The 57671-nt window shown below is 46.9% G+C and carries 52 protein-coding genes, 2 tRNA genes and 1 riboswitch (1 of these 55 running past the window's edge); of the genes, 29 read left to right on the top strand and 25 right to left on the bottom strand.

Annotation, left to right across the window (positions count from 1 at the left end; genetic code table 11):
* The 8 genes from FJ023_06415 to FJ023_06380 form a co-directional block, all read left to right on the top strand.
* Nucleotides 1-141 carry the end of an NAD(P)-dependent oxidoreductase gene (locus FJ023_06415; protein MBM4446970.1) on the top strand. Its footprint begins 816 nt before the window's first position, so 141 of the gene's 957 nt are visible here — the last part of the coding sequence; its start codon lies beyond the left edge, outside the window; its stop codon occupies nt 139-141.
* 188 nt (nt 142-329) lie between these two features.
* Nucleotides 330-890 (top strand): bifunctional pyr operon transcriptional regulator/uracil phosphoribosyltransferase PyrR, encoded by a 561-nt coding sequence (gene pyrR, locus FJ023_06410; protein ID MBM4446969.1) that lies wholly within the window; start codon nt 330-332, stop codon nt 888-890.
* On the top strand, nt 874-1887 hold the full coding sequence (locus FJ023_06405) for an aspartate carbamoyltransferase catalytic subunit (protein ID MBM4446968.1): 1014 nt from the start codon (nt 874-876) through the stop codon (nt 1885-1887). The genes pyrR and FJ023_06405 overlap by 17 nt, the downstream gene beginning before the upstream one ends.
* Complete coding sequence (locus FJ023_06400) at nt 1887-3218, top strand: dihydroorotase (GenBank protein ID MBM4446967.1); 1332 nt, start codon at nt 1887-1889, stop codon at nt 3216-3218. Before FJ023_06405 ends, FJ023_06400 begins: the two co-directional genes overlap by 1 nt.
* Nucleotides 3219-3239: 21 nt before the next feature.
* Nucleotides 3240-6440, top strand: a complete 3201-nt coding sequence (carB, locus tag FJ023_06395; protein ID MBM4446966.1) for a carbamoyl-phosphate synthase large subunit — start codon at nt 3240-3242, stop codon at nt 6438-6440.
* A 25-nt stretch (nt 6441-6465) separates the two neighbouring features.
* Entirely contained in the window at nt 6466-7239 is a 774-nt protein-coding gene (locus FJ023_06390; protein ID MBM4446965.1) for a dihydroorotate dehydrogenase electron transfer subunit, read from the top strand.
* Nucleotides 7236-7655: a YjbQ family protein gene (locus FJ023_06385; protein MBM4446964.1), complete on the top strand. Its 420-nt coding sequence runs from the start codon at nt 7236-7238 to the stop codon at nt 7653-7655. Before FJ023_06390 ends, FJ023_06385 begins: the two co-directional genes overlap by 4 nt.
* 127 nt (nt 7656-7782) lie before the next feature.
* Nucleotides 7783-9045, top strand: coding sequence for a glycosyltransferase family 4 protein (locus FJ023_06380; protein MBM4446963.1), 1263 nt, complete (start codon nt 7783-7785; stop codon nt 9043-9045).
* A 192-nt stretch (nt 9046-9237) separates the two neighbouring features.
* On the opposite strand, the gene argH is transcribed toward FJ023_06380, so the two are convergent.
* Together argH and FJ023_06370 are read right to left on the bottom strand one after the other, a co-directional pair.
* Entirely contained in the window at nt 9238-10413 is a 1176-nt protein-coding gene (gene argH / locus FJ023_06375; GenBank protein ID MBM4446962.1) for an argininosuccinate lyase, read from the bottom strand.
* 8 nt (nt 10414-10421) lie between these two features.
* Nucleotides 10422-11675, bottom strand: a complete 1254-nt coding sequence (locus FJ023_06370; protein MBM4446961.1) for an argininosuccinate synthase — start codon at nt 11673-11675, stop codon at nt 10422-10424.
* 219 nt (nt 11676-11894) lie between these two features.
* Between FJ023_06370 and FJ023_06365 the strand changes: the two genes are divergently transcribed.
* Both FJ023_06365 and FJ023_06360 read left to right on the top strand, forming a co-directional pair.
* Nucleotides 11895-13145 (top strand): glycosyltransferase family 4 protein, encoded by a 1251-nt coding sequence (locus FJ023_06365; GenBank protein ID MBM4446960.1) that lies wholly within the window; start codon nt 11895-11897, stop codon nt 13143-13145.
* 27 nt (nt 13146-13172) lie between these two features.
* A complete protein-coding gene (locus FJ023_06360; GenBank protein ID MBM4446959.1) occupies nt 13173-14204 on the top strand; it encodes a phenyltransferase domain-containing protein in 1032 nt (343 codons plus the stop codon).
* Here FJ023_06360 and FJ023_06355 read toward each other — a convergent pair.
* Complete coding sequence (locus FJ023_06355; GenBank protein MBM4446958.1) at nt 14169-14813, bottom strand: class I SAM-dependent methyltransferase; 645 nt, start codon at nt 14811-14813, stop codon at nt 14169-14171. The two genes, FJ023_06360 and FJ023_06355, sit on opposite strands and share 36 nt — an antisense overlap.
* A gap of 349 nt (nt 14814-15162) precedes the next feature.
* Here FJ023_06355 and FJ023_06350 point away from each other — a divergent pair, with 349 nt between their 5' ends.
* The 3 genes from FJ023_06350 to FJ023_06340 are packed head-to-tail and all read left to right on the top strand — an operon-like array spanning nt 15163 to nt 18948.
* On the top strand, nt 15163-16998 hold the full coding sequence (locus FJ023_06350) for an efflux RND transporter periplasmic adaptor subunit (protein MBM4446957.1): 1836 nt from the start codon (nt 15163-15165) through the stop codon (nt 16996-16998).
* A 49-nt stretch (nt 16999-17047) separates the two neighbouring features.
* Nucleotides 17048-17716 carry an ABC transporter ATP-binding protein gene (locus FJ023_06345; protein MBM4446956.1) on the top strand — a complete coding sequence of 223 codons (669 nt, stop codon included), beginning with the start codon at nt 17048-17050 and terminating at the stop codon, nt 17714-17716.
* Complete coding sequence (locus tag FJ023_06340; GenBank protein ID MBM4446955.1) at nt 17713-18948, top strand: FtsX-like permease family protein; 1236 nt, start codon at nt 17713-17715, stop codon at nt 18946-18948. The genes FJ023_06345 and FJ023_06340 overlap by 4 nt, the downstream gene beginning before the upstream one ends.
* A 2-nt stretch (nt 18949-18950) precedes the next feature.
* Here FJ023_06340 and folE read toward each other — a convergent pair whose 3' ends face one another.
* The 5 genes from folE to FJ023_06315 are packed head-to-tail and all read right to left on the bottom strand — an operon-like array spanning nt 18951 to nt 23832.
* Nucleotides 18951-19517, bottom strand: a complete 567-nt coding sequence (folE, locus tag FJ023_06335) for a GTP cyclohydrolase I FolE (GenBank protein ID MBM4446954.1) — start codon at nt 19515-19517, stop codon at nt 18951-18953.
* A 29-nt stretch (nt 19518-19546) separates the two neighbouring features.
* On the bottom strand, nt 19547-20125 hold the full coding sequence (locus tag FJ023_06330) for a flavin reductase family protein (GenBank protein MBM4446953.1): 579 nt from the start codon (nt 20123-20125) through the stop codon (nt 19547-19549).
* 44 nt (nt 20126-20169) lie between these two features.
* The gene (locus FJ023_06325) at nt 20170-21222 is read right to left on the bottom strand and encodes a threonine synthase (protein ID MBM4446952.1); all 1053 of its coding nucleotides are present in this window, start codon (nt 21220-21222) and stop codon (nt 20170-20172) included.
* Between the two features lie 12 nt (nt 21223-21234).
* Complete coding sequence (locus tag FJ023_06320) at nt 21235-22533, bottom strand: homoserine dehydrogenase (protein ID MBM4446951.1); 1299 nt, start codon at nt 22531-22533, stop codon at nt 21235-21237.
* Nucleotides 22534-22542: 9 nt separating this feature from the next.
* A complete protein-coding gene (locus FJ023_06315) occupies nt 22543-23832 on the bottom strand; it encodes a hypothetical protein (GenBank protein MBM4446950.1) in 1290 nt (429 codons plus the stop codon).
* 95 nt (nt 23833-23927) lie between these two features.
* Here FJ023_06315 and FJ023_06310 point away from each other — a divergent pair.
* A tRNA-Pro gene (locus FJ023_06310) sits at nt 23928-24001 on the top strand.
* 144 nt (nt 24002-24145) lie between these two features.
* Here FJ023_06310 and FJ023_06305 read toward each other — a convergent pair.
* Nucleotides 24146-24649 (bottom strand): hypothetical protein, encoded by a 504-nt coding sequence (locus FJ023_06305; protein ID MBM4446949.1) that lies wholly within the window; start codon nt 24647-24649, stop codon nt 24146-24148.
* 154 nt (nt 24650-24803) lie between these two features.
* Here FJ023_06305 and FJ023_06300 point away from each other — a divergent pair, with 154 nt between their 5' ends.
* The 5 genes from FJ023_06300 to FJ023_06280 all read left to right on the top strand — a co-directional run bounded on the left by FJ023_06300 (nt 24804) and on the right by FJ023_06280 (nt 30919).
* Nucleotides 24804-25607 (top strand): enoyl-CoA hydratase/isomerase family protein, encoded by an 804-nt coding sequence (locus FJ023_06300; GenBank protein ID MBM4446948.1) that lies wholly within the window; start codon nt 24804-24806, stop codon nt 25605-25607.
* 78 nt (nt 25608-25685) lie between these two features.
* On the top strand, nt 25686-27443 hold the full coding sequence (locus tag FJ023_06295; protein MBM4446947.1) for a long-chain fatty acid--CoA ligase: 1758 nt from the start codon (nt 25686-25688) through the stop codon (nt 27441-27443).
* Nucleotides 27444-27695: 252 nt separating this feature from the next.
* Nucleotides 27696-29402: a long-chain fatty acid--CoA ligase gene (locus FJ023_06290; GenBank protein ID MBM4446946.1), complete on the top strand. Its 1707-nt coding sequence runs from the start codon at nt 27696-27698 to the stop codon at nt 29400-29402.
* Between the two features lie 4 nt (nt 29403-29406).
* Complete coding sequence (locus tag FJ023_06285; protein ID MBM4446945.1) at nt 29407-30183, top strand: ABC transporter ATP-binding protein; 777 nt, start codon at nt 29407-29409, stop codon at nt 30181-30183.
* Between the two features lie 28 nt (nt 30184-30211).
* A complete protein-coding gene (locus FJ023_06280; protein MBM4446944.1) occupies nt 30212-30919 on the top strand; it encodes an ABC transporter ATP-binding protein in 708 nt (235 codons plus the stop codon).
* A gap of 77 nt (nt 30920-30996) precedes the next feature.
* Here FJ023_06280 and FJ023_06275 read toward each other — a convergent pair whose 3' ends face one another.
* The 12 genes from FJ023_06275 to FJ023_06220 form a co-directional block, all read right to left on the bottom strand.
* On the bottom strand, nt 30997-32043 hold the full coding sequence (locus FJ023_06275; GenBank protein MBM4446943.1) for a branched-chain amino acid ABC transporter permease: 1047 nt from the start codon (nt 32041-32043) through the stop codon (nt 30997-30999).
* A complete protein-coding gene (locus tag FJ023_06270) occupies nt 32044-32916 on the bottom strand; it encodes a branched-chain amino acid ABC transporter permease (protein MBM4446942.1) in 873 nt (290 codons plus the stop codon).
* 120 nt (nt 32917-33036) lie between these two features.
* Complete coding sequence (locus FJ023_06265) at nt 33037-33615, bottom strand: hypothetical protein (GenBank protein ID MBM4446941.1); 579 nt, start codon at nt 33613-33615, stop codon at nt 33037-33039.
* A gap of 22 nt (nt 33616-33637) precedes the next feature.
* The gene (locus FJ023_06260; GenBank protein ID MBM4446940.1) at nt 33638-35467 is read right to left on the bottom strand and encodes a hypothetical protein; all 1830 of its coding nucleotides are present in this window, start codon (nt 35465-35467) and stop codon (nt 33638-33640) included.
* A gap of 230 nt (nt 35468-35697) precedes the next feature.
* The gene (locus tag FJ023_06255) at nt 35698-36831 is read right to left on the bottom strand and encodes an acyl-CoA dehydrogenase (GenBank protein MBM4446939.1); all 1134 of its coding nucleotides are present in this window, start codon (nt 36829-36831) and stop codon (nt 35698-35700) included.
* 27 nt (nt 36832-36858) lie between these two features.
* On the bottom strand, nt 36859-38061 hold the full coding sequence (locus FJ023_06250; GenBank protein MBM4446938.1) for an acyl-CoA dehydrogenase: 1203 nt from the start codon (nt 38059-38061) through the stop codon (nt 36859-36861).
* Nucleotides 38062-38279: 218 nt separating this feature from the next.
* Nucleotides 38280-39212: an SDR family oxidoreductase gene (locus tag FJ023_06245; protein MBM4446937.1), complete on the bottom strand. Its 933-nt coding sequence runs from the start codon at nt 39210-39212 to the stop codon at nt 38280-38282.
* A 90-nt stretch (nt 39213-39302) separates the two neighbouring features.
* Nucleotides 39303-40082, bottom strand: a complete 780-nt coding sequence (locus tag FJ023_06240; GenBank protein MBM4446936.1) for an SDR family oxidoreductase — start codon at nt 40080-40082, stop codon at nt 39303-39305.
* A gap of 115 nt (nt 40083-40197) precedes the next feature.
* Nucleotides 40198-40668 carry a hypothetical protein gene (locus FJ023_06235; GenBank protein MBM4446935.1) on the bottom strand — a complete coding sequence of 157 codons (471 nt, stop codon included), beginning with the start codon at nt 40666-40668 and terminating at the stop codon, nt 40198-40200.
* A gap of 17 nt (nt 40669-40685) precedes the next feature.
* Nucleotides 40686-41159 carry a MaoC family dehydratase gene (locus FJ023_06230; GenBank protein MBM4446934.1) on the bottom strand — a complete coding sequence of 158 codons (474 nt, stop codon included), beginning with the start codon at nt 41157-41159 and terminating at the stop codon, nt 40686-40688.
* A gap of 29 nt (nt 41160-41188) precedes the next feature.
* On the bottom strand, nt 41189-42391 hold the full coding sequence (locus FJ023_06225; protein MBM4446933.1) for an acetyl-CoA acetyltransferase: 1203 nt from the start codon (nt 42389-42391) through the stop codon (nt 41189-41191).
* Between the two features lie 33 nt (nt 42392-42424).
* Nucleotides 42425-43867: a 3-hydroxy-3-methylglutaryl CoA synthase gene (locus FJ023_06220; protein ID MBM4446932.1), complete on the bottom strand. Its 1443-nt coding sequence runs from the start codon at nt 43865-43867 to the stop codon at nt 42425-42427.
* A gap of 253 nt (nt 43868-44120) precedes the next feature.
* Here FJ023_06220 and FJ023_06215 point away from each other — a divergent pair, with 253 nt between their 5' ends.
* The 6 genes from FJ023_06215 (at nt 44121) to FJ023_06190 (ending at nt 50781) form a co-directional block, all read left to right on the top strand.
* Nucleotides 44121-44543, top strand: a complete 423-nt coding sequence (locus FJ023_06215) for a MarR family transcriptional regulator (protein ID MBM4446931.1) — start codon at nt 44121-44123, stop codon at nt 44541-44543.
* Nucleotides 44544-44577: 34 nt separating this feature from the next.
* Nucleotides 44578-45519, top strand: a complete 942-nt coding sequence (locus FJ023_06210; GenBank protein MBM4446930.1) for an enoyl-[acyl-carrier-protein] reductase FabK — start codon at nt 44578-44580, stop codon at nt 45517-45519.
* Nucleotides 45520-45594: 75 nt separating this feature from the next.
* Complete coding sequence (locus FJ023_06205) at nt 45595-46845, top strand: 4Fe-4S dicluster domain-containing protein (GenBank protein MBM4446929.1); 1251 nt, start codon at nt 45595-45597, stop codon at nt 46843-46845.
* Nucleotides 46846-46848: 3 nt separating this feature from the next.
* On the top strand, nt 46849-47982 hold the full coding sequence (locus tag FJ023_06200; protein MBM4446928.1) for an epoxyqueuosine reductase: 1134 nt from the start codon (nt 46849-46851) through the stop codon (nt 47980-47982).
* A gap of 130 nt (nt 47983-48112) precedes the next feature.
* Entirely contained in the window at nt 48113-48994 is an 882-nt protein-coding gene (locus FJ023_06195; protein ID MBM4446927.1) for an epoxyqueuosine reductase, read from the top strand.
* Between the two features lie 188 nt (nt 48995-49182).
* Nucleotides 49183-50781 (top strand): long-chain fatty acid--CoA ligase, encoded by a 1599-nt coding sequence (locus tag FJ023_06190; GenBank protein ID MBM4446926.1) that lies wholly within the window; start codon nt 49183-49185, stop codon nt 50779-50781.
* Between the two features lie 16 nt (nt 50782-50797).
* Here FJ023_06190 and FJ023_06185 read toward each other — a convergent pair whose 3' ends face one another.
* From FJ023_06185 to FJ023_06175, 3 genes are all read right to left on the bottom strand, one after another.
* A complete protein-coding gene (locus FJ023_06185; protein ID MBM4446925.1) occupies nt 50798-51994 on the bottom strand; it encodes an acyl-CoA dehydrogenase in 1197 nt (398 codons plus the stop codon).
* Between the two features lie 29 nt (nt 51995-52023).
* Complete coding sequence (locus tag FJ023_06180) at nt 52024-52224, bottom strand: 4Fe-4S dicluster domain-containing protein (protein MBM4446924.1); 201 nt, start codon at nt 52222-52224, stop codon at nt 52024-52026.
* Between the two features lie 125 nt (nt 52225-52349).
* Nucleotides 52350-52423 (bottom strand) — tRNA-Asp (locus tag FJ023_06175).
* 249 nt (nt 52424-52672) lie between these two features.
* Between FJ023_06175 and FJ023_06170 the strand changes: the two genes are divergently transcribed.
* The 4 genes from FJ023_06170 (at nt 52673) to FJ023_06155 (ending at nt 57456) form a co-directional block, all read left to right on the top strand.
* Nucleotides 52673-54313 (top strand): hypothetical protein, encoded by a 1641-nt coding sequence (locus FJ023_06170; GenBank protein ID MBM4446923.1) that lies wholly within the window; start codon nt 52673-52675, stop codon nt 54311-54313.
* 65 nt (nt 54314-54378) lie between these two features.
* Nucleotides 54379-54493: riboswitch (TPP riboswitch) on the top strand.
* 52 nt (nt 54494-54545) lie between these two features.
* On the top strand, nt 54546-55841 hold the full coding sequence (thiC, locus tag FJ023_06165; GenBank protein ID MBM4446922.1) for a phosphomethylpyrimidine synthase ThiC: 1296 nt from the start codon (nt 54546-54548) through the stop codon (nt 55839-55841).
* A 20-nt stretch (nt 55842-55861) separates the two neighbouring features.
* Nucleotides 55862-57085, top strand: coding sequence for a competence/damage-inducible protein A (locus FJ023_06160; GenBank protein MBM4446921.1), 1224 nt, complete (start codon nt 55862-55864; stop codon nt 57083-57085).
* Nucleotides 57086-57093: 8 nt separating this feature from the next.
* Nucleotides 57094-57456 (top strand): S-adenosylmethionine decarboxylase proenzyme, encoded by a 363-nt coding sequence (locus FJ023_06155; protein ID MBM4446920.1) that lies wholly within the window; start codon nt 57094-57096, stop codon nt 57454-57456.
* A gap of 104 nt (nt 57457-57560) precedes the next feature.
* Here the strand turns inward: FJ023_06155 and FJ023_06150 are convergent.
* Nucleotides 57561-57671 (bottom strand): transposase (locus FJ023_06150; GenBank protein MBM4446919.1); only part of this gene is annotated, 111 nt, incomplete at its 5' end.

Here is a 57671-nt window from a genome sequence, read left to right as displayed (position 1 = left end):
AAATTTCAGCGACATACTTTTGCTGACTATCTTAAGGACTATTCTAAGGAACTGGCCAGGCAATATGGCTCGGGCTTTCTACCATTCATGCGCCGCTTTGTCGGGCCTGTCTTTGGAAAAGTCGTTGTTCAGTTTTTTTAGCCATTTTTGTTGCCAGATATTGCATCTCCGGGCATCTGTATGATATACTACTACTCAAGTGAGACCTTTAAGTCAGTCCAGAGAGGCTGGCAAGGGCAATATGATAAACGATTGTAGCTCAACAAAGCGTCTGTTTCAGATTGCTTGTTTGAAAACCTCTTGCCAGTTCTGGGCAGGAGGTTTTTCTTATGCCGGATAGAATCCTCATGTCCCCAGAGGACATGCAGAGGGCCTTGGTTCGCGTTGCCCACGAGATCGTGGAAAGAAACAAAGGCGCCAATGACATCGTCCTCGTCGGCATGCAAACACGGGGAGTCCCATTAGCCAAGCGGTTAGCCGCTACTATTCAAGGCCTCGAGGGAATTACCGTCCCTGTTGGCTCACTAGACATCAGCCTCTATCGCGACGACCTCTCATCGTTATCTCTCAAACCCACAGTTCATCGCACTGACATCCCCATAGATGTTTCTGGCAAACAGGTAGTCCTTGTTGACGATGTCTTCTACACAGGACGCAGCATCCGCGCAGCGATGGATGCTCTTATTGACTTAGGGCGTCCTCAATCCATCCAGTTAGCAGTTCTTGTCGACCGAGGCCATCGCGAACTGCCCATCCGTGCCGACTATGTGGGCAAGAACATACCCACATCAAAAGATGAGGAAATAAAGGTGTCTGTTAAAGAGGTAGATGATGAAGACAAGGTAACTATACTCTCACCTGGCAAGGGGGCGAATGATAGAAACGATTGAGCCGAGTTCAAGTACCACAACTCCAGATACTTTCCCGCCACCATTCATAGCTGTGTGGCAACATCATCATATACTCGACCTGGATGATTTCACCCAAGAAGAAATAGAACTGGTCCTCGAGACAGCTAACGCTATGGCAGAGGTACTTACCAGAGAAGTAAAGAAGGTGCCAACATTAAGAGGAAAGACAGTTGTTACCCTGTTCTACGAGCCAAGTACGCGCACTCGTGCCTCATTCGAGTTGGCAGCTAAGAATCTCAGCGCCGATACAGTAAGTCTCGATGCCGCCAAAAGCAGCGTTACCAAGGGGGAGTCTTTAATTGATAGCTTGTGTACTATTCAGGCCCTGGGCGCCGATATTATAGTCATGCGCCATTCACAATCTGGCGCCCCTTATCTCGCCATGCAACATGTAAAATGCAGCATAATAAACGCCGGAGACGGCTGGCACGCCCATCCTTCTCAAGCTCTTCTCGACCTCTACACTATCCGCCGCCACTTAGGCAAGCTTGCCAATCTTAAGGTAGCCATTATCGGTGATATTACGCACAGTCGGGTAGCCCGCTCAGATATATGGGGCATGACTACCATGGGGACTAAGGTAGTCCTATGTGCCCCATCAACTCTCTTACCGCGAGGCTTGGATAACTTCATCGCCAACTGTCGGCTTCCAAATGTCAGCATCGAAACCAAGATCGAGCCCGCTTTGGAAGGTGCCGATGTGGTAATGCCCTTAAGGCTACAGATGGAAAGGCAACAAAGCGGGCTGCTTCCCAGTCTACGGGAATATATCCAGCTTTATCAATTAACCATGGAACGACTTTCCCTAGCAAAGCCACACGTCTTGGTTATGCACCCCGGCCCCATGAACGAAGGTATCGAAATCAGCCCTGAAGTCGCCCACGGGACTCAATCGGTAATCGAAGAGCAGGTAGCTAACGGTGTAACCATCCGAATGGCATTGCTCTACTTAATCGCTGGAGGTAAAAGCAAATAATGCCTCATAACCTGATAATAAGCGGCGGCCACATCATTGATCCCAGTCAAGGAATAGATAAAATTGCTGACCTCCTCATCACCAAAGGCAAAATCTCCTGGATCGGAGACAAAGGTAAAGCACCATCACAGCCCGACTTGCACACTGTCGATGCTACCGGCCTTATTGTCTGTCCCGGTTTTATCGACCTCCACTGCCATCTCCGCGAACCAGGCTTTGAAGACAAAGAGACTATCGGCACCGGCACCAAAGCTGCCGCTAAAGGAGGCTTTACCACTGTTTGCTGCATGCCGAATACAAATCCTCCTCTAGATAATCAGACTTCTATAGATTATGTAAAAAAGACAGCTGAAATTGAGGGGACGGTTCAAGTGCTGCCAATAGGCTGCATCACCAAGGGGAGACAAGGCAAAGAGCTAACAGAGATGAATGAGTTGGCTAAGGTTGGAGTCATCGGCTTCAGCGACGATGGTGATACGGTAGCCAGCTCACGAATTATGTCACTGGCCATGGATTACAGCCAAGTCTTAGGCTTACCGATTATTGACCATTGTGAGGATAAAGAATTAAGCGATAACGGCTTTATGAACGATGGCTGGGTATCAGCGCGCCTGGGACTTAAAGGTATGCCCAAAGCCGCTGAGGAGATTGTAGTCGCACGTGACCTTGCCCTAGCCCAGCTAACCGGCGCTAAGCTCCATATTGCCCATGTCAGCACAGATGGCTCAGTAGAACTTATACGCCGGGCCAAAGAAAAAGGCGTATCAGTCACTGCCGAAGTCACCCCCCACCACTTGACTCTGACTGAAGAACGAGTCATGGGCAGCCAACTAAAAGAAAACAAACAATTAGCATACGATACCAACGCGAAAGTCAACCCGCCATTGCGCACCAAAGAAGATATTGCCGCCTTAATCAAAGGCCTCAACGGTGGCATTATCGATGCCATTGCCACAGACCACGCCCCTCACACTCTGGTGGACAAAATGTGCGAGTTCGGACTGGCAGCTTTTGGCATCAGTGGCTTAGAAACAGCTTTAGCCTGCCTCATGGGCCTGGTGCATAGTGGCCAGCTAGACCTAAAGACTCTAATCTCCAAGCTCACGTTCGAGCCAGCCAGAATTATCGGCACCAAATACGGAGAACTCGGTACATTAAAGACTGGCTGCCCAGCTGATGTTACCCTTCTCGATCCGAATAAGGAATGGGTTGTCGACAGCCATGACTTCGCTTCCAAAGGCAAAAACACCCCATTCGATGGCTGCTCTTTCAAAGGCAGAATAATCATGACCATAGTAGCTGGGAAAACAGTATATCGAGAGGACTTATAATAGAGAGGAGATGTTCTGTATATGCCTAGGCGTAATGATATAACAAAGGTGATGATTATCGGCTCTGGCCCTATTGTTATAGGACAGGCCTGTGAATTCGACTACTCTGGAACGCAGGCTTGCAAAGCCCTTCGCAGCCTAGGCTATGAAATTGTGCTAGTAAATTCAAATCCGGCGACTATTATGACTGACCCGGGAACGGCAGACGTAACATATATTGAACCGCTCAATCTGGAAATGATGACCCAGATCATTGAAAAGGAACGGCCTGATGCTCTACTGCCAAACCTTGGTGGCCAAACAGGTCTCAACCTTAGTTCTGAGCTGGCACGCTCAGGAGCCCTTAAGAAATATGGCGTCCAAGTGATCGGCGTCGATGTCGATGCCATTAAAAGCGGCGAAGACCGCATCGCTTTCAAGGAGACAATGAATCGCCTTGGCATAGAAATGCCTCAAAGCCAAGCAGTCTACAGTGTTGAGGACGCAGAAAAAGTCGCAGCCGAGCTAGGCTATCCAGTAGTTATCCGTCCCGCCTACACCATGGGGGGAACCGGCGGCGGCCTTGTCTACAACATAGAGGAATTACGCACCGTTGCTAGTCGTGGCATTTCGGTAAGCCTTATCGGTCAGGTGCTGGTGGAAGAATCAGTTTTGGGATGGGAAGAGCTAGAATTGGAAGTCGTCAGGGATTCCAAGAACCAGATGATTACCGTATGTTTCATTGAAAATGTAGACGCCATGGGTGTTCACACCGGCGACTCTTTTTGTGTGGCTCCCATGCTTACAATCGACACCGATTTGCAGAAACGCCTCCAGGAGTATTCCTATAGAATCGTAGAGGCAATACGTGTAATAGGGGGCACTAACATTCAATTCGCGCATGACCCCAAGACAGGCCGTGTTGTAGTAATCGAAATCAACCCCAGAACTTCGCGCTCATCGGCGCTCGCTTCCAAGGCGACGGGTTTCCCGATTGCCTTCGTCTCTGCCAAATTAGCCGCTGGCCTCACACTGGACGAAATCCCCTATTGGCGTGACGGCACTCTGGAAAAATATACGCCATCGGGTGACTACGTAGTAGTCAAATTTGCCCGCTGGGCTTTCGAAAAATTCAGGGACGCGGAGGACAAACTTGGCACTCAAATGCGCGCCGTCGGCGAGGCTATGAGCATCGGTAAAACTTACAAGGAAGCACTACAGAAGGCAATCCATTCCCTGGAGAACGGCCACTATGGTTTGGGCTTTGCCAGGGACTTTCACAAGAAATCATTGGATGAGCTAATGAGCATGTTAAACGAACCTACAAGCGAGCGACAGTTCATAATGTATGAGGCCCTGCGTAAAGGTGCCGATGTGCAAAAACTCTACGAGAAGACTTATCTCAAGCCCTGGTTCATAAACCAAATGAAGGAGCTGGTAGAGATAGAGGAGGAAATCCTCCGTTGCAAAGGCAAGACACTACCTGATGAGTTGCTCATTCAAGCCAAGAAAGACGGGTTCTCAGACCGTTATCTGTCGCAAATTCTCGGTCTGTCGGAAAAACAGATTCGCCAAAGGCGGATTTCACTCGGGGTGGTTGGAGGCTGGGAGCCTATTCCTGTAAGCGGCGTGGAAAACGCAGCGTATTATTTCTCAACCTACAACGCACCTGACAAAACCACAAGCAGCAATAGACAAAAAGTAATGGTATTGGGAGGCGGGCCAAACCGCATCGGCCAGGGCATAGAATTCGATTACTGCTGTGTGCACGCAGCTTTTGCCCTGCGAGATGAAGGATATGAGACCATAATGGTCAACTGTAACCCTGAAACAGTGTCAACAGATTACGACACCTCGGATAAACTCTACTTTGAACCGCTTACCGTTGAAGATGTCTTGAGCATCTACGAAAAGGAAAAGCCTGAAGGCGTGATTGTCCAATTCGGCGGTCAGACACCACTAAATATTGCCAACGAATTGGCTGAAGCCGGTGTCAAAATCTTAGGCACATCACCTCATGCTATAGACCTTGCCGAGGATAGAGACCGCTTCCGCCAGATGATGCAAAAGCTTAACATCCCCATGCCAGAATCTGGAATGGCCAGCAATCTAGAGGAAGCTCTGAATGTCGCCAAGCGAATCGGGTATCCGTTGATGGTGCGCCCATCATACGTATTGGGTGGTCGTGGCATGGAGGTGGTACATGACGAGGATATGCTCAAAGAGTACGTTGCTGCAGCAGTAGCTGTGACCCCCGACCGCCCTATCCTAATCGACAAGTTTCTTGAAAACGCTATCGAAACCGAGGCAGATGCTATAGCTGATGGGACCGATGCCCTTGTGCCGGCAGTCATGGAGCACATCGAGTTAGCCGGTGTGCATTCCGGTGATTCAGCCTGTGTGATACCACCCGTCACCATACCTCAGCAACACATTGATACCATCAACGAGTACACCAGGAAAATAGCTACGGAACTTAACGTGATAGGCCTCATGAACATCCAGTATGCTATAGCTAAAGATGTTGTCTATGTACTGGAAGCCAATCCCCGCGCCTCACGAACCGTGCCGCTGGTCTCGAAAGTCTGCAATGTTTCCATGGCAAGACTTGCAACCCAAATCATGCTGGGCAAGAAGCTCCCAGAGCTTAATCTCAAGCCACGTCACATCCCTCATTTCGGTGTCAAAGAGTCGGTCTTCCCATTTCCCATGTTTCCTGAGGTGGACCCCATTCTTGGGCCGGAAATGCGGTCTACCGGAGAGGTGCTGGGGCTCGCGGATTCCTTTGGCCTTGCCTTTTTCAAAGCACAGGCGGCTGCACAGCAATCGCTCCCAGACAACGGGACAGTCTTAATAAGCCTGTCAACTAAGGACATGCCCGCCACATTAGAAATAGCGAAGCGATTTGCCGAACTTGGCTTCAGGATAAAGGCAACACGTGGCACCCATGAATTTTTGACCAGTTATGGCATCCCATCTGAGCTAATACTCAAGATGCACGAAGGTCGCCCCAACATCGTGGATGAAATCAAGAACAGAGAGATTCAGTTGGTCATCAATACACCAAGCGGCAAGCTAAGCAAATACGACAGTTCCTATATCCGCAAGGCAGCAATTAGGTACAAGGTGCCTTATGTAACCACTCTTGCCGCTGCTGTTGCCGCCGCCAAGGGAAATACTGCATATCGCAATGGTAAGCCAGAAGTCAAGTCCTTGCAAAGCTATCATGCCGATATTAAATAGCTAGGGGGTTGGAGTAGTTAGTAAATTGAAACAAGTTTCAGCTACCGTTATCTCCAACCTCGAGCTAATGCCCGGGTATCATCTTATTTATGTCGACGCACCTGATATTGCTGCCACATCACAACCAGGACAATTCGTAACGGTCAGATGCGGAGAGGAACTCACACTGCGCCGACCTCTCAGCATTCACCAACTAACCGATTCCAAAAACCTCTGTCTCCTTTTCAAGATAGCCGGTAAAGGCACCTTATGGTTATCTCAAAGAAAGAAAAATGAGGCGTTAGATTTGATTGGCCCTCTAGGCAAAGGTTTCTCCATTGAGCCCACATCCAAGAAACTGCTGCTGGTAGCTGGCGGAATAGGCATTGCCCCTTTGGTCTTCCTTGCCCAAAAAGCACTAAGCGAAAAGAGGTCTGTAAAACTGCTCTTAGGCGCACGCACAAAAGATGAGCTTTACCCTCAAAAGCTTTTGCCCAGCGGAATTGAGATAATCATCACTACCGAAGATGGCAGTGACGGTGAAAAGGGCAAGATAACGGACATTTTATCCAGATATGTTGATTGGACAGACCAAATCTACGCCTGCGGCCCGCTAGACATGTACCGGATAATAGAGCATCAAAGGCAACGCTGGTTTGTCAAAAAACCAATACAGGTTTCACTGGAAGTAAGAATGGGCTGTGGCCTAGGAGCTTGCTTCAGTTGCAGCATAAAGACAAGGCATGACATGAAACAGGTGTGCCGTGATGGGCCTGTTTTCAATCTGGATGAAATTATATTGGAGGAGGTAAAAATATGACGGTAATGAACAAAACCATCCACCTCAGCACCAGAGGGGATTGCGATATGATAGATATAACCACAGAAATAGCCAATGAGATCAAGAACTCTAATATTAATAATGGCATAGCCACCATTTTTATCTCCGGGTCAACCGCAGGCATAACAACTATTGAATACGAGGATGGGCTGATTAGCGATTTCAAGGATATGTGGGAACGGCATGCGCCTTCAAATATACCTTATCAGCATGACCAGAGATGGGGAGATGGTAATGGACACTCTCACGTGAGAGCTTCACTTCAAGGCCCATCGTTGGTCGTACCCTTTGCCAATAAGAAAATGACGCTCGGAACCTGGCAGCAGATTGTAGTGGTAGACTTTGACAATCGCCCCAGGTCCAGAGGAATCATCGTACAGCTTCTAGGCGAATAGGCACATGGCTCGTATCCTCAACGAAGACTCCAACACATCATTGTAATAGCCATTTCCCGTAAGGTAAAATGTCGGTTAACTTCTCGTATTCAACTCTTCTCGATTTAACATAGAGACAGATAGTCAAATGCGTGTCTGCTTGCTTAGCTACCGAAGTTATCGATATTCCGGCGGGCAAGGTATTTACCTTCGCTACCTGAGCCGTTCCCTACGCGACCTTGGTCATCGGGTCGATATAATATCGGGACCACCATACCCAGAATTGGATAATGGAATAAAATTGATTAAGTTGCCCAGCCTAGACCTGTATGCAATGTCATCAGTCAGACGACTATTTATAAACCCAAGAAAATTGAATACGTTCCCCAGCCTAATCGAATGGCTCGGCACAATGAGCGGCTACTTCTCAGAACCTATGGCCTTCGGTATGCGAGCACATGAACTCATACGTGATAGTGGAAACAACAAATATGACGTTGTCCATGATAATCAGACACTGGCATACGGTGTGTTTAAAATTCAGGAACTCGGCTTCCCAGTTGTTGAGACTATCCATCATCCTGTAACCATTGACCGTGATTTAGCTGTTCAGGCAGCAACTTCATTGAAAGATAAGTTGGGACTCAAGAGATGGTTCTCTTTTATCAATATGCAAATCAAAGTCGCTCGCAGACTTTCCCACATCATTACAGTTTCACAGACTGCTCGCCAACACATTGCTAATACTTTCGGAATATCCGAAGACAAGCTGCGAGTTATATACAATGGGATTGACACAGATATTTTCAGCCCTTCCTCAAAAGTGAACCCCCTAAAAGTGAACCCCCTGGAAAACAGACTCCTGGTAGTAATAAGCAGAGACACTCCCGTTAAAGGTTTGAAATATATGCTGGAAGCATTAGCCATATTACGGCAGAAACACCCTCTTGAGCTAATAGTGGTGGCGAAAGGGACAGATAACAGCGCAACACAGAGGCTTATTAGTAATCTTGGTATCAGAGATTATGTAAAGTTTATTGATGAGATAGATACTGCTGAACTTGTAAATCAGTACAGGTTAGCTAGTATTGTAGTCATCCCATCGGTATATGAGGGTTTCGGTTTACCTGCTGCTGAAGCCATGGCTTGCGGGGCTCCGGTAGTCTCCACTACTGCCGGCGCTTTGCCCGAGGTAGTAGGAGATGCCGGGATACTGGTACCCCCTGCTGATGCGCAGGCTCTCACAGAAGCAATTTCAGCACTTGTGGTTAGTCCGAATAAACGTAACCATCTCAGCAGAATTGGGCGCAAAAGGATCGTGCAAATGTTTAACTGGCGAAATACAGCCCAGCGCACTGTCGATGTCTACACTGAGGCAATCGAATATCAAAAATATTTGAAGTCGCAATAATACCCGGCGGTGACTGACGCCGCTTGCACTCGCTGGTATCAACCAGTTGAACTGCTCGCTTAACTACCTGCTCTTTAAAACCCATATGAATAATCTATTCAACGCTTTTGTCCTCTTCAACATAAGCCCTTAGAACAGGGTCAAGCAGACTGTCAGTATTTTTTTGCTCAGGCCTTAACTCAGCCGAAAACTTTAGTATTTTTTGGAAATTGTTTTGTAAGCTTCTCTAAATGGAATTCCCTTTTTAACTAATCCAAATACTTCTTCTGTCGCATAGATATCCTTTGTTAAAGATTGCTCGCAATTTTTCTTATTAACTTTTAGTTTTGAAAATACGAGGCTCGTTATATACAGACTCTCCTTTGTTGTTTCCAAACCCTTCATCGTAGGTTCTTTTGTAAGTTGGAGGTCACGATTATAACCTGATAAAAGATTGCTAATTATATTTTTAATTTGGAATTCATACGAAATAACAACATGATATTTTGCTCTCAATACCTCCAACACATCAGGATTTTTCTTCTGTGGCATCATCGAACTTCCTGTGCAGAGTTCTTCAGGTAATTCAAAATAACCAAGTTCCGGCATGCTAAAAAGGATTAAGTCAGATGCGATTTTATTCAAATCAAACATTATTTGGCTTAAGATGTGCAAGATGGTAGACTCATATTTACCTCTGCTATTCTGTGCATAAATAGGATTTTTCTGTATATTTTTGAAACCTAATAATTTCGCAGTATATTTCCTATCTATCGTAAGAGGTATACCATATCCTGCTCCGGTTCCCAGGGGCGATTGGTCAATTAACTCTAAAGCAAAGTTAAGAGCTATTAAATTGTCTTTCATTGAGTCGAGGAGGGAGCTTCCCCAAAGAGCGATGGATAAAGGCATAGCTTTTCTAGTGTGAGTGTAGCCAGGAAATTCTATCTCTCCGTATCTTTTGATAAATATCTTTATTTGTTTAATTAATTCATTAATCAGTTCCTTACAATCATTCAATTGATCTTTATAATACAATCTTAGAGCGGTAAGCACTTGATCATTTCTCGATCTTGCAGTGTGTATTTTTTTGCCCAAATCACCTAAGTTCTTTGTCAGATGACTTTCAATAGCTGTGTGACAATCTTCCTGTTCTTTTGAAATTTTAAACTGCCCCTTTTGACAGGATTCAATAATATGGTTGATTTCTTTAACTAGTTTTTGAACTTCTTCTCTCTTCAATATTCCAATCTTGCCAAGCATTTTTGCATGGGCTACGGACGCGATGCAATCATATATTATAAGGTTCTGATCCAGAATATAGTCCTCTCCAACTGTAAATTCCTCTATTTGCTTATTTAGTTTGTAATCTTTTTGCCAAAGTTTCATATTAAGTACTATTTTTTCTTTTCACGCCATATATAAGGTTTTCTTCTTCCCAAAACAAGATAATGGGCCTTTAATCTTATAGCATTGATGTTAATAAATCCTCTTGAATCTACAGCATCAAATTCCCCTTCCACATCCATACTAGATAATTCCTTATCATAAAGAGAAGTAGGCGATTCTCTGCCAACTATATTTACGTTTCCTTTATATAACGAGACTAGTACTTTTCCATCGATAGCTTCTTGGCTCTTATCGATTGCGCACATTAAAAAATCCATCTCAGGAGAAAACCAGAATCCATTGTAGATCAATTCTGAAAATTTAGGTATAAGCATATCTCTCAAGTGCATAACCTCTTTATCCATAGCTATGCCTTCGAGGTCTCTATGAGCAAGCCAGAGGATTGTTGCTCCTGGTGCTTCATAAACCCCCCTGGATTTTATCCCAATAAATCTGTTCTCAACCATGTCAACTCTTCCAATGCCATTTTTACTCCCCAATTCGTTGATATGGATAAACAATTCCAAAGGTTTCGTTTTTGTTGTACCATCATTTCGATTTACCATTTTAGTGGGAATTCCGTCTTGAAAATGAATTTCAATTATAGTTTCTTTATTCGGAGCCATTGAGAGGGAAGTTGTTCTGCTAAATAAATTTTCGGGTGGTCTAAATAGCGGATTCTCCAAAATTCCCGCTTCGTGGCTGATATGCATTAAATTCTCATCTTCACTGTACGGCTTCTTCCTACTAGCTTTGATAGGAATTTTCCATTTTCTGGCATAATCAATAAGGTCACTTCTCCCCTTGAATTCTGCCAAGAATTCTGGATCTTTCCACGGACAAATAAGTTTTATTTTTGGATTGAGTGCGTAATAAGCTAGCTCGAATCTTACTTGATCGTTGCCTTTGCCAGTTGCTCCATGAGCAACGAATTCAGCGTTTTCTTTCTCAGCAATTTCAATTTGTTTTCTCGCAAGCAGAGGTCTAGCTAATGAGGTACCTAATAAATATCTCCCTTCGTACATAGCATTTCCTTTGAGGGCTGGGAAAATAAAATCAGTAACAAATTCACCTCTCAGGTCTTCAGTGTAAACTTTCGAGGCACCAGTTTTCAGTCCTTTCTTCTCTATTTCTCCAAAATCCTCTTTTTGACCAACATTACCAACGAAGCAAATGACGTTGTATCCCTTGTTAACTAGCCATTTCAAAATGACAGATGTATCCAACCCTCCGCTATAGGCAAGTATTACTTTCTTTGCCATATTGTTCACCATTTTAGCTTTCAATTATAGTCGATTTTTTGAAATTTGAAAACTTATAGATAATTTATCCTTATCTAGACCTCAATAGAAATTTCATCGTTCCCTCGCTGATTTCCGCCTAAACCTACGTGCGTGTTGATATATCTGCAAAACAAAGGTAAAATAGTGTGTGGCTTTTTGCATTCAACCGTAAATGTTTCAAACTCGGATTGACGTTAAATGCGTATATGCTTGCTTAGTTATAGATGTTATCGCTATTCCGGCGGACAGGGCATTTATGTCCGCTACCTAAGCCGTTGCCTTCATGAGCTCGGCCACGATGTTGAAGTAATATCTGGACCACCATATCCAGAATTGGACAACAGTATAAAACTCATTAAGCTGCCCAGTCTAGACCTATATGCGCTACCGGAAAGGCAACGTTTCCTTATCAGTCCTCGAAAACTGGATTCCACGCCTAATCTTATCGAATGGCTTGGCGTTTGCACTGGGTTTTTCACCGAGCCATTGACTTTCGGCATGCGCGCTTATAGCTTCCTGCGCAACAATAATGGACACAAAAAATATGACGTTATTCACGATAATCAAAGTCTGTCACACAGCATCCTGAAAATAAAAGAGCTCGGCGCCCCGGTGGTAACAACCATTCATCACCCTATTACCATAGACCGAGACTTAGCCATTAAAGCCGCTAAGTCCTTATGGCAGAAGATGGGCATCAGGAGATGGTATGCATTTGCAAACATGCAACTTAAGGTTGCCAAGAGGCTCTCGCACTTTATTACCGGCTCACAGAATTCTTATCGTGAGATTGTTGACATCTTTAAGCTGCCAAAAGATAGCCTACGCATTATCTATGATGGTGTTGACAGCTCCATATTCACGCAAATCCCTGGAATTAGCCGCCTGGAAAACCGCCTGCTGGTAATAAACAGCGGTGATACTCCGCTAAAAGGATTGAAATACCTGCTTGAGGCGGTCGCTGCTTTGCGGTCGGAACGAAAAATAGAGCTTGTAATAATTGGAAAGCAGCTGAAAAATGGCTACACGCAAGGATTAGTTGACAGTCTGGGCATTGCTGATTGCGTTACCCGTCTCGGGCAGGTAACCACTGATGAACTAGTAAAGCATTATTCCACTGCCACCATGGTAGTAGTGCCGTCCGTTTACGAGGGATTTGGCTTGCCGGCAGCTGAAGCCATGTGCTGCAGTGCTCCTGTAATTTCAACGACTGCTGGAGCGCTACCTGAAATTGTCGGCGATGCCGGCATACTGGTACCTCCGGCTGATACCAGAGCGCTGGCCGAGGCAATTGCAGGCCTGCTGGACAATCCAGAAAGGCGCAGACAACTTGGTGAGACGGGACGCAGGCGAGTAATGGACATGTTCAATTGGAAAAACACCGCTAAACATACGGTTGAAGTCTACGAAGAAGCTATTGAGCACCAAAAACTTATTGAGGCACAATGAGATATGATACCTAAGGAGCAATCCAAAATGAAGCTGAAGCTTGATAATTACCTCTCAAGAGAATATTTGAACCCTACGGTTGGCTCCATCGTGGATGTACAACAGGCAGATGGCTCAATCCCCTGGTTCCAGGGGGGGATTACAGACCCGTGGACGCATGTTGAAAGTGCTATGGCGATAGATATCGGCAATTGCCATACCGAAGCAGAACGCGCTTATGATTGGCTCGCCGCAATTCAATTAGAGGATGGAAGCTGGTATGCTTCATACAAGGATGGGCAGCCGCTGGAAATCTACAAGGTTTCACATAGCGTTTCATATATTGCCGTTGGAATTTGGCACCATTACTTGATAACCGGTGACCCTTCTTTTCTCAATAAAATGTGGCCCACAGTCCGAACTGCAATCGATTTTGTGCTAGCTATGAGAGGGCCTAACGGTGAGATTTACTGGGCTAGAGATAGCGCCGACGCTATATATCCCACCGCATTAATAAGCAGTTGCAGCTCGACCTATTTAAGCATTAAGAGCGCCCTTTCTATTGCCTTAATTTTAGGCGAAGAGAGAACTGATTGGAAAATGGCAAATGCTGCTCTGGCAAAAGCGATTCAGGAAATGCCCTGCGTACTTAGTACACCTCAAGAAAATAAATTCACATTTGCCATGGACTGGTATTACCCGGCGATGTGCTGTGTCATCAATAGTAACGATGCCAAGCACCGTCTGTCCAGCGGCTGGGATAAATTTGTTATCGATGGCTTTGGCTGCCTCTGTAGCCTAGAACAGGGATGGGTCACCGCCGCAGAGACAAGTGAGCTGGCTATTGCCCTGGCAGTACATGGCGAATATAAAGACTCGGCAACAGTCTTCAATTGGATTCACCAGTTGCGGGATGATGACGGCGCCTACTTTTACGGCATAGCACTGCCAGACAGAGAAATCTGGCCTGAAGAAAAGCCAACATGGACATCGGCAGCAGTAGTTCTGGCAGCCGATATGCTCAGACCCATGTCTCCCACAAACCTACTCCTTGACCACCATGGGCCCATGACACCGTAGTACCCCGAGTGTCTTCGTCATAGGCAATTCCTCAAATTGCCCCGAGGCCAGCGCCACCTTGTAAACCTCGTATGGGGCTTGCCCTCCTTCGGCCGGGTTTAAAAAAATATCGTGGAAGACAAGGAACCCGCCAGGCAGCAAATGTGGATACCAGCACTGATAGTCTGTCATAACTGTTTCATAACTATGGCCACCATCTATGAAAACCAGGCCCAAAGGAGTAACCCAATCTCGAGCTGCCACATGTGATTTGGTAATCATGGGCACAACCACTTCTTCTAACCCTGCTTTTTGTATCGTAGCTCGAAAGTACTGGAAACTATCAATCAGACCGGTCGTATTATCAAAAAGGTCAGCATCAAAATACGGCTGCCCGGGCTGCTGCTCTTCAGAACCTCGATGGTGGTCAATGGAGAAAAGTGTTTTTCCCTTCATCTTACAGGCAATGCCAAGATATACTGTGGACTTGCCACAAAAGCTCCCTATCTCAAGACACGGGCCAAGCGAACATACCTCCAAAGCTAAATCAAACAACCTCAACCCCTCCTCCTCAGCCAGAAATCCCTTGACTTGGGAAATAAATGATGGTATCGGATTCTCAGTTTCCATTTGTTTAGTAGATAGAATACATCTTCGCAGCACTGGTTTCAATTATAGGCTTTTTGAATGCCCTGCCTGTCATTGCGGCGAAGCGTGGCAATCATATACCTGGCTTACTCACCATAGAGCTTGCCACGTCGCTCCGCTCCTCAGAATGACATACAAAGACGAGATTGCTTCAGGGCTTATGTCCCCCACAATGGCAGGTACCCCCCGTAGCATACTTTTTCCAAAAGTATTATAATATCGATTTGATGCCCGAATTCAACAAGCCAGTCACATTCAAAAGTTCTTACGCCAGCATAACATTGAGGAAACAATACCTAACACTCTATGAAGAACGGAGAGCCGATATACGATGAAAAATAAACTAACTACAGCAATCATACTGCTTATAGTCATATCCACAATAGGTTTTGCCGGTTGCCGCGGTAAACAGCCAGAAGCGAGTCAGAAGCAGATAGCCGAGGTAATGCGAGGCGACCTCGTGGTTACCATCTCTGCTGATGGCAATCTCAACATGCCGCATGAAAGCCAACTGAAGTTTGGCACTCCAGGCACAGTTAAAGAGGTATTTGTCGTCGAGGGACAGCAGGTCAAAGAAGGCGCACTACTAGCCAAACTGGATGACACCACTCAAAAGCTAGCCGTAGCCTCAGCCCAGTATAATGTAGAACTAGCCATGAATGAACTGGTGGAAAAGATACACCCGGCATTGATGGGCTATCCAAAAATGTATCCTGACACCAGCACTGTCCTCCAGGTGGAGCAGGCTCAAGAGGAGCTAAGGCAAGTGCAGAAACTTCTCCAGCAAGGCAAATACCAGGAGGCTGCAGCTGAACTACGCCTGGCTATACAAGACCTTGAAGCCAGCTACTATATGCTAAAAGATACACAGAGAAATATACCCTTGGAAACCTACGACATTTTAGGTCAGGCAGTTGAAACATATCCAGAGATAAACGACGCAATTGAACTCCTCAAGCAAGACCTTCAGAGGTTAGCTGAGATACAAGGACTCATAGAGCAGGGTAAATACGCCGAAGCTTCAGCCGCACTGGATACAACACAGCAAAAATTGAAGGAAACTCATCTTCTAGTAAAAAGCCTGAGCGGCAGGATAAGAATATCTCAAAGAATAGGAGCCTGTTGTGGACAACTGGCGATGCAAGGACTAACTATTGAATGGATACTTAATCCCAATTTTCAACCAATTCCACTTATGCCTAACCCCACTCCACCACCTCCCCTTATCCCCGATCCAACCTATGATCCGAATTATTACCTCCCGACTGAGAAGTATATTGGACCTGGAACGACAGGGCTGATGCCAATTCCCTATCCCGATACATCAACCTCCCTCGATTGGCTGAGGCAGGTTGAAGAAAACCTACAAAAGATACAAGCCTGTAAAGAGGATGAGGGTTGTGACGCACTGGAGTTGAACACGCTTCTGCGCATGGCACAGCATGATATCGAAATGAGCCAGACGATACTTGAGAACAACGAGCTGATTTTCAGGAGCGGCCTTAATCTGAAAGCCCTTAGAGGCTACAATCTCAATCTGAAGCTGGCTGAAAACGAGCTAAAGAATGCCAAGGAGGCACTTATGAAGACGGAAATACTGGCTCCCTTTGACGGCACCGTCGTCGATATCGGCGTGAAAGAAAATGACCAGCTTTCGTCTTTCGACTATTCGTCCAAGACCGCCGTTCACCTGGTGGACACCCGCACCGTCAAAATGGATGGCGTGGTAGATGAAATAGATATCTATAAAGTGAAGGTGGGGCAGGAGGCTGTCATAATCGTGGACGCACTACCCGATGCCGAGCTTAAGGGCAAGGTGACCTTCATCTCACCTTTCGGCACGCAGACAACCGGAGTGGTTGAGTTCGCGGTGACCATTTCCCTCGACCCCACTGAAACAGAGCTTAAAGGAGGCTTGACCGCCACCGCTGACATCATCGTGGAAAAACATGAGAATGTGCTATTAATACCCAACCGGTCTATCAAAGGCTCTCCTAGAGACTACTGGGTGGATGTGATAATAGATGAGAAGAAAGTCACAACTGAAAAAAGACAGGTTATTCTAGGTGCTCAGAACGACCAGTTCAGCGAGATAATCTCCGGAATCAGCGAAGGAGAAAAGATTATTGTCGAGGCAACCCGTGGTCGAGCGTCCTCATCCTTCTAAGAAAACAAGTCCACTATTGAAATGAGATAGGCTAGCCTTATTACCAGCAATGATTGACCTAGAGAACATAGTAAAAATCTATAAATTGGGAGAGGTCGAGGTTGCCGCCCTGGATGGAGTAACCTGCCGCATCGAGGCGGGAGAGATGGTCTCGATCATGGGTCCATCAGGCTCAGGAAAATCCACCCTGATGAATCTCATCGGCTGTCTGGACAGACCTACTTCCGGGAAATATCTCCTTGACGGAACAGACGTCAGCCACCTGAAGGATGACGAATTGGCTGAAATAAGAAACAAGAAAATAGGTTTCGTCTTTCAATCTTTCAACTTATTACCCCAGGCCACGGCTGTGTCTAATGTCGAATTGCCCCTAGTCTACAGTGGCGTCGGCAATAGACACCAGCGTGCTTTTGAAGCTCTGGAACTAGTGGGCATGACTCAGCGGGCTAAACACCGCCCCTCTGAGATATCCGGCGGCGAACAACAACGGGTAGCTATCGCCCGAGCCTTAGTCACCAACCCATCGCTTATTCTAGCCGATGAACCCACCGGCAATCTGGACACACAGACAAGCAAAGGAATAATGCTTCTTTTACAGCGACTCAATAGCCAGGGCATCACTATAGTCCTGGTCACTCATGAAAATGACATCGCTGCTTATACACAGCGCACGATTCATCTTCGAGACGGTAAAATCGTGAGCGAGAAAAAGATATGAACATCTGGGAAAGCACTATCAGTTCATGGCAAGTCCTGTACAATAACAAGATGCGGTCTGGCTTGACCATTCTTGGCATCGTAATCGGAGTCTGGGCCGTCGTCTTCCTGGTATCATTCGGCAGAGGGCACGAAGCCAATATCACTAGCATCTTCGAGAGTATGGGTGCCAATGCCATCTACATCACCAGCGCCAGCACCATGATGCAGGGAATGTCAGGAGCCACAGGAAGCCTGACTATCGAGGATGCCGAAGCTATAGCTAACTCTAATCGAGCTCCATCAGTAGATTTGGTTTCCCCCATTTCAGAAAAACTGGCTAAAGTCGTCTATGGCAATGAAAATAGCAATGTTGACATCATGGGTGCTACGCCCGAGATTTCACAAATTATCAGCTATCCCGTAGCCGAAGGGGAATTCATCTCTGAACAGGATGTCAAGAGAGGAGCCAATGTCGCCGTACTGGGAAGCAAAACAGCCACTGACCTTTTTGACACAGAGGACCCTGTAGGCAAAACCATCCGCATAAGCGGGACTCAGTTTGAGGTTATCGGCGTCTTCGAGAAGAAAGGCGGTTTTATAGGCTCCGCTGATGACTTCATAATGATACCCATAACGACTATGCAGTCAAGAATTTTGGGGGAGACAACTACCCGGGGCAGACCTATTCAAACTATCGCTGTCAAAGCAATGAGTACCGACCAGATAAATGCTGCCAGGGAAGAGGTCACTGCCATCCTGCGTCAGCGCCATCATATCAGAGAAAACGAGGACGATGACTTCACAGTCATTGATATGCAGGAAATCCTCAACCGCATGCGTGAGGTACTCGGCATCATGCAGGTATTCTTAGGCAGTGTTGGTGCTATTTCTCTTATTGTCGGCGGCATAGGCATAATGAACATAATGCTGGTCTCGGTAACCGAGCGCACACGGGAAATCGGCATCCGAAAGGCTGTGGGGGCCAAACGGCGGGATATTCTACGTCAGTTCCTAATAGAATCAGCTATGCTCAGCCTTAGTGGTGGGATAATCGGCCTCACTATAGCGGCACTGGGAACTTGGGCTATTACTGGCGTACAACTAGGACCGTACCCCGTCAAAGCCCCCATGGGACTTGACATTGTAATTATTGCCATAATGGTAGCAGTTGTAGTCGGGTTAGCTTCCGGCGTTTACCCAGCCTACAGAGCTGCCAGACTTGACCCAATTGAATCCCTGCGTCACGAATAGCGCTATCTGCCTTGGACCAAGGCAAGAAACTCGGCACGTGTTGCTGCCCTGGTACGGAAAAGACCTCTAGTCGCTGAGGTAATAACATTGCTCCCCGGCTTCTTGATACCCCGCATGGTCATACACAAATGCTCTGCCTGTATGACCACCGCCACTCCATCCGGCTGAAGTGCTTCAACAATGGCATCAGCGATCTGCGACGTCATTCTCTCCTGTAGCTGAAGACGTTTGGCGAATATCTCCACCGCCCGCGCTAATTTACTAACGCCGACAACCCGTCCCTCTTTATTTGGAATATAACCAACATGAGCTACTCCATAAAATGGCAGCAGATGATGCTCACACATGGAGTAAAAGGGAATATCCCGCAATATTACCATTTCACGATGCCCCACCTCAAAACCCACAGTCAATTCTGTCTTAGCATCCATATCCAAACCTGCAAAAAGTTCAGTATACATATCAGCGATCCGTTTCGGTGTGCCTTGCAGCCCTTCTCTTCGAGGGTCATCACCGATAGCTTCGATTATCGCTGATACCGCTGCTTCAATCTTAGTTATGTCAACCAATGCTGCCTCCTCTCATGAATTACTATTCACTAACGTCTTCCGTAAGTCTCTCGATCCAGCGATAGTACGGATTCTCTATTGGTAGTTATGTAAAGTTCTGCTCCGAGATAAAGCACTGGATTCAATTTGCTCAAATCAAGTGTTCCCTTGTTCGTGAAAAAATCATCAGTAAAATGCACAGCTACAATTTCACCCACTATCCAGACATGGTCACCATAGGTTCTATTGTCCATGAGTTTGCACTCGTAGGCAGCGTAGGCATTTTTCAGAATTGGTACGTTTGTTTTTAAAGGTTTTTCTTCTGTAATGCCAAATTTAGCGAACTTATCTATTTCCTTGCCACCGCTGCCGCCAACCGAGGCTACAAGTTCAGCAGCTTCAAAGGGTACAAAGTTAATCCCGAACTCGTTGCTTTCCAAAATAAGCTGATAAGTAAATCTCTTAGGTGCTACAGCTACCCCATAAAGCGGAGGTTTAAAGGAAATGGGGCTGTGCCATGCGGCTGCCATAGCATTTTTCTTGTCTCCAGCATTGACTGTAAGTATAGCTGCCACTTTTGGGTAATGCTGATAGAACTCACCAACGTCTTCTGTGTTTATCCTCGGCATGAGTTGTTCTCGTTATACCTTCAACTCTACGATGGTTAAAGAAGTCAACGCCAACCTAGAGTTTGCTCAATTACCTTTATGTCAGCAGGCAGCTCTGGGAATGGCTCAACAAACTTTGCCGGAAGATTGGGGTCTTTAAGGCCGGTGCCGGTGATGATGCAGACCACTTTTTTGCCTGAAAGCTTCAGCCCTTGCTTAACCATCTTAATGAGTCCAGCCACAGAAGCTGCTGAGGCTGGCTCACCGAAAATTCCTTCTCGCCTTGCCAGCAGCTTGTAGGCAGCCAGAATCTCGTCATCGCTGACACAGTCAATGACCCCGCCTGATTGATCCCTGGCAGCTACTGCTCTTTGCCAGCTGGCAGGATTGCCAATTCGAATCGCAGTAGCTAAGGTTTTAGGCTTCTCAACGATTCTGCCTTTGACTATAGGCGCTGCTCCTTCAGCTTGAAAACCCATCATCTTCGGAGTCTGACTCGCCCGACCAGCCTGCTTATATTCGACAAAGCCCTTCCAATAAGCAGTGATATTGCCGGCATTGCCCACCGGAATGAAAAAATAATCAGGAGCATCGCCTAAATCATCGACAAGCTCGAAAGCCGCCGTCTTTTGACCTTCAATACGATATGGATTTAGTGAATTGACCAGCGTAACCGGGTGTTTTTGAACCAAATCACGGACTATCTGGAGAGCCTGATCAAAATTGCCTTGTACAGCGATAATTTTAGCCCCGTAAGCAATAGCCTGAGCCAGCTTTCCAACGGCAATCTTACCTTTTGGCACAATAACGATAACATCGAGGCCGAATCTAGCTCCATAGGCAGCAGCCGAAGCACTGGTATTGCCAGTAGAGGCACAGATTACACCCCGACTGCCCTCTTCCACAGCCTTCGCGATAGCTACAACCATACCTCTGTCCTTAAAAGAGCCGGTTGGATTACAACCCTCAAGCTTGAAATAAAGTTCACCGCAGCCAAGCTCCTTCTCCACGGCAACAGACCTGACCAGGGGAGTATCACCTTCACCCAGAGTTATCAGAGGAGTAGCCGGGGTAATCGGCAGAAAATCGCGGTATCTGATTAAAACTCCACGTCCCATTGCTTCCCCTAACTAAGCTTCCACTCTGACAAAGTTGCTGATTTCTTTGACTATAGCCAAACGCTCAGTTTCCTTTAGGGCCTGCTGAACTGCCTGTTCTCTAGCTGGATGAGTCATTATAACAATCTCAGCAATCTTAGTAGATGGGTCAGTCTCTTTCTGAATTACCGAAGAAATACTAATAGCGTGGTCGCCCAATATCTTAGATATTTGTGCCAAAACGCCCGCTTGGTCAGCGACACTCATTCTCATATAGTATCTTGTCTCTATTTGGGCCATAGGCTTCACAGTACGTCCACTAGCAAAGGGCAACCTGGGGACAACACTGGCCGCCTCACTGTTGATATTTTGAGCTATCTTTATGATATCGGAGACAACAGCACTTGAAGTCGCTCTGGGGCCAGCTCCCTCACCATAGAATATGACTTTACCCACCAAATCTCCTTCTACATGAATGGCGTTATAAACACCATCCACCTTAGCCAGCAGAGAATCCTCAGGGATAAATACAGGGTGAACACGAGCTTCAACAGACTCTCCGACTCGCTTGGCAATGGCTAAAAGCTTTATAGCATAACCTAGCTCTCGAGCATAGCGGAAATCCCGAGCCTGCAGCCGTGAAATTCCTTCATGGTATACATTCTCCGGTTTAACCTCAGTGCCAAAGGCGATGGTTGCCAGAATGGCCAGCTTATAGGCAGCATCGACTCCTTCTATATCCTTGGCTGGGTCGGCTTCAGCATAACCTAACTCCTGAGCATTTTTTAAAACCACGGAGAAATCCAGACCCTCCTTGGCCATCCGAGTCAAAATATAATTAGTGGTACCATTAAGAATGGCGTAAATAGCTGAAATATCATTAGCCACCAAGTCTTCCTGAAACGGAGCAATTAAAGGTATCCCACCACCAACACTAGCCTCGTAGCGAAGAGCCACCTGATGGTCTCGAGCCACAGCCAAAAGCTCGCTCCAGTGTTTGGACATAACCTCTTTATTAGCAGTGACAACGTGCTTGCCGCGAGTTAGAGCCTCTCTTATATATTCGAAGGCAGGCTGCTCACCGCCCATGAGTTCCACAACTATATCAACCTCAGGATGCCCAATTAGCTCCTCGAATTTAGTGGTAAAAATGCCACGCTCCATTCCCAATGAGTCGTGCTTGGCTAGGTCCTTCTCTAACACCTTCTTTAAGACCAGTTTGCTGCCTGCTTCTCTAGTCAAAGTATCCGGTTTGTCTATTAACACCTTGGCCACACCACCACCGATTACACCTAAACCCATCAAACCGATACCAATACTCTCCATGGCCACCATAGTAGTCTACCCCCTGTCCTTAAGAACTCGAGCTACTGCCCAAGATTTCTGTTCTTCGGTCAAATAACTTTCTGCCGAGCTTTTTCCTCTCTGCTCATTAACCCAGTTTTCAAAAAGTTTCATCTTCAGCATCCCCCTAGCCTCATCCCCGAACGCCCGACTGTCATCTCTATCCACGACCTTGACCAGCCAATAACCTCCCTTAGTCTTGACAGAGTCATCGGCCACTGGTTGACTCAGAACGCCTGGTTCAAGCTGCAGCGCAAATCCCGCAGCAACCCAACTGCCAATTTCCCCTTCTTGCGGCAAGCCTCCTTGTTGTATCCAACCTAAGTCACCTCCCAGCTTCTTACTCGCTAAATCCTGCGAATATTCCTTGGCCAAAGCGCCAAAATCTTCTCCAGCTTCTATCCTGGCCTTTATTTCTTCTACTTCTTGCCGACTACCTAATAGCATACCTCTGGCATGGCTACCCTGCTCCTCGTCCTTTTCAATCACTTCCACCAGCCAATACCCCAACCCTTTAGTAACTGAGCTATCATAAGTCGGTTCGCTGAGCACTCCCGGCTCAAGGTTAAAAGCAATGTCTTTAAGTAATGAATTTCCTAAATCCCCCAAGAAAACATCAGCAAAATCTTTAGGCAGCCAGCCTAGATCACCGCCAAACTCTTTGGTTATTGCTTCCACAGAGTATTCCTTCGCCAGAGAGCTAAAATCATCTCCAGCTACCAGCCTATCTATCACCTCATTAGCTACCTTGTTACTTTCTAAAAACATCGCTTGAACCTGCACTTGTTCACACTCAGTCGGCACTTTCGGGTCAAAATAGTTCTGCAGCACTTTAGATGTCAGCAATGTGGCGCTAATTGCATCCCTATACACCTTATCATCAGGAAGCCCAAGATTCTTAAGCTCACTATCTATTTCGTCTGCACTCACACTAAAACCAAGGTCTGGAGATGTTCTCCTTATTACCTCACTGTATTCCATCACTCCGACAAGCTTGTCTGCCATGTCTGAGGTCGCAGTAGCATCCATCCCTTTGCTGTAAAGCTCAAGCGACTTTATGTAATAATCCATATCAAAGACAGTACCATTTATTTTCACCACAGGTTGATGAAGCGGCTTAACTTGCTCATCGTAATATCCATAGCCGATATAACTGACAATCAAAACAAAAAAAAGAGTCCCCGCAATGACTATAATACGCTGGATGCGTTGCTGGCGTTGCCATCTAGACAATTGATGCTTGGTAGGTGGCCGTTTCAATTCGGCCTTCGTTCTCTTCTTAGCCAAGGTCGAAGTTCCTTTCTTGCTTAAATATAACTTGAGCGCAATTTACATTGTCTCAATTGGCTACTTATGATAACATATTGCCTGAAGCAAAACCACGGGGTGTAGCGCAGCCTGGTAGCGCACCTGAATGGGGTTCAGGTGGTCGCCGGTTCAAATCCGGCCACCCCGATACCTACTTGTCCAATATTAATATTTGGGCACCAGGCAGTTTAGGAATCCGGCTAACGCTTTGAAAACAGAGCTATTGTCTTCAGAGGCATACTCTGGTTGCAACAATAGCCAACTGAGTGATAGAGGAGGCTAACTCACTTCGTTATTGCAACTTAAAGGATGAGATTATTGTGGAGAAAGGATAGCGGGAATACCCTTCTTTAAGCGCTGCCGTGTCTAACTTATAAATATGTTCCTCCGTCTGCTTAAAATAGGCCTCACCATGGAAGATGCCAGAGGTCATCTCGTAATCATAGGAAAGATACCAATCCCAAGAGCCTTGCATCGGCTTATCTTCTATCATGGTCACTTCCTTCCCCAGTGTTCCTTCCGATATTGACATAATCAAGAAGTTGGCAGCAACCTTGGGCGGCATAGCTTTTGCTACATCTATCATAACTGAAGCTCCACGGCCCGGATCTGATATGAGGCATTTTGTCCCGTCTGTAGACACCTCGCCATACCATGTGTATGGACAACTGATGGTATACCCAAACTGCTCATTTGTGTATGTGGTATAACCAAGATTACCACAAGCAACGAGGGAACTAAGCAACAAGCCAATAAGCCCTGGAAGTAGAAACCAAATTTTTTTATTTTTACTCATTCGAACCTCCTTATAGGGTTACTATTTAAACAATCTACCTGATTATACTGTGAAAGAAGCAGAGTGTCACCTACTTATCTGAACAGTTTCATATGCCAGACAGCCCCTAATATCGTATAATTTTAAGATAAAACCAAGTAAAGGAGGCTTTTACATGTCAACCGTTCTATATGAGAAGAAGGGACATATCGCCTATATCACCATCAATCGTCCAAAAGCAATGAATTGTATCAATTCCGAGACCTGGATGGCAATGAATGAGATATGGCAGGATTTCAAAAAAGACTTTGAGCTCTATGTCGCCATACTAACCGGTGCTGGGAACAAAGCATTTTGCGCTGGTTGGGACCTGAAAGAGATGCTGAAGGAGCCTATCCATATTCCCTGGAAAACTATAGAGGAATCAAGAGAGCTTGCTTGGAATGGGCCAGGATTCGGCGGCATCACCAGGGGCATGGAAATTTGGAAGCCAATCATCGCTGCCATCAACGGTTATTGCATTGCCGGCGGCAATGAAATCGCACTTGCCTGTGACATCAGAATCGCTGCAGACCACGCTGAGTTCGGGCACCAAGAAGTACGTTGGTGCATGATGCCAGGAGATGGCGGCTGCCAGAGGTTACCCCGGGTGATTGGCTTAGGTAGAGCACTGGAGTTGATTCTCACTGGGGAAAGAATCAGTGCCCAGGAGGCTTACCGCATAGGACTGGTTAACAAGGTAGTATCAGCCGAGCAACTCATGTTTGAAGCAACTAAACTGGCTGAAACTATCTGCCAACATTCCCAGCTCGCAGTTCACGCCTGTAAAGAAGCCATCACCCGAGGTATCGGTACACCCCTAAGAGAAGGACTGGCCTATGAGAACCTGCTGCTCCAGCAGCTGTTTACTACCGAGGATCGGCTAGAAGGTTCTCGAGCCTTTGCCGAGAGGAGAGAGCCTCATTGGAAGAACAGGTAAAGCCAAAAATCAATCGTGGCACGTTTCTTCCCCAATTAAATAACACAAAGACACCTGCCCCATATTGGCAAAACACAAATGCTATGCTATACTTTGCGTTTAGCAAAAGAGGAGGATACATTGAAAGCCGACACAAACAAAGCAAAATATGAATCAAGACCGTGGCTAAAGTTTTATCTCAAAGAGGTGCCGCCGGATGTCAAAATTCCAGAAAAGTCCGTGGTCGAAACCTTTGACGAATCTACGGATAAATGGAGAGACAGAACTGCCATAATATTCTACGGCAGGAAGATAAGCTACCGCGAGTTAAGAGACCACGCCGATAGATTTGCTACAGCCCTGTATGACTTAGGAGTCAAAAAAGGAGACCGGGTCGCTTTGCTTTTACTGAACTCGCCTCAGTTCATCATAGCCTATTTCGGAGCCCTTAAAGTCGGGGCTACCTTAACTGCAATCAGTCCTGTTTATGTCAGTCCTGAGATCAAACATCAAATTGAAGACAGTGGCGCCAAGATCATCGTCTGTCAGGATATCCTTTACGATAATGTTGAACGGGCAGGAGTCAAGCTAGATAAGGTTATCTTGACCAGCATCGTCGAATACCTGCCGGGAATGAAAAAATTCTTGGGCAGCAGTGTGCTCCGGGCTGTGTACCAAAAGATGGCAGCGCCACCTGCTGAAATCTACGAAAGAGAGGGATTCTATCAATTCAAGGACTTGATTAAGAACTACCCGCCCAATCCACCGAAAATTAAATTCAACATTAGGGAGGACTTAGTAACACTCCCCTACACGGGAGGAACAACGGGGCTGCCCAAAGGGGCCATGATAACTCATTACAATCTCACCGCTGCCCGATACCTAGGCGAAAAGTTCTGGGGTGATATTGTCCAGGAGGGCAAGGAGACCATATTAGCCTATTTGCCCTTCTACCACATATACGGTCAGGCGGTGAGTATGCTGGGAGGATTGTCTATGGGGTACACCCTAGTGATATTTACTACCCCCGACCTCGATGACATGTTAAACGCAATCGAAAGCAATAAGGCAACCATTTTCTACAGCGTTCCGTCTTTGTATGAATACCTCAGAGATTATCACCGCACCGACAGAGTCAATTGGAAGCGCATCAAAGTCCTCGTCTCCGGTGCTGACTCCCTTCTTGAGGATACCGCGGCAGGTTGGGAGAAACGGACAAATACTAAAATCCACGAAGGTTGGGGAATGACTGAGACAAGCTCTGTGGGAATGATCAACCCATACGGGAAAACAAAGGTCGGCTCTTTTGGTGTACCTCTACCTAACACTGTAGCTGGAATTCTCGATCCTGAAAGTACCAAATTTCTTCCCGTTGGCGAGATAGGCGAGCTGGCAATCAAAGGGCCACAAATAGCCAAAGGATACTGGCATAAGCCGGAAGAGACGAAAAAAATGTTCGCGCCTATCGACGGTGAAACCTGGCTTCGAACCGGCGACTTAGCCAGAATGGATAAAGACGGCTATTTCTTTTTCTACGATAGAAAACGTGACATGATTAAATACAAGGGTCTGGCTGTGTTTGCCAGGGAGGTAGAGGAGGTCCTGGCCGCTCATCCAAAAGTTAAAGAGGCCGGGGTCATCGGAGTCCCTGACCCGGAGGTTGGAGAGAAAGTCAAAGCAATCGTTGTTCTTGAGACAGAAGCAAGAGGCAAAGTCTCAGAAGATGAAATTATGAAGTATTGTGCGGAAAATATGGCTCACTACAAATGCCCCAGAGTTATAGAGTTCAGGGGTGAAGTGCCTAAAACAGATGTTGGAAAAGTATCTCGCCGGGAACTGAGAGAGGACGAATTATAAAATAGCTTCGGTGAGCTGCCTGCAACAGGCACTTCGAGTGCATTAGCTGGATAAAAGAAGAGGCAATATAATCTTCTCAAACGGGGAATTTTGTGCTATGATGCAAGTATCAGGAGAAACTTTCAGAGAGCCAAAAAATCAATCGTGGGTAGGTTTCTCTCCCAATTAAATAACACAAAGACACCTGCTCCATGTTGGCAAAACACAAATGCTATGCTATACTTTGCTCATAGTAAATGAGGAGGTGACATGATGGCGGTCGATACAAACAAGGCTATATACGAATCAAGACCATGGCTAAAGTTTTATCTCAAAGAGGTACCACAGGATATCGAAATTCCAGAACAGTCCGCGGTCGACACCTTTGACGAAGCCACAGACAAATGGAAAGACAAAACTGCCCTGATATTCTACGGCAGGAAGATAAGCTACCGCGAGTTGAGAGACCACACCGATAGATTTGCTACAGCCCTACATGATTTAGGAGTCAAAAAAGGAGACCGCATTGCTTTACTACTACTGAACTCACCCCAGTTCGTCATAGCCTATTTCGGAGCCCTAAAAGCTGGAGCTGTCCTGACTGCTATCAGCCCTTTTTATGTCAGTCCTGAGATCAAACATCAAATTGAAGACAGTGGCGCCAGAATGATTATCTGTCAGGATAATCTTTACGATAATGTTGAACGGGCAGGAGTCAAGCTAGATAAGGTCATCTTGGTCAACATCACCGATTATTTGCCGTGGCTGAAAAGGTTCATGGGCAGCAGCGTACTCCGGGCTGTGTATCAAAAGATGGCAGCGCCACCCGCTGAAATATACGAAAGAGAGGGATTTTATCAATTCAAGGACTTGATTAAAAACTATCCACCTAATCCACCGAAAATTAAATTCAACATTAGAGAGGATTTAGTAACCCTGCCCTACACGGGAGGAACGACAGGGCTGCCCAAAGGTGTCATGATAACCCACTATAACATCTCTTCCCAACGTCTTGGCGACAAATTCTGGGGTGATATTGTCCAGGAGGGCAAGGAGACCCTATTGGCCTATTTGCCCTTCTATCATATCTATGGTCAAGCAGTAGTCATGCTGGGTGGATTGTCTCAGGGCTATACTTTGGTAATATTCACCACCATTGACCTTGACGACCTGTTGAATGCTACGGAAGGTTTCAAGGCAACTATTTTTTTCAGCGTTGCGTCTTTGTATGAATACCTTAGGGATTATCACCGCACCGACAGAGTCGATTGGAAACGCATCAAAGTTCTTGTCTCCGGCGCCGACATCCTTCTTGAGGACACGGCTAAAGGCTGGGAAAAACGGACAGGCGCTAAAATCCACGAGGGTTGGGGGATGACTGAAACAACCTCTGTGGGAATGATCAACCCATACAGGAAGACAAAAGTCGGCTCTTTCGGTGTACCCCTACCTAACACCGTAGCTGGAATAGCCGATCCTGATAGTACAAAATTTCTTCCCGTTGGCGAGATAGGCGAGCTTTTAGTCAAAGGTCCACAAGTAGCGGTAGGATACTGGGATAAGTCAGAGGCAACTAAGGAAACATTCGCAGATATCGACGGCGAAATTTGGCTTCGAACCGGCGACTTATGCAGAATGGATGAAGACGGCTATTTCTTCTTCTACGACAGAAAACGTGATATGATCAAGCACAAGGGGCAGGTTGTATTTGCCAGGGAGGTAGAGGAAGTCCTGGCCGCTCATCCGCAAATTAAAGAAGCAGGTGTAATTGGAGTCCCCGACCCTGAGGTTGGAGAGAAAGTCAAAGCAGTAGTCGTACTTGAGACAGAGGCAAGGGGCAAATTGTCCGAATTGGACATCATGAAATATTGCGCTGAAAGGTTGGCTGCATACAAATGCCCAACAATCGTAGAATTCAGAGGCGAGGTGCCTAAGACAGACGTAGGCAAAGTATCTCGCCGAGAGCTAAGAGAGGAGTAGTAAAATGGCATCGTTCTTGGAAGTTGAAGGCTTAACCAAGACCTTTGGCGGGCTGACTGCTGTTAATAATGTGAGCTTCAAGATAGAAAGGGATGAGATCGTCGGCCTGATTGGGCCAAACGGTTCCGGGAAGACTACACTCATACGTTGTATGCTCGGCATATTGAAGCCTGACTCAGGAAGAGTCATATTTAATGGCAAAGATATAACAAAATGCCGCCCCTGGGAGATAGTCCAAAAGGGTATGGTAGGAACTTTCCAGGTAGTAAAGCCCTTCCGCCATTTGCCCATTATCGCCAATGTTATGGTAGGTTGTCTCTGCCCAAGGATAACCAAACGTGGCGAATGGGTCAAAAGAGCCGAAGTAAAGGCAAGAGATGCCCTAGAATTCGTCGGTATCGCCGACATGGCTCTGGAACAGGCTTCCATTCTGTCGCACGGTGACTTAAAACGGCTGGAAGTCGCCAGGGCAATTGCCACCGAACCGGAGATGCTTATCCTCGATGAGCCTTTCGGCGGACTGAATCCTGCAGAAACAGAGCTTGTGGCAAAATCAATGAAAAGATTGCACAAGGGCGGAAGATTTGGCAGACTCCACAGCGAAGGGCCAGCTATGCTTATTATAGAACACAAGCTCAGTGAACTGATGAAGATAGTGAACCGGGTGATTGTACTTAACTTTGGCGAAATCATCACCCAAGGTACACCTGAAGAAATATCCAAAAATAAGCAGGTTATTGAAGCCTACACAGGCAAGGAGGTGCTCATTGCTGGAAGCTAAAAACATAACCGTCTGTTATGACACAGCTATGGTGCTGGATGACGCCAGCCTTAAGGTTGAAAAAGGCGAATTGGTAGGTCTCGTTGGTCCCAACGGTGCAGGGAAGAGCACCCTACTCCGGTCTATAGCAGGATTGATAAACTGGGAGAAGGAGGTATTGAAGGGAACGAGACAGGCAGACATAACCTTTAAAGGAAGCATAGAGTTCGAAGGCGAGAGCATTGAAAAGCTCTCCGCCTCTGAAATAGCCAAGAGAGGTCTGCTACTTTGTCCCGAGCGAGGCAGGCCCTTTGTTGAAATGACGGTCCACGACAATTTGCTCGCCGGGGCTTATCTGGTTAAGGATAAGAAGGTAATCAACGATAGTCTCAACAAGGTCTATGAATTGTTTCCTAGATTAAAGGAGCGGGCAAATCAAGTATCAGGCACATTATCCGGTGGGGAACGCCAAATGCTGGCTATCGGTAGAGCACTAATGCGCAGACCAAAGTTTATGCTGGTCGATGAGCCCTCAAGCGGACTAGCACCAAGGCTCAAGGAAGACCTGTTTAAACGCATAGAGGAAATTTATCACGAGCTGGGCGTTACCATACTCTTGGCTGAGCAAGATATCAGCTTCGCCTTTGACCTGTCAGGAAGAAACTACGTCATGTCACGGGGACATATAATCGCCCAGGGAACAGCCAAAGACTTGCTCAAAGACGAAACTATTAGAAAGACATACCTAGGCTTGTAAGACCTGACTTCCCTAAGCCTAAAGAACTTATATGACTTTCCTAGGTTCCTAAAATGGTCCCTAAAACCAAACTTTTCTTAGTACAGGGAGGCGCCACATGCCCTGCAGGTATGTCGCAAAGCCACATTAGATAATTTGCAACGCGGGCATTCCCGCTCAATTTTGTCTCTTATCCAAACTCCAATCCCCTCAGGCATGAAAAGCAGAATCACTATCACTAAAAATGCGAAAATCAGATAACGCAGTTCAGGAATAACCCTCAATAATTCCATCAGAGGATAGAGAAGGTAAACCCCAACCACCGCTCCATAGATACTGACAATGCCGCCAAAAACCGTCCATATTATCGCCTGAAAGGACAACATCATGTCCAGACTTGATGGCCCGGCGATTCTCATAAAGTGAGCAAATAAGCCACCAGCAATTCCGGCAAAAAAGCCGCCTACGGCAAAAGCCAGCATTTTGTATCTTATGGTGTTGATTCCAGTGGCTCGAGCCGCAATCTCATCCTCACGTATAGCATGAAGAATAATCCCAGTCCTGACAAGGCCACTTCTGGCATCGGTAAGCTTCCACATTATGAACACCGAAACAATCATAACCAGCAAAGATATGTAGTATTCACCCGTTTTAGTATCAGCAATGCCTGGTAAGCCAGAAATACCATGTTCGCCGCCGGTAAAATCAGGAAAAGCCTTGATGACCCCAAGTAAGATGAGAGGAAAGGCTAAAGTCACCAGCGATAGATAAGGCCCTCTCAATCTTAACGCAGGTAGGCACATGAGCACTCCCGCTCCTACGGCGACAAGAGCCGCAATCGGTATCGTTGCCCACGGCTGTAAGCCAAGATAGCCAAGTTCCCTGTTCAGCAGCGCTGTCGTGTAGGCGGCAACACCGAAGAACAAGGCATGACCGAAGTTCACTTGGCCAGTATATCCGGATATAAAGTCCCAGCTCACGGCAAAAATAACGAACACATTGGCAAAGATAAAGGTACGCAGGACAAAAGGCTCGTTCGTAATTAGAGGGATAATAAACAAGAGCAGGAAAAAGATAAGGGCTATAAGTCTGCCCGGAATTGCCAACACATCACCCTGGAAATCCTTAAATAGTCTTCTTAACAATTATAGTCTCTCCTCTTCAAAAACTATGCCATATAGACCCTCGGGTCTGACCACAAGTATTATTACCATAACCAGCAAGGCAAATGCCGAGCTCAGGAAGGCGCCTCCGGGGAGCCAGAAAACAACCGTTGTCTCAACGAGCCCTATTATAAAAGCACCGACAACACTACCTTTGACGCTCCCTAATCCACCTAGCACCACAATTGCCATAACCATTACCAATGGGCCCGCCCACATATAGGGGTGAACAGTCCACAGCGGGGCAACCACAGCACCTGCAATAGCTGCCAGCGTCGTGGCCATGCCCATTGTTATCAAGAGTATCCTGGGAACGCTAATCCCCATCAGGTTGGCAATTTCCGTATCCTGAGCCGTGGCTCTGATGCCAATCCCTAGTTTTGTCTTTGCCAAAAGCGCCCATATGCCAAGCAGAACAAACACGACTACCGCCAATACCACCAAGTACTGGTAGGAAATCTTCACTCCAAACAATACCCAGTACCCCACAATAAGAGTCGGTGCTGTCCAGAAGTGAGCCTTGAAGGCCAAAAGCATGCATTCCTGAAAAACCATAGCCAGGGCAATGGTAATCAGCAGCACGGTTACCTGGTGCTCACGTATCCGGTCAATGAATAGCTTGTAGCTCACTAGACCTATAAGCGTGGTGCCAACTAAGGATATGATTATCGCTAAGCCGACATTCCATCCCAGCCTGGAGGTAAAATAAAACATGCCGTAGGCTGCCAGCATCAAGAACGAGGTATGCGCCAGGTTTATCATTCGGGCTACGCCAAAGATGAGCGCGAAGCCCACAGCCAGCATGGCATATACCCCCCCTGTTACCAGTGACTGAATCAAAAATGATTGAATCATAACTCTTCCAAACTTATTATTTTAATGTCTTCCGTTTATTCTCATGGTGACCCCGGGACGTTTCGACCAACCCGGGGTCACCATATAGGCTTACCCTTGGCTACTTTGCAAAAGTTTTAGTTATTTGACTGTTAAGGTGTGCGCTATCTCCGAAAACAAGGCTTCATCGTAAGGAGAGAACGCGTCTATGGTCCATACAGTTGCACGGATCCGCTTGCCATCTTTGTCTGCGCTGATACCGAAAGAAACAATGTCGTACCCTGAACTCTTAAAGCTTGATTTGTACTCGATGGCTGGGGTACCATCTGCCAAAGTCGTCTCCTTGAGTGGCGAGTCAACTGTAACACCTACGTTCCCCTCGGCCGTGTTTGCTGCAACGATCCAATCGGCAGTCAGAGGCTTATCCGCATCACGGACGCTAAGACTTACCCCTGGAACGAATCCCGGTACACCGAAAGCAGCCACGATGGTCGTGCTCACAATCTCCGGCCGCTCTACCCAATTGTCTGGGTATTGAATGGAGAAGCCATCCTTTGCATTAGTATACGTCTTGGCTTTAAAAGACAGTGCAGCTTGTGCCGGAGCCGACGGCTGCTCTGTATCAGCCGGTTTCTTTGACGTGCACGCTGGCAAGGTCAGACCCAAAACAAGCAACATGACAACGGACACTATCGCGAATTTATATGTCTTTTTTAGCACCACACCTCCTTAAAAACATCAGTTATTTAACTGTTAAGGTTCCGGCTATCTCGGAGAACTGAGCTTCGTCGTAAGGTATAAGCATGGCAACAGTAGTTATGGTAACTAGAATCCACTTGTCGCCCTTCTTAACCCCGAGAGCATAGGTCTCACCTGCAAATCCTGCCGAAACCGTCCAGTCAACTTTGGCCGCGGTAGCTTTGTTACCATCTGCTAGAGTTACTTCCTTCTCAGCGCCAACCGTGATGTCTGTACCTGCTTTACTCTTTGGCCCAAGTGCAGCTTTTACAGCCTCAGCAAAGGTAGCTTGTTCCCTAACAGAGGCAGATATTACCGGAACAGTCCCGGCTTTAGCGTAGAGTTTGGTGGCATCTTTTTCTTCCGCTGCGTCCCTCGTGTAATTGTTGGGATATTGTAAAGAGAAGCCAAACTCAGCATTGGTGTACTCAACTGGCTTGAAAGAAAGCTTAGGTCCGGCTGGTTTTTCGCCTTCTGGCGGTGCCGCTGGCGCTTCACGCTTGAACTTCGCGACTACATTCGGTGGTATCATGTACGGGTAGGTACCACCGTACTTTACATCTTTCCACGCTGCAGCTACACCTTCATAAGACTGTGGCCAGATGACTTTCGACCCCATGATTGGGTCCGTATCCTGCCACTGAGTGGCGGCGCCGGTCACATAACCAGGGCCATATATCAGGTCATGTGCACAGTTTGGGGGACACTTATCGCCCATCTTAAAGTAGGCCGCATTACCAGACGTCGCTGTGAACGGCGTGCCTTCAATAACGGGGACTAAGACATCGGGATCCATGCTTTGGGCCTTTTCCAAGAACAATTTTAACGCATGCATGCCATCGTAGGTAGCAGCAGTATATAGCGGGAGCTGGTTATATTTGTTCACGAAGGCAGTGACGAAGGGTTGTGTTTTGTCATTATATACTACTTCCCTTGAGTAGGTATTTAGGGTAGTTATATATAATCCCTTACCACCAGTTGCCTCCATAAAGCTGCTTTTCTGCGCTTCGACGAAAATGCCTTCTGAGCAGGCTGGGATTTGTAACTCGGCTGCCTGCTTAGCAAAGGTGATACCTACCGGTCCCGAGAATATGCAGAAGATAATATGGGGTTCTTTAGCAGCAATAGCTGCCAATGCAGCATTGACATCTGTGGCTGTATCTGACGTGCGCCATGTCCCAACGACTTCCATCCCCATCCCTGGCAGTCTCGCCTCGGCAATTTTTATCATCGCCTCAGTCCACGCCAGTTTCTCAGCTATTATGGCAACCCTCACTGTGTCTAGGTTTAGCTGCTTTATAAGCTCGGCCTTAATCAAGCTCGTAACCATGAAAACATTGCCGATCAAGAAGTACTCGTTGAACGGAGTTCCTTTGAAGAAGTACTTATAGCGATCGTAATCCTCGTTTACTTTCCCGCAGAGCGCTGCAGTAGCGGCACCATAATCGAAGAATATCTTCTTGTAGTTCATAGCTACGTCTTGCATGGGGAATACACCCTCTGTCCTGAAGCCACCATAGACAAAGTCCGCCTTGTCCACGGTTATCAGTTTTTCCATGGCTGAAGCTGCATCCGTAATGCTGAGCACCTCATTAGAGTCCGCCTTAATCAATTTGATGGTATATGTTTGGTCACCTATTTTTATGCCACCGCCAGCATTGACTTCCGCGGCTCCTAACTCAGCTCCCATCCAGTGGTTTTCGCCCTCTGGGAACGTCATTGGCCCAATGATGCCGACTTTTATGACATTTTCCTCTTTAGGTGCAGCACAGGCAGGAAGAACTAACGCTACCAACAAAAGGCAGACCAACGATATAAACACATACTTTTTCACTTAGTCATTAACCTCCTACACTATTTGTCCTTAGAGCTTTCTCTGCTGACAAACACTCATCGACCATTGTTTGCCCCAGAATGCTAAGCCTTACTACTCGATACTACCACCCCCTTCCACCAAGTTTTATCTCTTTATACATCATCTGGCTAATTTGAAACACACCTAAAAATAAGATAGAGACACAGGTCTGAAAATCATTATACCACAGTATGTCAATACCATCGGATCTAGAGTCCTAATTCAGCAGCTATTTTCCCCCGGTGTAAGTCAACGTCTCCAGCAGCAAACTCCGCTGCTTTGACACGACGGAAATATAGTCCTATATCGTGGTCAAAGGTAAAGCCAATAGCTCCGTGAGCCGTGATTCCATCAATGCAAATCTTTTCGTAAGCTTGGCTTGCCTTGGCTTTGGCTACAGAAATCTGCAGCTGAGATGGCTCGCCTTCGCTTATGCCGCAGGCCGCCTGATAAACAAGATATTGAATCGCCTCAATATCTATAAGCATATCAGCCAGTTTTTGTTGGACTGCCTGGAAAGACCCGATAGGTCGGTCGAACTGCACCCGCTCTTTGGCATAGGCACTAGTCATATCGAGGACAGCTTGACATGCGCCTGAAATCTCAGCACATTTCAAGACAGCGGCCCTCTGCAAGATGAAATTGACTACTTCCCAACCTCCACCCGCAGCTCCCAAGATATCATTCTTGGACACCTTAGCTTTATTGAAAATCACCTGGAACTGCCTGTCTCCCGCCATAGTGGGTATTATTTCTATTCTAAGTGCTGGAGATTTAGCATCAACTATGAACACTGTGATTCTTGCCTGTGGTGCTTTGCCTTTGCCTGTCCTCGCTACCACAAGGATGTAATTGGCTACATGGGCGTCGGAGACAAAAATCTTCTCACCCTCTAGCACATAGTCATCACCGTCAGGGCGAGCGCTGAGGTTTATCTCTGAGGTTTCATAGCTACCTGTTTGTTCCATCGAAGCCAAGGTCCAAATAGTCTCGCCCTTGGCTATTTGCGGTAAGAACTTAGCTTTCTGCTCATTTGTGCCGAATTCTAAAATGGCCAAGGCACAGAGGGCAATAGTAGAAAAGAAAGGGCCTGGTACGATGTTTCTTCCCATTTCCTCCATCAAGGCTACCAGGTCAACAAAACTGGCTCCTGTTCCTCCATACTCCTCCGGGAAAACAAGTCCCATCCATCCCAGTTCCGCCATGTTACGCCACATCTGTGGATCATAGCCCTTTTCGTCTTTATCCAACTCTCTGACCTTAGACTTGGGACATTCGTTGGCCAGAAAATCCCTCGCCATAGTCCGGAGCATTTCTTGCTCTTCCGTAAAACTGAAGTCCATATCGCCTCCTATAATCTCCGTAAGCGACTAATATGATTTGGGTAAACCCAATCTAAATTGAGCTATAATGCTTCTCTCCACCTCGGCAGTCCCAGCAGCAATCATGGCACCGGGGAAACCGAGATAAGCCCCTTGAATGGTTCCCTTGAGTCGAGCCCATTTTGAATCCGGATCAACTTGAGAGTAGACTCCCAAAATCTCTGCCCCAGAAATAGCCATACGTCTAAGCACGTCGTCACCCATAATCTTGTTCCTCGATGATTCGTAGGCGGGTATTGCACCTTGCGATACCCGCCAAGTAAACTGGTAGGCAAACAGTTTAACTATCTCAACGTCTATTGCCATCTCAGCCAACTTATGGCGAATAGCAGGAATTTGGCTCAAGGACTCACCTTGGCGCTGAGTCTCCTTGACATACTTAACTAGATTTTCCAACAATCTCTTGGAACTTCCATAGGCTAATGGTGCCACACTACGTCTTTCAAACGCGAGCGCTTGCATTAGGTGATACCACCCCCTGTTCTCCTCACCGACCAGATTAGAAGCCGGAACCCTCACATTATCGAAAAATACCTCATTAAAGTGATGCCGACCGTAGTAGTTCAATATAGGGTTAACTGTAACTCCTGGGCTCTTCATGTCCACGATAAAGAGGCTGAGCCCACGGTGCTTCTTGGCGACAGTGGAATCGGTTCTGACCAGAAGCCAGCACCATCGCGAATGCTGGGCTTTGCTAGTCCACACTTTTTGGCCATTGATAATGTAATAGTCTCCATCTCTTACAGCCCGGGTCTGCAGGTTAGCAAGATCAGAGCCTGCGTTGGGCTCACTATAGCCCGTGCACCAGACACCATCTCGTTCTCCCGAGGCAATTAACGGCAGATACTTGTTTTTCTGCTCTTCCGTGCCAAACATCATAAGGCAGGGACCAACCCATTGTGTGCCACTTATACCCATCCACGCCCCTGGTATCCCCCAATAGGATATCTCCATCTCATACACCGTTTGTTCCGTTAAAGAAGCGCCTTGCCCCCCATATTCCTTCGGCCAACTCATAACCAGCCACCCATTCTGGGCTAGCTTCTTAGACATGGATATTTCAAATTCAAAGTCTCTGTATTCCTGGTCAATTAGATGAGTGCCAACAAAATCCTCAGGCAACTCTTTTTTGGCGAATTTGGCAATCTCTGCTATGAGAGTCTTCTCTTTCTCACTAAGCTTGAAATCCATTTTCAGCCTCCTCGAACTTGGTTAGTCTTGGCAGACTCAACATATGCATTCGTCATGACGAGCAATACTGACGCAATAAATGGGACTGCTACCAGATATGAAAACTCAACTTTTGGTAGTACCTACAATGTATCACATATTTATGCAGATAGTAGATATTACCGAATTTCAATATTCAAGCGGTCCATAATACCACGCAGGTAAATATCACCGGCCTATTATTTCGGTGGTTGCGGTGGTGCCGGGTTTATCAATTCCCTAGCCAGAGTCTTAGGCACAATGCTGATAAGCTCACCCAGTGTCCATATACCATCTTTACATATGCGGCTTCTTACCTCTGGTTCGGAATAAATACCTATTTCACCACCACCAACTAAGAAAGTATAACCGTTTATGTTCGCTGCCTCATCAGTGCACAAGTATACAACTAAGGGTGCTATCATATCAGGGGTCATCTTTTGCAAATCATCTAGCGTTATTCCAGCCGATACAGGACGAAAGCCTTCGGCTTTAGCCTTCTCCCAGGCGGCTCTCAGTTCCGGCGTCAAGGTTAGCCTTGTTCCGGCACTGGGACGGATAGCATTGCAAGTTACACCATATCTCCCCATGTCTCTGGCTACCGTCCTGGTGAAACCGACAATCCCCTCCTTAGCAGCACTGTAATTGGCTTGTCCCATGTTACCTAACCCGGATGTGGAAGAGGTATTTATTATCCTGCCGCTTCTCTGCTGCCTGAAATAAACACACGCCGGCTTTGTACAATGGAAAGTACCATACAAATGAACTTTGATGACCGCGTCCCATTCCTCTTCACTCATATTGAAAACCATGCGGTCTCTGAGGATGCCAGCGTTGTTGACTACAATGTCAATCCGGCCAAAAGTATCAATTGCCGTCTTTATGATGTTTTCCCCACCTTCTGGAGCGGCTACGGAGTCATAGTTAGCGACGGCCTCTCCACCCAGCTTTTCAATTTCCTGAACCACCTCCGCAGCCGGGGTTTTAGCGGCACCAGTACCATCACCTGCACCACCGAGGTCATTAACCACCACCTTGGCTCCTTCAGCAGCCAGGGCTAATGCCTCACCTCTACCAATGCCACGCCCAGCACCGGTAACTACCGCTACCTTACCTTCTAGCCTTTTTGCCATTTTGGGCCTCCTTACACTGTTCAGTTGTTAGTAGACGAGTAATGCCATATCCGTCACATGTCGAACCACAGCAAGCTAGAACGGTAAAATCTACATATACATCCCTGATGAAACATTAAATACCTGACCGGTGATAAAGGCAGCATCATCCGAAGCTAGGAACAGGACAGGCTTGGCAGCATCTTCAGGCGTCATCGGTTTTATTTGCAGAAGAACCATATCCCTGACCTTCTTGGGTATTCCCACCAGTTCACCACCCACCTCTTCTTGCTGCGCTTCTTTCTCTCTGGTCAACCGGGTATCAACGAAACCATAAGCAACGACATTACAGGTGGTGCCAAATCTTCCCCATTCTCTGGCTACCGTCTTAGTGAGCCCAATGAGGCCTGCCTTAGCAGCAGAATAGTTAATTTGCCCAACGTTTCCCATCAGCCCGGCTACTGAGGCCACGTTGATTATCCGCCCATTATGTCCTTCCTTCATCATGTATTTAGAGGCAGCTCTAATACAGTTAAAGGTTCCCTTAAGACTAATATCAACACACAAATCCCACTGGGCATCAGTCATCTTATGTATCAGGGCATCTCTGGTAAGTCCGGCGTTGTTGACCAGGATATCAATCTTGCCGAATTTCTCCGCTGCTGTATCCATCATTTTTTGACAATCTTCTAGCTTTGTAACATCGCCAGCGCAAGCTTCGGCCTTTCCCCCAGCAGTCTTTATCTTCTGGACCACTTCCTTCAACGGGGCTTCGTCAACGTCACTCACCAAAACAGCAGCACCCTCCTTGGCAAACAACAGCGCATCAGCCTCGCCTATGCCACGTGCTGCTCCAGTGACAACAGCTACCTTTCCATCTAGCTTTCCCATGTTTATCTGATTACCTCCTTATGTTAGTTTTTTGACTAATCTCGCGAAACACCAGTTTACTACAGCGTTTCGGAGAAATCGCCTCCCAAATACTTATCCGGCAAAGACGCTGCTTCTATTTCTTGCCCCTTGACGGTAAGGCGACTAAAGCTGCGCCCGGTGTCGTTTTATCCCCCTTCCCATTCTCCACCCAAATCTCGCACTCAACAAGATGCTCGCCACCCTCCTCGTATTTCTTGGCCACCTTGCCCTTGCACCACCATGTTTCACCATCATGTGGCTCTTCCATAGTTTTCATCTTCCGGGGGTAGTCCATGCCGCGGTACTGGCACGACAACTTCTTCAGCACCCCCTGCTCCCCAATCCAGTCAGTAATCAAATGGCCCAGCCAAGCGCGTTTAAGAGCACCATGCACAATAGGAGCACCTACGCCCATAGCTTTGGCAAAATCGTCTTCGTAATGCAAGGGATTAAAATCTCCCGAGGCTCCCGCCCACTGAACCAGCATCCGTGACGTGGCAATTTTAGCCACTGGAGTTACTTCAGTACCAACTTCAACATCCTCGTAATAAACTTGTTTAGCCATGTCTCCTCCTCAATTTCTTAGAATTGGATGAATGTCGATCGGCCATTGAGAGCCACTTTGCCTTTCTGATTCACGAAAGTGGTCTCGACCGTAGTGAACATAGTCTTGCCCATTTTCGTTTCTCGCTCAGTCATGCTAGCTATCTTAGGCGTGGCAGTTAGCACATCTCCAGCGCCGACAGGCTCGACAAATTCAAATTCAACACCGCCATCAAGGAGTCGAGTTGGCGCCCCAGCCTTAATCAGCGAATCAACGAGTTTGAAGACAGAAATTCCACCTTTGATTGGCCAGCCGGTGAAACCTGGAGGGCAAATCAACCTGCCATATTTATTTTTGCTGGCGTTCTCTATATCGTTAAATAAAGGGTTGGGGTCACCTATAGCCTGCGCATACCTTTGGATTGCCCCTTCTTCAACCTTGAAAGTAATCGGCTCTCCAGGGACACCTATTAGTTTTTTTAACTCATCTGTAATTATAGACCCTTCAGCCATGGCTTACCTCCTTAAAGTTTAGTTCTTTATTAGAGTCCTACGATTGCAACGCTGACGATGTTCATTGCCGGGAAGCCACCCATGTTATGGGTGAGACCCAGTTTGGGATTCTTTAGCTGGCGCTCTGGCATCTGAGCTTTGCCCTGCAACTGTTTGTACATCTCATATAGCATTCTTAGACCAGAAGCACCAATCGGATGCCCGAAACACTTCAATCCGCCATCAGGCTGAATAGGCTGCTCACCATCCAAGTTGAAGCGTCCAGCCTCGATGTCATCCTTAACCCGTCCCCTCGGGCTAAACTGCAAATCCTCCATAGTTACGGCTTCAGTGATGGAGAAACAGTCATGTACCTCGGCCATGCTTATCTCTTTGCGCGGATTCTTTACACCTGCCTCATTATAAGCCAGTACTCCAGCACGGTACCCAGTCTCAACATGAGCACCGTCCCACTTGGTATACATCAATTCCTCACCCGAACTCAGAGCGACCTGGAGCGACTTGACGTACACGGGGTCGGGCCTCAATTTCTTAGCCATGTCAGCTCGAGTAACGATAGCTGCCGCCGAGCCGTCACTGACCCCACAGCAGTCAAAAAGCCCCAGCGGCCATGCGATGATAGGAGCATTCAGAACTTGTTCCTCAGTTACTTCGCGGCGCAGGTGTGCCTTAGGGTTCCTAGACCCGTTGTAATGGCTTTTAACCGATACCTTAGCTAACATCTTCTTGCCTTCCTCAGGACTGAGCCCATACACGGCAAAGTATCTGGTAGCCATCATGGCAAAACTCCCCGGAGCGGTCAGTTTAGGCATGATGAGTGCATTTTTTGTTCCCATGAGGCCAGGACCACCAGGAAGACCACCATACCCAGTATCCTTAAGCTTCTCCACACCTAGAGCTAACGCAATGTCATAAGCTCCTGAAGCCACTGCATAACAAGCACCCCTAAAAGCTTCTGTGGCAGTAGCACAGAAGTTTTCTACCCTAGTCACGGGGATGAAAGGCAACTTCAGCGCCAATGCCAATGATGTAGCACCCTTGCCCACACTCTGCTCCTCAAAATGCACGCCAAACCAGGCTGCCTGAAGGTCTTTTTTGTCTATCCCCGCATCTTCAATACATTCTTGAAATGCGTCAACCATCAAGTCCTCAGCACCTTTATTCCACAACTCCCCAAATTTGGTACAACCCATCCCTATAATAGCCACCTTGTCCTTAATACCTTCTGCCATTTTTCTCCTCCGTAGTTATTTATTTTTATAGTATTAGGCGCGTACCGGCGTTGCCTTCCACGAGTAGCCGTAAACACCAGTGGGTTCGTCCAAATATCTTCTGCGGAAGGTCATCTCCACTGGCATACCTACTTTAACTGAATCAAGGTCACAGTCCGTAAAGTCAAACCAGAATCTGCCTCCTCCTTCAAAATCGACGAATCCGTAGATTGCCGGCGGGTCAATGCTGGCAGCCAAATTATCACCAGTATAGGTAAAAACAACACCATTCTTGTCTGAAAAACGGTAGTCGTCCATCTGGTCAACGGCACCGCAATCAGGATTTACACACACTCTCTGGAACGGATATTGTGGCGTGCCACACTTTTTACATTTGGAACCACAAAGCGACAAAATTGCCTTCCGCTCTCTGAAAAGCGCGGACATCGGAGTGCGAAGACTCATTTCACCACGCATGCCTGTATCCATCGGAGCCAAATTGCGGAAGGCGAGATATCTCTCATAGCTGGCGAGTTCCTTTTTTAAAGCCAAATGCTTTTTCACTCCACGCCTATCCCCAACCTTCTTGATGTTTTCAGTCACCTGGAATAATAGAGCGTCGCTGCCGTTTCCAAAACTAGCGACCAGTATTTTGTCTCCCGGTTTGGCGTCTTCAAGTGCAGCCACCAACATCATCAAAGGCGAAGCTGCCCCAGTATCACCCACCTTGTCGAGCAACGTATCCTGAATCTGACCCGGCTCAGCACCCAATCGTTTGATTATGGCAGCATGTTCTCTAGCATAAATGCCCGGAAATATAATTTTGGCAAAATCCTTAATGTTCAAATTACATTTCTTTAGTAACCCAGAAATCGCTTCAGGTATCATTTTGGCATAACCTTCATCCCGAATAAACCTGTCTTCCCAGGCATGTTCAAATTCTTCTGCACTTGTTTTCCAGCGGTCAGGGAAATCATAGGAAACAGAATAGGAACCATCCAAAGTAGCAATCACCCCCTCATTCCCCAGCAGCAGAGCTGCCGCACCATCACCATAGAGATGTTCCTGAGGACCGCCAGGCTTACTTAATCGACAGTCAGAAGCACAGACCAGGATATTGCTTGAAGTGCCTCCCTTTACAGCATCAAAAGCAGAGACGAGAGCACTGGTACCTGCCTTGCTAGAACCAATGAAGTCAGCAATCCTTATAGTAGGTTGAAGGTCAAGAGCAACAGCTACAATTGCCGAATTTTGCCTCAGCATATACGGCTGACTAGTAGTAGCTAGAAATAAGCCATCTATCTGCTCTCGCTTCAAGCCGTTTATGCAGTCAATCCCGGCAGCTACCGCCATGCTAAGAGTATCTTCATCATGATTGGCAACTGACTTCTCACCCGGTGTGGGAAATGTTCCCAGAAAACCTACCGCTCCGAAGATAGTATTGTGGTTCATTCTATACCGTGGGATATAAGCTCCGTAAGACTTAATACCTACCATTAATAAACCTCCTAATGTCAGTGTTTTTAGGGCCGAAAGGACTATAGCATAGACCTTATTACCTGTCAACCTTGGACTAATAACGTTCCCAAAATAAATTTTACGAATGAGTGTCCCTTCTGTTGACACTTACCATTAGTGAAGCCATGAACGATAAATAGAAAACGGCTTTTCCTTCAACTGCTTGACAAATGCTGGCAATGATTTTACAATGCACACAAAATAACTGTGCACAAATTATAGGAGTACCGCCATGTATGATGCTAGAAAACATATCTGTTTCAACTTGGGACGGGTGATGCGCCGTGTATACGACTACTACGAAAAGCGACTATCCCCATTCGGGCTAACACCACCACAGTACTTTGTGTTCAACGCCTTATGGATGGACGACAACATCACCATCGGTGAGCTTGGAGACCGGGTCTCACTGGACAGCTCAACACTTACCGGGATTATCGACAGGCTGGAAAAGAGTGGCTATGTGAAACGTAAGCCAAACCCTGATGACAGAAGGTCAGCATTAGTACTCCTTACTGAAAAGGCAAAAGAACTAGGACCTCGTATTTTGGAGTTCGCTGACGAGTTAGACACGACCTTAAAACAGCCATTCTCCAAAAAGGACATGGCTACCTTTGAAAAGGTTCTCAGAACCCTGGGAGAGTCAAGTGCTTGAACACAGAACAGAAAATGAATTGAGAAGGAGAACTATGAAAAAAACTGAATTGTGCAAATTTTTAGGAATCGAGCACCCCATTATTCTGGGCGCAATGGGAGGTATCTCCACTGGCAAATTAGCCGCAGCCGTATCTAACGCAGGCGCCCTTGGTTCAGTAGCCACAGCCTTTATCTCCGTTGAAGAGTCTCGGCGTGAAATTCAAGAATGCAAGCGCCTCACCACCAAGCCTTTCGCGGTTAATTGTCCGCTTTTCCGACCAGACATGGATGCAATGCTCGATGCCATCTTTGCGGAGAGCGTAGGCATAGTCTCCACTTCTGCAGGAAGCCCAGAAAGATGGGCAAAAAAAATCAAAGGCTCAGGAGCAAAATGGCTGCACGTGGTATCTAATGTAAGAGGAGCGGTAAAGGCAGTCGCAGCTGGGGTGGATGTGGTCATCGCTGAAGGCACTGAATCGGGGGGGATTGCCTCCAGAGATGAGATAACTACTATGGTATTGATCCCACAGGTTGTAGACACAGTGAACGTGCCAGTCGTGGCAGCAGGCGGTATAGCTGATGCTCGGGGATTCCTAGCCGCTTTGGCATTAGGAGCTCAGGGAATTCAAATGGGTACCACTTTCCTGGCTACCAAAGAATGCGACCGGGTAAGCGATACTTACAAACAAATGCTTCTCAACGCCTCAGATACCGCCACCGGGCTGGCTACTCGTAAAGCGTACCCTGTCAGGATAATCAAGAACAAGCTCTTCGACACTCTCCAGCAACTGGATGAGGAGAACAAGCCGCGAGAGGAGATACAAATGATACTCGCTCCAAAAATGATGAACTTGTCCCAGGAGAACGACCCCGAGAACGGATTCTACGTTGCAGGACAGGTAGCGGGGCTGATCAATGAGATAAAGACGGTAAAGGAACTGATTGAGGGCATCGTCACAGAGTCTGAGAAGCTTTATCGTAGCCTGGCAGATTAGATCTCATGTAGAGCACAATGACGTGACCCCTATATATACTATATATAAAAGTAAAGAAAAAAGGAGGAAATTATAATGTCCCAGCCAAGAAAGCCAAGGAAGGAAAAAATCGTAGCTGAGGGGGAGGTTTATCAGCATTTTATGGACTGGCTCAGGCAGACATGGTGGGGATTACCCGAGACAGATTATATACTGCCTTTGATAAGAGCTCAGTATACTCCAGAGGAAGCATCACTGCTGACCGGTATGCCGTTTTCAGGGAAAAACCTTGAGGAACTGGCTGAAATAAAACAGATGGACCCTGCCGAACTACGCAAACTGTTTGATGCGATGGCAAGGAAAGGTCTCGTTTTCCGCACGGTGAGAGGGGACACCGTGCGCTACAGACTTAATGATGCATTTTTCATTGGACGCACAGCCTTCTGGCCTGGTCGCAGAGACAAGTTGAGCAAAACCTTGGCACCACTGCACAATCAGCATTACTACCATGGCGGTTTTGAACAGTACAAGCATACACAAGCAAAAGGACTGCGAGTGCTGCCCATTCAAGAGACAATCGAGGACACCAAACAGGTCTTGCCTTACGAAGAGGTAATCAAAGTGCTGGATTCCCAAGATTATTTTGTGGTCACCACCTGTCCTTGCAAGCACCGTAAAAATCTCGACCCTGACTTCCCCAACTGTGAGTATCCCACCGAGGTCTGTCTTCATTTCGGCACGCTCGGCCACTATATCGTGGAAAATGGTATGGGTCGCGAGATCACACGGCAGGAAACTGAAGACATACTACGCCAGTGTGCTGAAGTCGGATTAGTTCATGCAATAGATAACCAACAGGAGAGACCAGATACCATCTGCAATTGCTGCAAATGTTGCTGCATATGGTTCGAGGCATTCCATAAACTGAAACATTCCATGAGCCTGACCCCATCTAACTACCACATTCAAACCAACTCGCACACCTGTATCGGCTGTGGCTTATGCGTCAAGCGCTGCCCCATGGAAGCGCTCCACCTAGAAGACTTCCCTGGAGCCAAAGATAGACTCACCATAGTGCCAGGCGAGAAAGAGTTGAAGAATAAAACTGGCAAAGTATCCGCAGCCAATATTGACTTCTGCATCGGCTGCGGCGTGTGTGCCTACAAATGCCCTACAAAGTCACTGGTGCTAGAACGCCGTGCAGTTATCCATGATCCGCCAGTGACTGGACGCGACTATATTATGCAGTACATGAGCGATTTGCAGGCCACCAAAGACAGCGCTAACAGCAGCAGAACAGTAAATGAAAATGTTAATTACCTGATACAGAAGCGGAGGGTTCTATAGACAATGTCATTAAGCGAAGACATAAAAGATTTTGCCCTTGACCTGGGCTATAGTAGAGTAGGCATTACTACTGCAGACGGCTTCCCAGATTACGTTGCTGAACTCAACGCGCGACGTGACATGTATCGCTGGTACATTGAGAGCACCTTTCAGCCGCTCATAGGCGCTGACCCTAAGAGCGTCATGCCAACAGCTAAATCCATCATAGCCCTGGTGCACGACTTCTCCAGGGAGTCTTTCCCCGAGAAGCTCTTAGGCAAGATAGGTCGGCACTACTTAGGCAGAGGCTACTTAACACCACGAACTCGCATTAACGGCGCACGACGACAACTGATGCGGGACTTTCTAGAGAAAAATGGCTGTCAAGTAGCCGAACGATTGTCTCTTCCAGAACGGCTAGCTGCAGCCCGGACTGGAATTGTCACCTACGGGAAAAATACCTTCGCCTTCGCTGATAATATAGGATCGCTCATCCTCATCACCGCCTTCGTGGTTGATGCTGAACTCGACTACGATGAGTCCATCCTAAAGGTCAAGTGCCCACCTAAATGCACTGCTTGCATCGAAGCTTGCCCCACGGGGTCACTCTACGAACCTATGAAGATGGACCCACGCCGTTGCATCGCCTTCAATACCTTTATGACCCAAGATAACTACCCCGGAGGCGTCACCAGCTACATACCACCTGACATCAGAGAGAAGATGGGCACATGGATTCACGGCTGCGATATCTGTCAAGAAGTATGCCCCCGAAACCAGAAGAGGTTAAAGGCAAAGCTGCCCGAGAATGAGTTCCTGACCAAGATGGCAAAAGATTTTGAGCTCACTAAGCTTCTGAATCTCACTGATGAGTACTACACCAAAGGAGTACAACCGCTGATGTACAACTACATCAGGCACAAGAAATACTTCCAGAGAAACGCCGCCATTGCCATCGGGAATACAGGCGATCCCGCTTATATCCCTGACCTCGCCCAGGCAATGCAAGACCCTGAAGAGCTGGTGCGTGGCTACGTTGCTTGGGCCCTAGGTAAAATCGGAGGCAGCCAAGCGAGACAAGTGCTGGAGGCCAGACTGATACATGAAACATCCGAGTTTTCCAGAAAGGAAATCCAAGCTGCTCTGGCTGCCGCCTGAGCCAGTCAGTCAATAAACGCTTACGTTGACGGATGAGAAACAGCGGCGAATCATAGATGCTACAAATTGCACCTTACAACAGTTGTTGTCATATATTATATATTTATATATAAGGTAAAGGAGACAGAGAATGGTTACTCCAAGTATGACCAAGTTGACACAGAAAATAAAAGAACTCGCTAGGGAGAAAGGGGCTGACCTGGTGGGAGTTGCACCAGTGAGCCGCTTCGAGGAGGCCCCCGATAATCGTCACCCAAGGTTCTATATTCCACAGGCACAAGCCGTTGTGGTAGTAGCTATGCGGGTGCCGCTGGGTATCCTGCGCTGTGTAGCCAAAGGAAAAGAGGTTTATACATACCAAAGCTATGCATTAAAGACAATTAATGCCGAGCTTGACATGATTGCCTTCCACTTAGCCAATCTTATCGAGAGACAGGGCTATGAAGCCTGCCCTATACCAGCTAATGCCCCCAGAGACCCCTTGTTCCGCTGGGGGATTAGCCATCGCCACGCTGCCGTAGCCGCCGGAATGGGTGAGCTAGGCCAACACCAGCTTTTGCTCACTCCAGAATTCGGCGGCAAACAAAAGCTGGTGAGCATTATCACCGATGCTCCATTAAACCCCGACCCATTAGTCAAGCATCAAATTTGCGACCACTGCAACATGTGTGTCAATATCTGCCCTACCCAGGCACTTACAGCAGACAGGCTTGATACCTTCCACATGGATGGGATGGAATTAGCATCCGGGCATGTTACTAAATGGCGGTGTATCTTCGGCTGTGGTGGTCTGACAAGTAAGGGGACCTTCGCCATGACAGAATTTACCTTGCCCGAGACCAGGCCGAGCACTGAGGAGATGTTCAGTTATCTCGCTAGAAAACACCCAGCTCAGGCTTATCTGGAGCGTGAGGTAGGTGCACAACCAGCCTGGTGCGCCAAATGCTATGCTGTCTGTGCTGTTCACCTTGACAAAAAGAAGGGTGAAAAGATAAAAGACATAGCAACCTAATCGTGTACAACACTAAGCCCTTCAGCCATCTCTAGCCCTGCGCTTCCCGATGCACCCCATAATGGCTTATTCACTGTGGGCTTGACGGCTCAAAGCCACAAGTGTACTATCAATCTTCAAAAAGCTAAGTCTGCTTTGAGCCTTGTCGCCAACTGAAAGTGGAAAAGCAGGCTTGAAGGGAAGAAATTATGAACATCGGCAGTCTGATCGAGGATAACATCAAGAGATTTGGCGAATATGAAAGCGTCTACTTCGAAGGTAGATGGTACACCAACACTGAGGGGAACCGCAATGCTAACCGACTGGGCAATGCGCTGAAAGCTCTGGGCATTGGCAAAGGCGATCGGGTAGCAATACAGATGCCCAATAGCCCACCGGTGTTCTCAGCATTTCCAGCCATATACAAAATAGGCGGCATTGTTGTCCCACTGAATCCGTTACTTAGGCCTGAGCAGGCTGCCTACATATACCGCGACTGTGGAGCAAAAGCCCTCCTTACTAGCTCAGATTATTTAGGCTGGATTATAGAGGCACAGAAGCATGCTCCAGACTTGAAACACATCATCTTGACTGACAAAGATGATGTTCCTGGCACTATCTCCTACAGTGAACTAATGTCGCAAAGCTCAGACGAACTAGTAATAGAAGAGACCGACAATGACGATGTTGCCGCCCTGATATATACCGCCGGCACCACAGGACAGCCTAAAGGTGTAATGCAAACTCACTATTCCCTTTACATCAATGCCTTGTCTTTCTATGAATATGTCCTTATCCACCGTCCCGTTACCCTACGACAAACAAGCCAATCCATAGACTCCAGAGCACTTAAACCCATCGATGAAACACGCTGCGTCACCGGTGTTAATCGGACTGGGGTCAGCCTGGGTGTGCTGCCTCTATCACACTCCTATGGCATTGCATTCAGCAACGTGGGATCTCTTGTAGGAGGAAAAGCCGTCGTACTCAGGTGGTGGAATGTTGAGGAGGCACTGAAGAGCATCCAGGCATTCCGTGTTACTCACATGGCAGCAGTTCCCACCATGTATGTCCAGATACTGGACTTCCCCGACCTAGACAAATACGATTTAAGTTCACTTCAAGAATGCAATTCTGGCGGAGCAGCGCTTCCTGTGGAAGTCGCTCTAAGGTGGAAGCAAAAGATTGGAGTCGATATAAGAGAGGGCTGGGGACTGACCGAGTCAGGTGCCACTACCGCAGGACAGCCAGCTGAATTCCCGCCTAAGTACGGCTCCATCGGCAAGTGTCTATTGAAATGCAATACAATAAAGATCTTCGACGAGAACAGTCAGGAACTTCTACCCGGACAACGAGGAGAGATCGTAGTAAAAGGCCCTACGCTGATGAAAGGCTACTGGAACCTACCTGAAGAGACAACCCAAACCATCAAAGACGGATGGCTTTACACAGGCGATATAGGCTATATTGATGAAGACGGCTATATCTACATCACCGACCGTAAAAAGGACATTATAATCCGGGGAGGAGAAAATGTATCACCTCGGGAGGTAGAGGAAATTCTTTGTCTGCATCCCAAAGTTGCCGATGCAGGAGTTATCGGCATACCTGATAAGGTCTACGGCGAAGAGATAAAGGCTTTCTTGGTTCTCAAGCCAGGAGAGCAAGCTAACGAAGAGGAAATAATCGCCTTTTGCAAAGAACATCTACCTAGCTTCAAGACACCGAAAAAAGTGCAATTCATAGATTCCTTGCCCAAGAACCTTCTGGGTAAGTTACTAAGGGCAGAATTACGAAATCTGAGTTAATTTCGACCAAGGTCTGTCAAGACACTGAGCCGCTAATTGCCTCTTTCCGTCCCAATACTTCCTTGTAGGTGTCCCTCTGGACGATGTACTGCATGATCTCCGAGGTTCCCGAAGCAATTCTTCCCAACCTCACAAACCGCACATAAGACTCTATGGGATATTTATTCGTATAACCAATCCCTCCCAGCACTTGAAGAGCCATATCGGCAATCTGATACCCCATTTCTCCAGCCAGGTACTTTGCCTCGGCAATCTCCTTCATGGCTTTAGGACCATATTTATCCACCAGTCTGCATCCCCTCAAAATCATGGTAGAAATAGCATCCCTTTTTATAATCATATCAGCCACCATGTTATAAACCGTGGGGATTCGACTCAAAGTGACGCCAAAAGCCTCACGTTCAAGGGAATATTTGATAGCTTCATCTATGCAGCGCCTGGCTCCCCCAAGCGCCCCTGCGGCAGTGCTCAGCCTCTCCCATATTAAAATGGTGTCCAGAACCCCACTGCCGTCTCCCTCTTTGCCCAGGATGCTTTCCTTCGGAACCTTGATGCTCTTCATAATCGAATGGGACACACCTGCACCGTGATAGCCCATCATTCTGAACTTTTCTACAACCTCTATCCCCATCTCCCGGTCAATTAAAAAGGCAGAAAGTCCACCTTTTAGTGCTGGCCTATTTGTGTCGGTAATGGCAAAAGTGAGAAAGAAGTCTGCACCTAAGCCTCCAACTTGAAAGCGCTTCTCACCGGTAACGGTATAGAAATCACCATTTAATATTGCCTTAGTCTTATAACTATTGATATCGGAGCCGGCTCCGGGCTCTGTCATAGCAATAGCTGCCACCTTCAGGCCTTGAGATACAGGAATAACGTAATCTTTCTTTTGCTTCTCAGTCCCATACTCGCAGATTGCGTTACCGACCCACCCAGTGGAGCACCCGGGACAGCTTAGAGCAGGACCAACATAGGCTAACTCCTCGCTCTTTATGATTTCATAAACAAGTCCGCGGTTCTTACCCCCATATTTTTCAGGCAAGCACATCCCGAAATAGCCTTTCTTCCCCAAAATTCTGACCAGCTCAGTGGGAAAATCTATCTCGTCTCTTTCCTGTTTTTCTGCCAGACCTAGCGGAACTATTTCCTTCTTGAGAAACCCTCTGAACTCTCTTCTAAAATTCAACTCTTCGTGGGTCATTAAAACATCCGGCATCTCAAAACCTCCTTTCGTACATTAGAATTCTACACGCTAATGATTTTTATGGCACTCTTAGGGCACAAGTCTACGCATGAATCACACACATAGCAGGCTTCTATTTTAGCCACCTTTACACTACCATCTTCCTGAACAAAAACTTTAACAGGACAGAAATCTACGCACAAGCCACAGCTGTCACACAGTGCTTGGTCGATCTCAATAGCAAGGACAGCTTCCGGCGACATCTCGTAATACTTGGAACCAAAACAGAAAGTTAAACAATTTTAAGCCGACTTCCAAATTGAGCCAAGGGGAAAAATCATAGGCAATCACTCTATTCCTTGGGAACGACTCACAGCTAAATAAAAAGCGACCCCGATGGGATTCGAACCCACGATCTCCACCGTGACAGGGTGGCATGTTAGACCGCTACACCACGGGGCCATGCTAACGAAGTCCCGCCCACCAAAACATTCCCCACTTCAAAAAGTCTATCAACATAAGGTTCACTGTGTCAAGCCGCTTATTTCGCATATTTGAACCACTCGACAATCACGTATCAATTTTCAAGGTTAGATTTGATTTTTTCTCCATGGCAATATAAACTACGCTTTCAACAATAACATCTGCTAATACATTCAATTCTTGGAGTTGGCTTTAGCCTCGCTTCCAGGTGACAGGAGGACAAAATTAATGAATTATAGAAGTTTACTGTTTTTCCTAGCTTTAACTACCATCATCCTCCCATCGTTATTCCTGTCATCTCCTATCCCCGTCCATGCCACTAACGTTACCATAGCCCCAACCTCAGGCGCCGTTGGTACATCTATACTGATCGAGGGTAACGGCTTCTCAGGCCGCTTAGCTACCATCCAGTGGGATAACCAGACTATACTTAGCAAGATACCCATATCCGAAACAGGTGAACTAAAGTGCAATTTAAAAATTCCACCTTCTTTCAGGGGCAACCACATCATTGAAATTACAGATGACAGTAATTGGGCTAGCAGTACGGCTTCAGCTACATTTACTGTGCTTCCAGGCATAGAAATTGTGCCACGCATTGGTCGAAAATATACACCAGTTACAGTTATCGGGAACGGCTTCGCTGCCTTCGAAAAGGATATTAAGATAACATGGGACAATACTGTCCTACCCACTTCTACAAATGCCAATCACCTTGGCATATGGAGCATCAATTTTGATGTACCCGAAACGAATAATGGTGAGCACTCTATCAGTGCTTTCAGTAGCTCAACCGATGCGTCGGAAATAGGTGAACACCGATTCATCGTAGCTCCAGCTGCAAAAGTCGAACCAACCGCAGGGCCAGTGGGCACAAAAATTAAGATCGATGGTTTTGGCTTTCGAACCGGTGAGGACGGCATTACCATAACCTGGGATGGCGAAATCATCGTGTGCAATATAGTAGGTGAGGCCGATGGTAGTTGGAGTACCACACTAAGCATCCCGCCTTCAACCAAAGGCAACCATACAATCGGTGTCTACGGCAGCAGTTTTACACCGAGAGGAATTGTTCCCGACACAATTTTTGACGTAGTTCCACATCTTGAGCTGCAGCCAGCCTCAGGGAACAAGGGGACCAAGATAACTGTCAGCGGGACAGGTTTCAACAATGGTGAAACAATAACCCTAAGCTTTGAGGGGATGACTCTCGATGCAAAAGCCATTGCCGACAACACAGGTAGCTTTAGTGCCGCTTTTGAGGCTCCTCAAATCAGAATCAAAGACAACAAAGTAAAAGCTACGGGAAGCACTGGCAATTCGGCTCAGGCTATATTTACCACACATAAAATCGCCCCGCCTACACCAACGCTATCATCCCCCGAGCAGAGAGCTAAATTGGCAACCTTTGATTCAATGGGCGACGTGTTTCTTAGAACTGCTAAATTCCTAATCGAAATTATCGCCTTCAGAGATTCTAGGCATCGGGGCTTTGGGGCACCTACAGCCACTTTTGATTGGTCAGATATTAACGCCGAAGACGAGGTAAGTTATACCTTACAGATTGCCCGTGGTGACGACTTCTCATCGCAGGCTCTATTGAAGGAAAATTTAGTTGACTCAAAGTATGCCTTATCAAAGAATGACATCCTGACTCAAGACAGCTACAGTTGGAGAGTTAAAGCTGTAGATGACATTGGCAACGAAAGCCCATGGTCAGAGGTTCAGGAATTTGAAGTAATTCCAATGTCTAATCAAGTCCTCATTTTCTCACTAGTCATTCTGATAATTCTTATCGCCGCAATAGTGGTAGGAGGAATGCTAAACTGGCGGATGCAGAGGACCAAAAGGGAATTCATTAGACAATAATCAGGTCCGACCAAACTTTGCTTGTTTCTTGTTGTTATTATATGATATAGTGAATAAAGCTTTTAGTTAACCGCTAGGGGTGTCCGGGGAAAATAATCCGGGCTGAGACTCCGTTATTGCGGAGAACCGTCAGAACCTGACCTTGGTAATACAAGCGTAGGGAAGCGGTAAATTGAACCAAGGGTTTAGTAGTGGTTACTAGAGCACTTGGTTTTTTTCTTTGGGAGATAAAATGACACAACTAGATTTGGCAAAACAGGGTATCATATCACCCCAAATAAAGCAGATAGCTCAACAGGAAGACGTAAGCCAAGAAATTATACAGCAATACGCATCTGAAGGCAAAATCGTAATCCCCGCCAATGTTAATCACGCCAACCTGGTTCCCTGCGGCATTGGCAAGGAACTCACTGTTAAGATTAACGCCAATATTGGCACTTCATCAGATTACGGCAATACAGACAGTGAATTGGAGAAATTGCGCATCGCCATCCAATTTGGTGCTGATGCGGTTATGGATCTGAGCACCGGTGGTGACATTTCAGCCATCCGCCAAGATATAATAGCTGCCAGCATTCTGCCGGTAGGCACTGTGCCTATATATCAGGCAGGAATTGAAGCTATTGAACGACGTGGTGCAATAGTAAACATGACTATAGACGAAATCTTCGCTGTGATTGAGCAGCAGGCTAAAGACGGTGTAGATTTTATGACTGTTCATTGTGGCGTTAATCGAGCAGCTATCGAACGGCTAAAACATCAGCGTAGGCTGACCGATGTTGTTTCCCGAGGAGGCGCATTTCTTATCGGTTGGATGTTATACAACGACCATGAGAACCCACTGTACGAATATTTTGATCGTTTATTAGACATAGCCCGTAAGTTTGACGTGACTCTAAGTCTGGGTGACGGTATGCGTCCAGGCAGCATAGCTGATGCTACCGATCGGGCTCAAATTGAAGAACTGATTACCCTAGGTGAGCTAGTGGAACAAGCTAGAGAAGCTGGCGTACAAACAATGGTAGAGGGACCAGGACATTTACCGCTGGATCAAATTGTCACTAACGTTCAATTAGAAAAAAGCCTTTGTCACGGAGCTCCATTTTATGTCCTCGGCCCCCTGGTAACTGACATTGCTGCCGGATACGACCATATAACTGCTGCTATTGGCGGCGCCATTGCCGCCGCCTCAGGGGCTGATTTTCTGTGTTATGTCACACCTGCAGAACATCTCTCGCTACCAGACGTTGAAGATGTAAAAATAGGTGTGATAGCTTCGCGCATTGCCGCCCATGCTGCTGACATTGTTAGAGGCACAAAGAGAGCAAGCGAGTGGGACAGAAAAATGTCTATGGCTAGAAAGAACCTCGATTGGGGATTACAAGCTGAGCTGTCACTAGACCCCGAAAAAGTTCGGCTAGTTCACAATAAATACACCCCTACCGGGCCAACTTGTAGTATGTGTGGCAAATACTGTGCAATGGCACTGGTAGAAAAATACCTAGGAATCTCAACAATCAAATGTTGATTTCCTGAGCATTATTCAACATGAAGACAGAGATAATTTCAATTGGCACTGAACTTCTTCTAGGGGAGATAACTGACACAAACTCCGCTTATCTTGCCAGCCAACTACCTTTGCTCGGGCTTGACCTTAACTTCATATCCACAGTCGGTGACAACCAGCACAGACTAATCGAGACCCTGAAGCAAGCTTGGCAGAGATCTGACATCATCATCACTACTGGTGGTTTAGGGCCTACACAAGACGATATCACTCGCGAAGCTATCGCAGATTTTCTCGGAGAGGAGCTAGCGATTGACCACACTCTAGTCCAGAAATTTGAAGAGCTATTCAGCTACTATAAAATAGAAATGCCGCCAAGCAATATCAAGCAAGCAACAATAATTCCCTCAGCAAAAATTATCCGGAATCCTCGAGGTACTGCGCCCGGTTGGTGGATAGAACGTGATAATCGAATAGTTATCACCATGCCCGGCCCACCACGCGAGATGGAATTAATGTGGACAAAAGAAATAATACCCAGACTGCAAAAGAAAATAGCTAATGCTGTCATTGTTTCCAAAACACTTAAGACTTTCGGCCTTACTGAGGCGGAAATAGACGAACGAGCAAGTCCTTTCCTTCCCGCCACAAACCCGACTTTGGCCACATACGCTAAAATTGATGGCATTTACTTACGCATCACAGCCAAAGCAAACACCAAAAGCAAGGCACAAGAGCTTATTACCCAACGTGAAGCTGACCTTAGGGCAATCTTAAATGATTATATATGGGGAGTTGATTCTGACACTCTCGAGAACCTTGTTGGAGCCTTGCTTAGAGCAAAAGAATTGAGCCTGGCTACTATGGAATCCTACACTGGTGGTTATCTAGCCAACGTCGTCACGAATGTTCCGGGAAGCTCTAGATATTTTAGGGGAGGCCTTGTTGCCTATACTGATGAAACCAGGACGGCCTTTGGACTTAACCAGCAGCTTATCTCTCGGTGTGGAACCGTCAGCAGCGAGGCAGCTGAAGCTATGGCAACAATAGCTAGAGAAAAACTGGGGACATCTATCGGTGTCGGACTCACTGGAGTTATGGGACCTGCGGAAATCGAGGGGCAACCAATCGGTACCATCTTTGTTGGCCTCGACGACGGGCAGCGCAGGCAGAGTTTTGCTAGAAACTATCCTGGTAACCGACTACAAGTAAAACAAAGAGCGGTCACGACAGCACTTTTCGAACTAAGGAAAAGCTTGATTTAGGGAGAACCATGCACCTGGTTATTGATGGCTACGGAGACAATCCAAAACTAATGCAGGATGAGCAATTCATCTATCAACTACTGGATTCCTATCCTGTCCGGATTGGAATGACAAAGATTTCGTCTCCGCTTGTTTTTAGATACACCGGCTCCAAACCCGAAGACTGGGGAATCTCTGGCTTCGTCTTTATCGCAGAGAGTCATATCAGCATTCATACTTTCGTCGAACGCCGCTATATCAATATTGACGTTTTCTCATGCAAAGACTTCAATGCCGAGCAGGTCATTAGGGACTTCAAAGATAAATTTCAACTATCTAGATTGTCAAGCCGCCTAATCAACCGGGATTGGGATATAGATGATCTTGCCTAAGCCACTGATATATCTTAACTCCTCTCAATTTGAGACATGGAAAACATAGAAGACCTGCTCTCTCCCGCAAAATCTTGCTGGCATATCATTGACCCTACCCCATTTTATAGGAAACTATGAATTAGAGTTTTCTGGTCGTATTTAGCATACTCCATGGGGCTTAAGTATTTCAACGAACTATGCGGCCTGTTTTCATTATAGTCTATTCTCCAGGC

The sequence above is a fragment of the Chloroflexota bacterium genome (assembly GCA_016875875.1).
Taxonomy (GTDB): Bacteria; Chloroflexota; Dehalococcoidia; order GIF9; family UBA5629; genus 9FT-COMBO-48-23.
Note: the sequence above shows the minus strand (reverse complement) of the source record. Positions and strands in the feature narration are given on the sequence as shown.

Excerpts from the sequence above, each read along its gene's own strand:
- pyrR (MBM4446969.1), top strand. The coding sequence starts at position 330 with ATGCCGGATAGAATCCTCATGTCCCCAGAGGACATGCAGAGGGCCTTG.
- FJ023_06405 (MBM4446968.1), top strand. The coding sequence starts at position 874 with ATGATAGAAACGATTGAGCCGAGTTCAAGTACCACAACTCCAGATACT.
- FJ023_06400 (MBM4446967.1), top strand. The coding sequence starts at position 1,887 with ATGCCTCATAACCTGATAATAAGCGGCGGCCACATCATTGATCCCAGT.
- carB (MBM4446966.1), top strand. The coding sequence starts at position 3,240 with ATGCCTAGGCGTAATGATATAACAAAGGTGATGATTATCGGCTCTGGC.
- FJ023_06385 (MBM4446964.1), top strand. The coding sequence starts at position 7,236 with ATGACGGTAATGAACAAAACCATCCACCTCAGCACCAGAGGGGATTGC.
- FJ023_06380 (MBM4446963.1), top strand. The coding sequence starts at position 7,783 with ATGCGTGTCTGCTTGCTTAGCTACCGAAGTTATCGATATTCCGGCGGG.
- argH (MBM4446962.1), bottom strand. The coding sequence starts at position 10,413 with ATGAAACTTTGGCAAAAAGATTACAAACTAAATAAGCAAATAGAGGAA.
- FJ023_06370 (MBM4446961.1), bottom strand. The coding sequence starts at position 11,675 with ATGGCAAAGAAAGTAATACTTGCCTATAGCGGAGGGTTGGATACATCT.
- FJ023_06365 (MBM4446960.1), top strand. The coding sequence starts at position 11,895 with ATGCGTATATGCTTGCTTAGTTATAGATGTTATCGCTATTCCGGCGGA.
- FJ023_06360 (MBM4446959.1), top strand. The coding sequence starts at position 13,173 with ATGAAGCTGAAGCTTGATAATTACCTCTCAAGAGAATATTTGAACCCT.
- FJ023_06355 (MBM4446958.1), bottom strand. The coding sequence starts at position 14,813 with ATGGAAACTGAGAATCCGATACCATCATTTATTTCCCAAGTCAAGGGA.
- FJ023_06350 (MBM4446957.1), top strand. The coding sequence starts at position 15,163 with ATGAAAAATAAACTAACTACAGCAATCATACTGCTTATAGTCATATCC.
- FJ023_06345 (MBM4446956.1), top strand. The coding sequence starts at position 17,048 with ATGATTGACCTAGAGAACATAGTAAAAATCTATAAATTGGGAGAGGTC.
- FJ023_06340 (MBM4446955.1), top strand. The coding sequence starts at position 17,713 with ATGAACATCTGGGAAAGCACTATCAGTTCATGGCAAGTCCTGTACAAT.
- FJ023_06330 (MBM4446953.1), bottom strand. The coding sequence starts at position 20,125 with ATGCCGAGGATAAACACAGAAGACGTTGGTGAGTTCTATCAGCATTAC.
- FJ023_06325 (MBM4446952.1), bottom strand. The coding sequence starts at position 21,222 with ATGGGACGTGGAGTTTTAATCAGATACCGCGATTTTCTGCCGATTACC.
- FJ023_06305 (MBM4446949.1), bottom strand. The coding sequence starts at position 24,649 with ATGAGTAAAAATAAAAAAATTTGGTTTCTACTTCCAGGGCTTATTGGC.
- FJ023_06300 (MBM4446948.1), top strand. The coding sequence starts at position 24,804 with ATGTCAACCGTTCTATATGAGAAGAAGGGACATATCGCCTATATCACC.
- FJ023_06295 (MBM4446947.1), top strand. The coding sequence starts at position 25,686 with ATGCTATGCTATACTTTGCGTTTAGCAAAAGAGGAGGATACATTGAAA.
- FJ023_06290 (MBM4446946.1), top strand. The coding sequence starts at position 27,696 with ATGGCGGTCGATACAAACAAGGCTATATACGAATCAAGACCATGGCTA.
- FJ023_06285 (MBM4446945.1), top strand. The coding sequence starts at position 29,407 with ATGGCATCGTTCTTGGAAGTTGAAGGCTTAACCAAGACCTTTGGCGGG.
- FJ023_06280 (MBM4446944.1), top strand. The coding sequence starts at position 30,212 with ATGGTGCTGGATGACGCCAGCCTTAAGGTTGAAAAAGGCGAATTGGTA.
- FJ023_06270 (MBM4446942.1), bottom strand. The coding sequence starts at position 32,916 with ATGATTCAATCATTTTTGATTCAGTCACTGGTAACAGGGGGGGTATAT.
- FJ023_06255 (MBM4446939.1), bottom strand. The coding sequence starts at position 36,831 with ATGGACTTCAGTTTTACGGAAGAGCAAGAAATGCTCCGGACTATGGCG.
- FJ023_06250 (MBM4446938.1), bottom strand. The coding sequence starts at position 38,061 with ATGGATTTCAAGCTTAGTGAGAAAGAGAAGACTCTCATAGCAGAGATT.
- FJ023_06245 (MBM4446937.1), bottom strand. The coding sequence starts at position 39,212 with ATGGCAAAAAGGCTAGAAGGTAAGGTAGCGGTAGTTACCGGTGCTGGG.
- FJ023_06240 (MBM4446936.1), bottom strand. The coding sequence starts at position 40,082 with ATGGGAAAGCTAGATGGAAAGGTAGCTGTTGTCACTGGAGCAGCACGT.
- FJ023_06235 (MBM4446935.1), bottom strand. The coding sequence starts at position 40,668 with ATGGCTAAACAAGTTTATTACGAGGATGTTGAAGTTGGTACTGAAGTA.
- FJ023_06230 (MBM4446934.1), bottom strand. The coding sequence starts at position 41,159 with ATGGCTGAAGGGTCTATAATTACAGATGAGTTAAAAAAACTAATAGGT.
- FJ023_06225 (MBM4446933.1), bottom strand. The coding sequence starts at position 42,391 with ATGGCAGAAGGTATTAAGGACAAGGTGGCTATTATAGGGATGGGTTGT.
- FJ023_06220 (MBM4446932.1), bottom strand. The coding sequence starts at position 43,867 with ATGGTAGGTATTAAGTCTTACGGAGCTTATATCCCACGGTATAGAATG.
- FJ023_06215 (MBM4446931.1), top strand. The coding sequence starts at position 44,121 with ATGTATGATGCTAGAAAACATATCTGTTTCAACTTGGGACGGGTGATG.
- FJ023_06210 (MBM4446930.1), top strand. The coding sequence starts at position 44,578 with ATGAAAAAAACTGAATTGTGCAAATTTTTAGGAATCGAGCACCCCATT.
- FJ023_06205 (MBM4446929.1), top strand. The coding sequence starts at position 45,595 with ATGTCCCAGCCAAGAAAGCCAAGGAAGGAAAAAATCGTAGCTGAGGGG.
- FJ023_06200 (MBM4446928.1), top strand. The coding sequence starts at position 46,849 with ATGTCATTAAGCGAAGACATAAAAGATTTTGCCCTTGACCTGGGCTAT.
- FJ023_06195 (MBM4446927.1), top strand. The coding sequence starts at position 48,113 with ATGGTTACTCCAAGTATGACCAAGTTGACACAGAAAATAAAAGAACTC.
- FJ023_06190 (MBM4446926.1), top strand. The coding sequence starts at position 49,183 with ATGAACATCGGCAGTCTGATCGAGGATAACATCAAGAGATTTGGCGAA.
- FJ023_06185 (MBM4446925.1), bottom strand. The coding sequence starts at position 51,994 with ATGCCGGATGTTTTAATGACCCACGAAGAGTTGAATTTTAGAAGAGAG.
- FJ023_06180 (MBM4446924.1), bottom strand. The coding sequence starts at position 52,224 with ATGTCGCCGGAAGCTGTCCTTGCTATTGAGATCGACCAAGCACTGTGT.
- FJ023_06170 (MBM4446923.1), top strand. The coding sequence starts at position 52,673 with ATGAATTATAGAAGTTTACTGTTTTTCCTAGCTTTAACTACCATCATC.
- thiC (MBM4446922.1), top strand. The coding sequence starts at position 54,546 with ATGACACAACTAGATTTGGCAAAACAGGGTATCATATCACCCCAAATA.
- FJ023_06160 (MBM4446921.1), top strand. The coding sequence starts at position 55,862 with ATGAAGACAGAGATAATTTCAATTGGCACTGAACTTCTTCTAGGGGAG.
- FJ023_06155 (MBM4446920.1), top strand. The coding sequence starts at position 57,094 with ATGCACCTGGTTATTGATGGCTACGGAGACAATCCAAAACTAATGCAG.